At 66.6% G+C, this 48,971-nt stretch carries 44 protein-coding genes, 2 tRNA genes and 1 pseudogene (1 of these 47 only partly in view); 39 read left to right on the forward strand and 8 right to left on the reverse strand.

The window, feature by feature from the left end; translation table 11 throughout:
- A protein-coding gene (locus O0J15_RS02065; RefSeq protein ID WP_021203405.1) for a DUF3025 domain-containing protein crosses the window boundary here: on the forward strand, window positions 1-682 show its 3' portion. The gene continues 152 nt to the left of window position 1, outside the view; the window shows 682 of its 834 coding nt (coding positions 153-834); the start codon falls outside the window, past its left edge; it ends in the stop codon at window positions 680-682.
- A 157-nt stretch (window positions 683-839) separates the two neighbouring features.
- Here O0J15_RS02065 and greB read toward each other — a convergent pair whose 3' ends face one another.
- Entirely contained in the window at window positions 840-1,346 is a 507-nt protein-coding gene (greB, locus tag O0J15_RS02070) for a transcription elongation factor GreB (RefSeq protein WP_164144886.1), read from the reverse strand.
- 93 nt (window positions 1,347-1,439) lie between these two features.
- Complete coding sequence (locus O0J15_RS02075; protein WP_019660610.1) at window positions 1,440-2,945, reverse strand: helicase HerA-like domain-containing protein; 1,506 nt, start codon at window positions 2,943-2,945, stop codon at window positions 1,440-1,442.
- Window positions 2,946-3,067: 122 nt separating this feature from the next.
- Here O0J15_RS02075 and O0J15_RS02080 point away from each other — a divergent pair, with 122 nt between their 5' ends.
- Both O0J15_RS02080 and O0J15_RS02085 read left to right on the forward strand, forming a co-directional pair.
- Window positions 3,068-4,672 (forward strand): transglycosylase SLT domain-containing protein, encoded by a 1,605-nt coding sequence (locus O0J15_RS02080; protein ID WP_021203406.1) that lies wholly within the window; start codon window positions 3,068-3,070, stop codon window positions 4,670-4,672.
- A gap of 24 nt (window positions 4,673-4,696) precedes the next feature.
- The gene (locus tag O0J15_RS02085; RefSeq protein WP_019660608.1) at window positions 4,697-5,044 is read left to right on the forward strand and encodes a ribonuclease E inhibitor RraB; all 348 of its coding nucleotides are present in this window, start codon (window positions 4,697-4,699) and stop codon (window positions 5,042-5,044) included.
- 107 nt (window positions 5,045-5,151) lie between these two features.
- On the opposite strand, the gene asd is transcribed toward O0J15_RS02085, so the two are convergent.
- Together asd and O0J15_RS02095 are read right to left on the reverse strand one after the other, a co-directional pair.
- Window positions 5,152-5,994 carry an archaetidylserine decarboxylase gene (gene asd, locus O0J15_RS02090; RefSeq protein ID WP_021203408.1) on the reverse strand — a complete coding sequence of 281 codons (843 nt, stop codon included), beginning with the start codon at window positions 5,992-5,994 and terminating at the stop codon, window positions 5,152-5,154.
- Entirely contained in the window at window positions 5,991-6,641 is a 651-nt protein-coding gene (locus O0J15_RS02095) for an SCO family protein (RefSeq protein ID WP_021203409.1), read from the reverse strand. The genes asd and O0J15_RS02095 overlap by 4 nt, the downstream gene beginning before the upstream one ends.
- 122 nt (window positions 6,642-6,763) lie before the next feature.
- Between O0J15_RS02095 and prmB the strand changes: the two genes are divergently transcribed.
- The 9 genes and pseudogenes from prmB to O0J15_RS02140 form a co-directional block, all read left to right on the forward strand.
- On the forward strand, window positions 6,764-7,693 hold the full coding sequence (gene prmB, locus O0J15_RS02100; RefSeq protein WP_021203410.1) for a 50S ribosomal protein L3 N(5)-glutamine methyltransferase: 930 nt from the start codon (window positions 6,764-6,766) through the stop codon (window positions 7,691-7,693).
- Window positions 7,690-8,793 (forward strand): chorismate synthase, encoded by a 1,104-nt coding sequence (gene aroC, locus O0J15_RS02105; protein ID WP_164144884.1) that lies wholly within the window; start codon window positions 7,690-7,692, stop codon window positions 8,791-8,793. Before prmB ends, aroC begins: the two co-directional genes overlap by 4 nt.
- Window positions 8,786-9,823: a D-glycerate dehydrogenase gene (locus tag O0J15_RS02110; RefSeq protein WP_308305002.1), complete on the forward strand. Its 1,038-nt coding sequence runs from the start codon at window positions 8,786-8,788 to the stop codon at window positions 9,821-9,823. Before aroC ends, O0J15_RS02110 begins: the two co-directional genes overlap by 8 nt.
- A 90-nt stretch (window positions 9,824-9,913) precedes the next feature.
- Complete coding sequence (locus O0J15_RS02115) at window positions 9,914-10,942, forward strand: aspartate-semialdehyde dehydrogenase (protein WP_134734795.1); 1,029 nt, start codon at window positions 9,914-9,916, stop codon at window positions 10,940-10,942.
- Between the two features lie 105 nt (window positions 10,943-11,047).
- Window positions 11,048-13,108, forward strand: coding sequence for a FimV/HubP family polar landmark protein (locus tag O0J15_RS02120; RefSeq protein ID WP_308305003.1), 2,061 nt, complete (start codon window positions 11,048-11,050; stop codon window positions 13,106-13,108).
- 26 nt (window positions 13,109-13,134) lie between these two features.
- Window positions 13,135-13,497 (forward strand): VOC family protein, encoded by a 363-nt coding sequence (locus tag O0J15_RS02125; RefSeq protein WP_021203413.1) that lies wholly within the window; start codon window positions 13,135-13,137, stop codon window positions 13,495-13,497.
- A gap of 32 nt (window positions 13,498-13,529) precedes the next feature.
- Complete coding sequence (gene truA / locus O0J15_RS02130) at window positions 13,530-14,300, forward strand: tRNA pseudouridine(38-40) synthase TruA (protein WP_019660599.1); 771 nt, start codon at window positions 13,530-13,532, stop codon at window positions 14,298-14,300.
- Window positions 14,297-14,953, forward strand: a complete 657-nt coding sequence (locus O0J15_RS02135; RefSeq protein ID WP_019660598.1) for a phosphoribosylanthranilate isomerase — start codon at window positions 14,297-14,299, stop codon at window positions 14,951-14,953. The genes truA and O0J15_RS02135 overlap by 4 nt, the downstream gene beginning before the upstream one ends.
- 68 nt (window positions 14,954-15,021) lie before the next feature.
- Window positions 15,022-15,450 (forward strand): annotated as a pseudogene (locus tag O0J15_RS02140) (peptidoglycan-binding protein); the annotation flags it as partial.
- Window positions 15,451-15,498: 48 nt separating this feature from the next.
- On the opposite strand, the gene O0J15_RS02145 reads toward O0J15_RS02140, so the two are convergent.
- Window positions 15,499-16,386, reverse strand: a complete 888-nt coding sequence (locus O0J15_RS02145) for a LysR family transcriptional regulator (RefSeq protein WP_180876551.1) — start codon at window positions 16,384-16,386, stop codon at window positions 15,499-15,501.
- Window positions 16,387-16,482: 96 nt separating this feature from the next.
- Between O0J15_RS02145 and trpB the strand changes: the two genes are divergently transcribed.
- The 5 genes from trpB (at window position 16,483) to glmM (ending at window position 21,648) form a co-directional block, all read left to right on the forward strand.
- A complete protein-coding gene (gene trpB / locus O0J15_RS02150) occupies window positions 16,483-17,700 on the forward strand; it encodes a tryptophan synthase subunit beta (protein WP_308305004.1) in 1,218 nt (405 codons plus the stop codon).
- The gene (locus O0J15_RS02155) at window positions 17,697-18,386 is read left to right on the forward strand and encodes a hypothetical protein (RefSeq protein ID WP_308305005.1); all 690 of its coding nucleotides are present in this window, start codon (window positions 17,697-17,699) and stop codon (window positions 18,384-18,386) included. The genes trpB and O0J15_RS02155 overlap by 4 nt, the downstream gene beginning before the upstream one ends.
- Window position 18,387: 1 nt before the next feature.
- Window positions 18,388-19,197 carry a tryptophan synthase subunit alpha gene (gene trpA / locus O0J15_RS02160; RefSeq protein WP_019660594.1) on the forward strand — a complete coding sequence of 270 codons (810 nt, stop codon included), beginning with the start codon at window positions 18,388-18,390 and terminating at the stop codon, window positions 19,195-19,197.
- 214 nt (window positions 19,198-19,411) lie between these two features.
- Window positions 19,412-20,287, forward strand: coding sequence for an acetyl-CoA carboxylase, carboxyltransferase subunit beta (gene accD, locus O0J15_RS02165; RefSeq protein WP_019660593.1), 876 nt, complete (start codon window positions 19,412-19,414; stop codon window positions 20,285-20,287).
- Window positions 20,287-21,648: a phosphoglucosamine mutase gene (glmM, locus tag O0J15_RS02170; protein WP_164144880.1), complete on the forward strand. Its 1,362-nt coding sequence runs from the start codon at window positions 20,287-20,289 to the stop codon at window positions 21,646-21,648. Before accD ends, glmM begins: the two co-directional genes overlap by 1 nt.
- 79 nt (window positions 21,649-21,727) lie before the next feature.
- Here the strand turns inward: glmM and O0J15_RS02175 are convergent, their stop codons facing one another.
- The 3 genes from O0J15_RS02175 to O0J15_RS02185 are packed head-to-tail and all read right to left on the reverse strand — an operon-like array spanning window position 21,728 to window position 25,630.
- Window positions 21,728-22,585 (reverse strand): polysaccharide deacetylase family protein, encoded by an 858-nt coding sequence (locus tag O0J15_RS02175; protein ID WP_021203418.1) that lies wholly within the window; start codon window positions 22,583-22,585, stop codon window positions 21,728-21,730.
- Window positions 22,578-23,723 carry a glycosyltransferase family 4 protein gene (locus O0J15_RS02180; protein WP_058981121.1) on the reverse strand — a complete coding sequence of 382 codons (1,146 nt, stop codon included), beginning with the start codon at window positions 23,721-23,723 and terminating at the stop codon, window positions 22,578-22,580. The genes O0J15_RS02175 and O0J15_RS02180 overlap by 8 nt, the downstream gene beginning before the upstream one ends.
- A 20-nt stretch (window positions 23,724-23,743) precedes the next feature.
- A complete protein-coding gene (locus tag O0J15_RS02185) occupies window positions 23,744-25,630 on the reverse strand; it encodes a sulfatase-like hydrolase/transferase (RefSeq protein ID WP_308305006.1) in 1,887 nt (628 codons plus the stop codon).
- A 152-nt stretch (window positions 25,631-25,782) separates the two neighbouring features.
- On the opposite strand from O0J15_RS02185, the gene O0J15_RS02190 reads away from it, so the two are divergent.
- The 22 genes from O0J15_RS02190 (at window position 25,783) to infB (ending at window position 48,936) form a co-directional block, all read left to right on the forward strand.
- A complete protein-coding gene (locus tag O0J15_RS02190) occupies window positions 25,783-26,760 on the forward strand; it encodes a 2-oxoglutarate and iron-dependent oxygenase domain-containing protein (RefSeq protein WP_308305007.1) in 978 nt (325 codons plus the stop codon).
- 367 nt (window positions 26,761-27,127) lie between these two features.
- Complete coding sequence (gene tpiA, locus O0J15_RS02195) at window positions 27,128-27,883, forward strand: triose-phosphate isomerase (RefSeq protein ID WP_308305008.1); 756 nt, start codon at window positions 27,128-27,130, stop codon at window positions 27,881-27,883.
- 31 nt (window positions 27,884-27,914) lie between these two features.
- Window positions 27,915-28,352, forward strand: a complete 438-nt coding sequence (secG, locus tag O0J15_RS02200; protein ID WP_019660586.1) for a preprotein translocase subunit SecG — start codon at window positions 27,915-27,917, stop codon at window positions 28,350-28,352.
- 51 nt (window positions 28,353-28,403) lie between these two features.
- Window positions 28,404-28,488, forward strand: a tRNA-Leu gene (locus O0J15_RS02205).
- A gap of 111 nt (window positions 28,489-28,599) precedes the next feature.
- Window positions 28,600-28,956 carry an NADH-quinone oxidoreductase subunit A gene (locus O0J15_RS02210; protein ID WP_010486426.1) on the forward strand — a complete coding sequence of 119 codons (357 nt, stop codon included), beginning with the start codon at window positions 28,600-28,602 and terminating at the stop codon, window positions 28,954-28,956.
- Window positions 28,947-29,501 (forward strand): NADH-quinone oxidoreductase subunit B family protein, encoded by a 555-nt coding sequence (locus O0J15_RS02215; protein WP_005410463.1) that lies wholly within the window; start codon window positions 28,947-28,949, stop codon window positions 29,499-29,501. The genes O0J15_RS02210 and O0J15_RS02215 overlap by 10 nt, the downstream gene beginning before the upstream one ends.
- 33 nt (window positions 29,502-29,534) lie before the next feature.
- Window positions 29,535-30,284: an NADH-quinone oxidoreductase subunit C gene (locus tag O0J15_RS02220; RefSeq protein ID WP_005410462.1), complete on the forward strand. Its 750-nt coding sequence runs from the start codon at window positions 29,535-29,537 to the stop codon at window positions 30,282-30,284.
- The gene (locus tag O0J15_RS02225; RefSeq protein ID WP_005417935.1) at window positions 30,281-31,588 is read left to right on the forward strand and encodes an NADH-quinone oxidoreductase subunit D; all 1,308 of its coding nucleotides are present in this window, start codon (window positions 30,281-30,283) and stop codon (window positions 31,586-31,588) included. Before O0J15_RS02220 ends, O0J15_RS02225 begins: the two co-directional genes overlap by 4 nt.
- A gap of 97 nt (window positions 31,589-31,685) precedes the next feature.
- Window positions 31,686-32,213: an NADH-quinone oxidoreductase subunit NuoE gene (gene nuoE / locus O0J15_RS02230; RefSeq protein WP_014647867.1), complete on the forward strand. Its 528-nt coding sequence runs from the start codon at window positions 31,686-31,688 to the stop codon at window positions 32,211-32,213.
- A 4-nt stretch (window positions 32,214-32,217) separates the two neighbouring features.
- Entirely contained in the window at window positions 32,218-33,558 is a 1,341-nt protein-coding gene (gene nuoF, locus O0J15_RS02235; RefSeq protein WP_005417934.1) for an NADH-quinone oxidoreductase subunit NuoF, read from the forward strand.
- On the forward strand, window positions 33,555-35,789 hold the full coding sequence (nuoG, locus tag O0J15_RS02240) for an NADH-quinone oxidoreductase subunit NuoG (RefSeq protein ID WP_134729864.1): 2,235 nt from the start codon (window positions 33,555-33,557) through the stop codon (window positions 35,787-35,789). Before nuoF ends, nuoG begins: the two co-directional genes overlap by 4 nt.
- Complete coding sequence (nuoH, locus tag O0J15_RS02245) at window positions 35,786-36,880, forward strand: NADH-quinone oxidoreductase subunit NuoH (RefSeq protein ID WP_021202065.1); 1,095 nt, start codon at window positions 35,786-35,788, stop codon at window positions 36,878-36,880. The genes nuoG and nuoH overlap by 4 nt, the downstream gene beginning before the upstream one ends.
- A gap of 4 nt (window positions 36,881-36,884) precedes the next feature.
- Window positions 36,885-37,373, forward strand: coding sequence for an NADH-quinone oxidoreductase subunit NuoI (gene nuoI / locus O0J15_RS02250; RefSeq protein WP_005410456.1), 489 nt, complete (start codon window positions 36,885-36,887; stop codon window positions 37,371-37,373).
- A 9-nt stretch (window positions 37,374-37,382) separates the two neighbouring features.
- On the forward strand, window positions 37,383-38,039 hold the full coding sequence (locus tag O0J15_RS02255) for an NADH-quinone oxidoreductase subunit J (protein ID WP_019660582.1): 657 nt from the start codon (window positions 37,383-37,385) through the stop codon (window positions 38,037-38,039).
- Window positions 38,036-38,341, forward strand: a complete 306-nt coding sequence (nuoK, locus tag O0J15_RS02260) for an NADH-quinone oxidoreductase subunit NuoK (RefSeq protein WP_005417921.1) — start codon at window positions 38,036-38,038, stop codon at window positions 38,339-38,341. The genes O0J15_RS02255 and nuoK overlap by 4 nt, the downstream gene beginning before the upstream one ends.
- A 7-nt stretch (window positions 38,342-38,348) precedes the next feature.
- Complete coding sequence (nuoL, locus tag O0J15_RS02265) at window positions 38,349-40,517, forward strand: NADH-quinone oxidoreductase subunit L (RefSeq protein ID WP_308305009.1); 2,169 nt, start codon at window positions 38,349-38,351, stop codon at window positions 40,515-40,517.
- 23 nt (window positions 40,518-40,540) lie between these two features.
- Window positions 40,541-42,049, forward strand: a complete 1,509-nt coding sequence (locus O0J15_RS02270; RefSeq protein WP_019660580.1) for an NADH-quinone oxidoreductase subunit M — start codon at window positions 40,541-40,543, stop codon at window positions 42,047-42,049.
- A gap of 15 nt (window positions 42,050-42,064) precedes the next feature.
- Entirely contained in the window at window positions 42,065-43,525 is a 1,461-nt protein-coding gene (gene nuoN, locus O0J15_RS02275; protein ID WP_019660579.1) for an NADH-quinone oxidoreductase subunit NuoN, read from the forward strand.
- Between the two features lie 127 nt (window positions 43,526-43,652).
- Window positions 43,653-43,729, forward strand: a tRNA-Met gene (locus tag O0J15_RS02280).
- A gap of 365 nt (window positions 43,730-44,094) precedes the next feature.
- Window positions 44,095-44,685: a ribosome maturation factor RimP gene (gene rimP, locus O0J15_RS02285; RefSeq protein WP_019660578.1), complete on the forward strand. Its 591-nt coding sequence runs from the start codon at window positions 44,095-44,097 to the stop codon at window positions 44,683-44,685.
- Window positions 44,686-44,689: 4 nt separating this feature from the next.
- Window positions 44,690-46,201: a transcription termination factor NusA gene (nusA, locus tag O0J15_RS02290; protein ID WP_019660577.1), complete on the forward strand. Its 1,512-nt coding sequence runs from the start codon at window positions 44,690-44,692 to the stop codon at window positions 46,199-46,201.
- Between the two features lie 92 nt (window positions 46,202-46,293).
- Entirely contained in the window at window positions 46,294-48,936 is a 2,643-nt protein-coding gene (infB, locus tag O0J15_RS02295; protein WP_019660576.1) for a translation initiation factor IF-2, read from the forward strand.
- The last annotated feature ends 35 nt before the right edge of the window (window positions 48,937-48,971 follow it).

Here is a 48,971-nt window from a genome sequence, read left to right on the forward strand (position 1 = left end):
CATCGCTGCACTTGATGCGCGCCTGGCATTGCCCGGGAAGCGCCTGGTTGAACAGGACGCCGCGCTGCTGGCCGATGGCCTGCACTACGAAGTCCGCATCGCGCAGGGGCGCATCGCCACCCGCGCAGACAACTGGCACGACCTGTTCAATGCGCTGGTCTGGGCCTCATGCCCACAGCTGAAGCGTGCGCTCAATGTGCAGCAGTGCGGGCATATCGAGGCCATGCCGCCTGGCCAGCGCAACCGCGCGCAGGCCGCGTTGACCCAGTTCGACGAAACCGGTGTGATCGTGCGCGTGCGCGATGACTCACTGCGGGCTGCCTGGGATGCACACGACTGGCCCGCGTTGTTTGACCCGGTGAACTGGCAGAGCGATGACATCGCCATCACCGCGGTATTCGGGCATGCGCTGATGGAACAGGCACTGCTGCCAGGGCGATTGCTGGTGGGCAAGTGCGTGGTGGTGTACAGCGATGCCGATGCGGCCTGCGTTGACGCGGTGGCCGTGGCCATCGCCGAGGGCAGGGCGGTGACCGATCCCTTGCAGCTGCGTCCGCTGCCGTTGGCTGGAATCCCGGGGTGGCACGAGGGACAGGATGCCGCCTTCTATCGCAATGCCGACTACTTCCGCCCGCTGCGTGCCGGCCGCGCGTACCCGCCGCCATTGCACGGGGCCATGTAGAGTCGACTGTCAGTCGACTGCTCTTCGTTCCGAGGCCGTGAGCGCCTGACAGATGGCTTTGGCGAGTCATCAACCGCGATGAAGATCGCGGTGCGTTTGCCGTCCCGCTGTGGAGGTTTGTGCCGCGCTTCGCGCGGTAGTCGACTGACAGGCGACTCTACACCGTCTCGTATTCCACGCCGATCACCGCAAAGGTGAACCGCCCGCCGGGCAGCTCCACCGAAAACTCGTCATCCAGCCGCTTCTTCAGCAGCGCACGCGCCAGCGGCGAATCGATGCTGATCCAGCCCAGGCCTGCGTCGGTCTCGTCCGGGCCGACAATGCGGTAGCGGCTGGTGTCGCCACTGTCCACGTTCTCCAGCTCCACCCACGCGCCGAAGAACACCGCCCGCGGATCGGTTGGCGTAGTGTCGACCACGCGCAGTGATTCCAGCCGCTTGGTCAGGTAGCGCACGCGGCGGTCGATCTCGCCCAGCTGCTTCTTGCGGTAGGTGTACTCGGCATTTTCCGAACGGTCGCCTTCTGCGGCGGCTGCGGCCAGTGCTTTCACCACTTCGGGCCGCCGCACCCGCCACAGGTCATCCAGTTCGGCCTTCAGCCGAGCGTGGCCGGAGGCGGTGATCAGGGCGGTGCTCTTTTCTGCAGGGGGACGCCAGCGCGACATGCAATACGACTTCTTTTCCGGAGGACGAACGGAGGGTGGGGTCAGACTCCGCTCCCGCGGGAAGGGCTCTGACCCCAGCAGCGGCGGATCAGATCAGCGCTTGCCACCGAAGATGCCGCCCAGCAGGCCGCGCACGATCTGGTTGCCCAGCTTGGTGCCGACCGTGCGCGTGGTCTGCTTGGCCATGGTCTCGATCATGCCCTGGCGGCGCTTGGTGCCGAAAATCGCATCCTTGATCGCCTGGCCGAAACCGCCTTCCTGCGCATCGTCCTGTTCGCGGCTGCGCGCGGCTGGCGCCTGCGCCTGCTCGACGCTCTTCTGTGCGCGCTGGGCCAGCAGTTCGGCAGCCGATTCGCGGTTGATCGCGGTGTCGTAGCGACTGCCGACCGGGCTGCCGGCACGCACCTGGGCGCGCTCGGCTTCGGTGATCGGCCCCATCCGGCAGCGTGGCGGCGCGATCATCGTCTGCTGCACCGGCATCGGCACGCCCTTGTCCTGCAGCGTGGAAACCAAGGCCTCACCGGTGCCGAGCTGGCTCAGTACCTTGGCCACGTCCAGCTTCGGGTTCGGCACGAACGTCTCGGCCGCGGTCTTCACCGCTTTCTGGTCGCGCGGGGTGAACGCCCGCAGCGCGTGCTGCACGCGGTTGCCGAGCTGGCCGAGGATGTTGCCCGGCACGTCGTCGGGGAACTGCGAGCAGAAGTACACGCCGACGCCCTTGGAGCGGATCAGGCGCACCACCTGCTCGATGCGCTGCACCAGCGACGGCGGTGCGTCGTCGAACAGCAGGTGGGCCTCGTCGAAGATGAAGACCAGCTTCGGTTTGTCCAGGTCGCCCACCTCCGGCAGTTGTTCGAACAGCTCCGACAGCAGCCACAGCAGGAAGGTGGAATAGAGCTTGGGCTTGAGCACGAGCTGGTCGGCGGCGAGGATGCCGATCATGCCGCGGCCGTCGTGATTGACCCGCATGATGTCGGCCAGTTCCAGGGCCGGCTCACCGAAGAAGTTCTCGCCGCCATCCTGCGCCAGGCGCAGCACCGACCGCTGGATCGCAGCGATGGACTGCGCGCTGACCAGGCCGTATTCGGTGGAAATGTCCTTGCGCTCCTCGGCCACCAGGCCAAGCAGGGCGCGCAGATCGTCCATGTCCAGCAGCAGCAGGCCACGATCGTCGGCCAGCTTGAACACGATGTCGAGCACGCCGGACTGGGTGTCGTTCAACTCGAGGATGCGCGCCAGCAGGGTCGGGCCCATCTCGCTGACCGTGGTGCGCACCGGATGCCCGAGCTTGCCGTACAGGTCCCAGAAAATGGTCGGGCTGGCGGCCGGTGCGTAGTCGGCCACGCCGATCTCGGCGGCGCGCTTGAGCAGGTTCTCCGCGCCGGTGCCCGGCACGGCCAGGCCGGACACGTCGCCCTTCACGTCGGCGAGGAATACGGGTACGCCCAGTCGCGAAAAGCCTTCGGCCAGGGTCATCAGGGTCACGGTCTTGCCGGTGCCGGTGGCGCCGGCCACCAGGCCGTGGCGGTTGCCGAGTTTCGGCAGCAGGGTGACGGCCACATCGTCGGTGATGCCTTTGCCGAGCAGAATCGGATCCATGGTCCAGCCCTTGTGGTGAATAGCCCAATGTTAACCGCCGGCGGTGACGGTCCGAAGGTCGGCTTGCCCCGACCTTGGCGGCGCCGCTACTCTGCCTGCCTGTTTCGCACACAGTGCCATCAATGCCCGTTTCTGTCCTGATTTCCCGCGGTTGGCCGCTGCTGGCCCTGGCCGGCCTGGTTTCCCTGGCGCCCGACGCCCATGCGCAGCGGGTCTCGGCCCGGGACAAGGCGAAGGTGGATGCGCTGCAGCAGCGCATGACCGTCGCCGAGAAGCGCTACAGCGATGCGCTGCTGCTGGTCGCCAATGCCGACCCCAAGGGCAGCAACGAGGCCGACGCCGCGCTGGAGGACATGGAAGACGTTCTCAACGACTGCGTGAAGCAGAAGGGCTGCCAGATGGGCACGCTGCTGGCCAGCTACAAGCGCCTGCTCAAGCACGACGCCGATGCGGCGGGCAGCGATGAGGTGGCCGACGAGGGCGGTGACCGGCTGGAAGCCGACCCCGACCATATCGGCCCGCTTACCGCCGACGTGCCGGAGGCGGCCCGCGCCGCTGCGCTGCTCAACGACAAGCGGCACGCCTTCGACAGCATGGTCGAATACAACCCGGCCGTGCAGGCGGGCATCCGCCGCTGGCTGACCGACATGCGCCCGGCGCTGCTGACCAGCTACGAGAACTACCAGAACCTGCGTGCGGTGATGTGGCCGGAGTGGGAAAAGCGCGGCCTGCCCGAGGCGCTGCTGTTCGGCATCATGGCCAAGGAGTCCAACGGCCGCGTGCATGCCTCCTCGCGCGCCGGCGCCGCCGGCCTGATGCAGTTCATGCCGGCTACCGGCCGCCGCTTCGGCCTTGGCCCGGATGGCACCGGCTTCGACACCCGCTTTGACGCGCGCAGCGCCGCCGAGGCCAGCGCCAGCTATCTCAACGAGCGCCTGCGCGAACTGAACAACAACGTGGAAATGTCGGTGGCCGCCTACAACGGTGGTGAAGGCCGTGCCGCGCGCGTGTTCAAGCAGAGTGCGGGCCAGAGCTTCTGGACCGACAGTGTCTACAACCAGTTCCCCGGCGAGACCAAGGACTATGTGCCGATGGTGATCGCGGCGGCCTGGATCTTCCTGCACCCGCAGCAGTACGGCGTGGAATTCCCGAAGATCAGCGCGCAGCCGGCCACGCTGCGCCTGGCCAAGTCCACCACCATCTACGAACTGACCATCTGCCTGGGCAGCCACGGCACCCGCGATGGCTACATGCGCGCGCTGCGCAACCTCAACCCGCGCTATGAAGCCGACGGCTGGATTCCGGCCGGCACGCTGATCAACGCTACCACCCGCATCGCCGGCCTGTACCAGCGCAACTGCGTCAGCGGCCCGCGTGCCGACCTGGCCCGTACCCTGATCACCGCCGACCTGAACGCGGCGATCAAGCGCCCGGCCGCCGCCGGCTACACCGGCAGCGTGGCCGTGGGCGGCGTGGTGCCGGTGGCCGACGCCGCAGCCTCCACCAGCGTGCCGACCACCCCGGTCGCTCCGGTGGCCGCGCCGCGCCCGGCCGCACGGCCAAAGCCGCCGCGCAGCCACAAGGTGGGCCGGGGTGAAACCCTGGGCGCCATTGCCGCGAAGTTCCAGTGCGATGTGCCGACCCTGGCCCGCGCCAACGGCCTGAAGGCCCCGGCCTACAGCCTGCGCCAGGGCCAGACGCTGAAGCTGCAGGGCTGCGACAAGTAATTCCCACGACCGCTGGAATCTGCAATGGACCTCGAAGACACCCGCAACCTGTTCGCCAACCTCCGCGAAAACACCGACTGGGACATCAAGGGCCCGTTGCTGTGGGGGTACTTCTTCGTGCACTCCACCGCTGAGCCGCTGCAGGCGCTGGCAGAGCACCTGCAGGCGGAGGGCTATACCTTCGTGGAATTGTTCGAGCAGGAGCCGGAAGAGGGCGACGCGCCGTTCCACGTGCTGCATGTAGAGCGCGTGGAGATCCACGACGAAGCCTCGCTGGACCGCCGCAACCAGGAATTCGCAGCGCTGGCTGCGGAGAAGGGCGTGGAAGACTACGACGGCATGGACGTCGGTCCGGCCCCGGTCCTGCAGTAACGCGCTTCTGGCTGTAGAGCCGAGCCCATGCTCGGCTTCCTTTGCCCACAGAAATGCACGGCCGGTTGCAGCCAGTAGCCGAGCATGGGCTCGGCTCTACATGTACCTCAGCGCAGCTTCGCCAGCGCCTGGCCCAGCTGCACCGGGCTTTCAGCGGCCAGCTGCGGGGCGAACTCAGCCACGCCCGGCGGCAGCAGCACGATCACGGTCGAACCGTAGTTGAAGCGCGCCATCTCGGCGAAGCGCTCCAGCCTGATGCCCTGGCCGCGGTAGTCCTTGCGCGTGATGCGGTCGCCATAATGCGGAATTTCCTCGCCGCTCCACACGGTTTCGACGCCCGATACCAGCAACGCACCCACCATCACGCTGACCATCGGGCCGAAGCTGGTGTCGAAGTGGCAGACCAGGCGCTCGTTGCGGGCGAACAGGCGCGGCACGCCGTTCACTGCGGCCGGGCCGACGCTGAACAGGCGGCCCGGCACGTGCACGGTCTCGCGCAGGGTGCCGGTCCACGGCATGTGCACGCGGTGGTAGTCGCGCGGCGACAGGTACACGGTCGCGTACAGGCCGTCGTTGTACGGTTTGGCATCCTCGTCACTGCCCAGCAGTTCGGCGGCGGTGAACGATTGGCCCTTGGCCTGGAAGATGCGGCCGGCCTCGATCCTGCCGAGCTGGCTGATGCGGCCGTCGGCCGGCATCACCAGGCTGCGCGGATCGGCGTCGGCCACGCGCGCGCCCGGCTTCAGCGCGCGGGTGAAGAACTGGTTGAAGGTCGCATAGCTGCGCGGGTCAGGGTTGGCCGCTTCGTCCAGGTTCACGTTGAACTTGCGGGTGACCGTGTCGATCAGCCAGCGCGACACGCGCGGATCGTCCGAGTACGCCAGCGAACGCGCCATCGAAGACAGCAGGCGGTGGGGCAGGGCGTACGTCAGGGCGGTGGTGAGGCTCATGGGGCGGTTTTCTCGGTCAGCTTCTGCAGGTCGCGGGCGATCGCCGGCGCGTTGAACGGGGGGCGCACCAGGCCGGCAAGGCGGCCCTGCGGGTCGAGCACGGCCAGGCTGGCCGAATGCTCGACGGTGTAATCCTCGGGGTTCTCGTCGAAGTGCTTGCCCGGCACCTTCTGGAACACGAAACCGAGCGAGGTGGCGAAGCGCTCCAGCGACGGGATATCGGCGGTGGCGGCCAGGGTGTCCTTGTGGAAGCCGTGCGCGTATTCGCCGAGCCGGGTGGCGCTGTCACGATCCGGGTCGACCGAGATGAACAGCACGCGCGGGCGCAGGCTGTCGGGCAGGGCCTCCCACTGGTTCTGCGCGCCAGCCAGCTCGGCCAGGGTGGTCGGGCAGACGTCCGGGCAGAAGGTGAAGCCCAGGAACACCAGCGTCCAGTGGCCCTTCAGCTCGCCCGGTATCAGGCGGGTGCCGTCGGACTGGGCCAGGTTGAAGTCGGGCAGTTCGCGCGGCTGCGGGTACAGCGTGATCGCTTCGGTGGCCGGGGCATTGGCCGGCGGCTTCGGCGCAAACACCTGCTGGGCGGCCAGCAGGCCCAGGCCCGCCGCCAGGGCGATCAGCAGGATGATGCCGGCATTGCGATTGAACATGGGTGCCCCCGCGCGAAGTGGGCTCCATCATACCGGGTGAGGCCGGATCGTTTCCGCCGCAACGGATGCTGCCGCGGGCGCCAGCCCCTATAATCGGGGCCCACTTTGCCCGCAGTACCGCCATGACCGCTGAAACGGCCGCCGAACTCCACACGATCATCGATCTGATCCGCTACGGCACCAGCCGTTTCAACGAAGCCGGGCTGACCTTCGGTCACAGCTACGACAATGCGCTGGACGAGGCCACCCAGCTGGTGCTGCACAGCCTGCACCTGCCGCACGATCTGGGCCCGGCCTATGGCCAGGCGCGCCTGCTGCAGGCCGAAAAGCTGCGCGTGCTGGAACTGTTCCAGCGTCGAATCGATGAACGCATCCCGGCCGCCTACCTGACCGGTGAGGCCTGGTTCGCCGGCCTGAGCTTCAAGAGCGACAAGCGCGCGCTGGTGCCGCGTTCGCCGATCGCCGAACTGATCGAATGCGGCTTCGAGCCGTGGCTCGCCGGCCGCGATGTCAGCCGTGCGCTGGACCTGTGCACCGGTTCGGGCTGCATCGCCATCGCCATGGGCCACTACTACCCGAACTGGGAAGTGGATGGCGTCGACCTCAGTGACGAAGCACTGTCGCTGGCCGAGGAAAACAAGGAACGCCTGCAGGCGCACAACGTCACCCTGATCAAGTCGGACCTGTTCAACGGCCTGACCGGCCGCCACTACGACCTGATCGTCACCAACCCCCCGTACGTCACCAACGACGAGACCGACGCCCTGCCGCAGGAATACTCCTACGAGCCGGAGATGGGCCTGCGTGCCGGCGACGACGGCCTGGACCTGGTGCTGAAGATCCTGCGTGACGCGCCGCTGCACCTGAGCGAGGACGGCCTGCTGATCTGCGAAGTGGGCGAATCCGAGCAGCACCTGATCAAGCTGCTGCCGGAAGTCGATTTTTCCTGGATCGAGTTCAAGGTCGGCCAGATGGGCATCTTCGCGGTCGAATGCCGCGAGCTGATCGCCCACAGCGCGCGCATCACCGAACTGGCGGCGCAGCGCCCGTGAGCTCCAATTCGTTCGGCAAGCTGTTCACCGTCACCACGTTCGGCGAGTCGCACGGGCCGGCCATCGGCTGCGTGATCGATGGCTGCCCTCCGGGGCTGGCGCTGGACGCGGCCGAATTCGCCCACGACCTGCAGCGCCGTGCCACCGGCAAGAGCCGGCACACTTCCGCGCGGCGCGAGGCCGACGAGGTCGAGATCCTCTCTGGCGTGTACGAGGGCCTGACCACCGGCACCCCGATCGCGCTGCTGATCCGCAACACCGACCAGCGCAGCAAGGACTACGCCAACATCGGCCAGCAGTTCCGGCCGGGCCATGCCGACTACAGCTACTGGCACAAGTACGGCATCCGTGACCCGCGCGGTGGCGGCCGTTCCTCGGCGCGCGAAACCACCATGCGCGTAGCCGCCGGGGTGGTCGCCAAGAAGTGGCTGGCCGAGCGCTTCGGCGTGACCGTGCGCGGCTACCTGTCGCAGCTGGGCGACATCACCCCGGCCGGTTTCGACTGGTCGGCGGTGGAAGACAACCCGTTCTTCTGGCCGCACGCTGCACAGGTGCCCGAACTGGAGGCGTACATGGACGCGCTGCGCAAGTCCGGAGATTCGGTCGGTGCGCGCGTGGACGTGGTCGCCGACAACGTGCCGCCGGGCTGGGGTGAGCCGATCTACGGCAAGCTCGACGGTGAACTGGCTGCCGCGCTGATGAGCATCAACGCGGTGAAGGGCGTGGAGATCGGCGACGGTTTCGCCAGCGCCGCGCAGAAGGGCACCGAACACCGCGACCTGCTGACCCCGCAGGGCTTCGCCAGCAATCACGCGGGTGGCATCCTCGGTGGCATTTCCACCGGCCAGCCGGTGGTCGCCTCGATCGCGTTGAAGCCGACCTCCAGCCTGCGCCTGCCGGGCCCGTCGCTGGATACGTCCGGCAACGTGGTCGAGGTGGTCACCACCGGCCGCCACGACCCCTGCGTCGGCATCCGTGCCACCCCGATCGCCGAGGCGATGATGGCGATGGTGCTGATGGACCAGGCGCTGCGCCATCGCGCGCAGTGTGGCGATGTCGGCACGGTCACCCCGCGCATTCCCGGGCAGATCGATGGCTGACACGCGGCCGACCGTGTGGGTGAGCCAGCCGCTGATCGACGCGGCCATCGCGCCGCTGCGCGATCGCGTGCAGCTGCGCAGCACCGACACCGTCACCGCCTGGGCGCCGGACCAGATCACCGAACAACTGGCCAGCGCCGACGGCGCGATCATCACGCTCAACGAGCGCATCGGCGCGGCCCAGGTGGCCGGCGCCGCGCAGCTGCAGGTGATCGCCAATGTCGGGGTGGGCTACAACAACCTGGATGTGGACGCGCTCAGCGCGGCCGGCATCCTGGCCAGCAACACGCCGGACGTCCTGACCGAAACCACCGCCGATCTCGGTTTCGCCCTGCTGATGGCCACCGCGCGCCGCATTACCGAGTCCGAGCGCTGGCTGCGCGAAGGGCAGTGGCAGCAGTGGTCGTTCCAGACCATGCTCGGTGCCGATATCCACGGCAGCACGTTGGGCATCCTTGGCATGGGCCGCATCGGCCAGGGCATCGCCCGTCGCGGCGCGCACGGTTTCGGCATGAAGGTGGTGTACCACAACCGTTCGCAGCTGCCGGCGGCGACCGAGGCGGAATTGGGCGCGACCTATGTGGATCTGGATACGCTGCTGGCACAGTCCGACCACCTGCTGCTGGTGCTGCCGTACACGCCGGCCTCGCATCATCTGATCGATGCCGCCGCACTGGCGAAGATGAAGCCGTCGGCGACGCTGGTGAATATCGCCCGCGGTGGCCTGGTCGATGAGATCGCGCTGGCCGACGCGCTGGCCAACGGTCGCCTGGCTGCGGCGGGCCTGGATGTGTACGAAGGCGAGCCAACGGTACGCCCGGAACTGCTGGCGCTGCGCAACGTCGTGCTCACTCCGCATATCGGCAGCGCCTCGCTGGCCACGCGCACGGCGATGGTACAGCTGGCCGTGGATAACCTGGTTGCTGGGCTCGGCCTGGACGGCGGCCCGTCGCGCATGCCGAGCGCGATCAACGCTGATGCGGCGATGGCCGCGCGCGTGACGCTAGGCAAAAAAACCGGGAAACGATAGGGAACCTCCGCGCGCCCCGCTTGAGGAGGTTCCCCGAACCCAGCTGTCGTGCGTGTTTTTCCCCATTCCCGTTTTCGTGAGAGTTCCTCCATGAGCAATGCACAGCGCAGTTTCCACGTCGCCGTCGTCGGTGCCACCGGCGCCGTCGGCGAGACCATGTTGTCGATCCTGGCCGAGCGTGATTTCCCGGTCGGCACCCTGAGCGTTCTCGCCTCCGAGCGTTCGGCCGGCGGCGAGATCGAGTTCAATGGCCAGAAGGTCAAGGTCCAGGACCTGGCCACCTTCGATCCCACCGGCGTCGAGATCGCCCTGTTCTCGGCCGGTGGCAGCGTGTCCAAGGAATACGCACCGAAGTTCGCCGCAGCAGGCGCGGTGGTGATCGACAACTCCTCGGCCTTCCGTTACGACGATGACGTGCCGCTGGTGGTGTCCGAGGTCAACCCGGAACAGGTCGCCAACCGTCCGCGCGGCATCATCGCCAACCCGAACTGCTCGACCATGCAGATGCTGGTGGCGCTGGCACCGCTGCATCGCAAGTACGGCATCGAGCGCATCAATGTGTCCACCTACCAGTCGGTGTCCGGCGGCGGCCGCTCGGCGATGGAGGAACTGGGCAAGCAGACCGGCCAGCTGCTCAGCTTCCAGGAGATCGATCCGCAGCGTTTCCCGGTGCAGATCGCCTTCAACCTGATCCCGCACATCGATGACTTCCAGGACAACGGCTTCACCAAGGAAGAAATGAAGCTGATCTGGGAGACCCGCAAGATCCTCGGCGATGACGGCATCCTGGTGAACCCGACCGCGGTGCGCGTGCCGGTGTTCTACGGCCACTCCGAGTCGGTGGCGATCGAGACCCGAGACAAGGTCACGGTCGCCGAAGCGCGCGCGCTGCTGGAGCAGTCGCCGGGCATCGAAGTGGTGGATCGCCACGAGGCCGGTGGTTACCCGACCCCGGTCACCCACGCCTCAGGCACCGACGCGGTGTACGTCGGCCGCATCCGCGAGGACCTCTCGCACCCGCGTGGCCTGAACCTGTGGATCGTGTCGGACAACGTGCGCAAGGGCGCAGCCCTGAATGCCGTACAGCTGGCCGAGCTGGTTGCCGCCGAGCAGCGTTGATCGGCGCGGTCGCCTCACCGGGTAGTGCCGGCCGCTGGCCGGCATTGCCTCAAGGGTCTTTCCGGTGGGTGCGGACCTTGGTCCGCACGCTTTATAGTGTCGCCCATGAATAAACGGGCCAGGGGCGCAAAGCGCCCGCTCACCTATCTGTCCGCAGCGCTGCTCGCCTTGGCCAGCAGTTCGGCGCTCGCCCTGGGGTTGGGCGACATCCGCGTCCTGTCCAGGCCGGGCCAGCCCCTGCTGGCAGAAATCCCGGTCGTTTCGGCCGATCCGTCCGAGCTGGAAAACCTGCGGGTGGCCTTGGCCTCGCCGGTCACTTTCGAGCGTGTCGGCCTGCAGCGGCCGACCGGACTGGTCAGCGAACTGCAGTTCGAGCTGACCCGCGACACGCAGGGCAGAGCGGTGGTGCGGGTGACCTCGCAGGCACCGGTGGAGACGCCGTCGCTGAGCTTCCTGATCGAAGCCGACTGGGGCCAGGGCCGCCTGGTGCGCGAGTACTCGGCGCTGGTCGATGCGCCGCCCAGTGCGCTGGCCGTGGCCGAGCCGGAAATCGTCGCGCCGGCAGGCACGCTCTCCAATATGATCGTGCGCGAACCTGCACCGGCTTTGGCAACGGTGCCAGCCGCAGAGGCGCCCGCTGCGCCGCCATCTGCGGTGGCGGCTGCAGCAGCACGCCCGCGTGCGGCCTCCGCGCCGGTCGCTGCACCGGCGGCCGATGGCAGCGTCACCGTACAGCGCGGTCAGACCCTGTCGCAGATCGCCAGGGTGGTGGCGCGTGGCAACCAGGTCAGTCGCGACCGCGCGATGATCGCCCTGCTGCGTGCCAATCCCGAAGCCTTCATCCGTGGCAACGTCAACCTGCTCAAGCAGGGCGCGGTGCTGCGCATGCCGGGCAGCGATGCGCTTGCGGCGGTCGACGCCGCCGAAGCGGCGACGCTGGTGCGCGAGCACGCCGCGCAATGGCGTCAGGCGCGTACCGTGCCGCAACCGGCGGGCATGCTCGCACCGGTTGCCAGGGCGGCAGCCACGAACGCTTCTTCCCCGGCTGCGGCCAACGGGCCACGGCTTGAGATCGCTCCGGCGCTGGCGTCAGACGCCGCGCACGCGGGCACAACCACCGGCACAGCTGCCGGCAGCGAGGGCGACATGCTGGGCAACGAACAACTGCGTCAGGCGCGTGAGGACATCGCCACCCGTGATGCCGAGATCGGCGAGCTGAAGCAGCGCGTGGCCGACCTGGAGAAACTCAGGGAACAGCAGCAGTCGCTGATCGCGATGAAGGACAACGACCTGGCCGCTGCGCAGCAGCGCCTGGCGCAGGCGCCGGGTGCTCGTGATGCGGCGACACCGTGGTACTGGCTGGGGCTGCCGGTACTGCTGCTGGTGGCGGGGGCGGCCTGGCTGCTGCGTCGTCGCAAGCCGTCGCCGTTGCCTCCGCTGCGTGAGGAAGACGATGCCGCCGGCCTGGCCGCAGCGGTGCCGGCAGGTGCCGCGCTGGATGCGCTGGCCGAGCAGTCCTCGTGGTCGTCGCCTGATGCCGGCAACGGCCGCCAGGAACCGGCGATGCCTGCGTGGGCGACCGGAACCGAAGTGCACGACGTGGTGGTCGCCGAACCCACCGCTGAGCACGCGGTGCGGGCCGACCAGGAGGCCGACACGCTGCGCGACCAGGACGCGGTGGCATTGCCCGAAGCGGTGACCGATCTGCCGCGCTGGGACGATCCCGCAACCACCGGCGACGAGGTGGTCCCGGCCGAGCAGCTGCAGGACGATCGCGTTGTACCGCAGGTGCCGGCCGAAGTGGTGGTGCCCGACTACGCACTGCATGCCGAACGGCAACCGCAGTTCCGCGGGGTGTTCGATCTACCGGCCGACGCGCATGAGAACCCGTCTCCGGCGGATGCCGCAGGTCCCGAAGCCATCGACGGCATCGACCGTGTCAGCACCGAGGCTGCTCATTCCGACGACACCGCGTCGAGCGCACCCGCGCCTGCCGATGACGCGGGCTGGTCGCCACGTGCCGGCCAGGAGCGCCTGGAACTGGCCATTGCCTACCTCGATCTGGGTGACGCGCAGACGGCGCGCACCTTGTTGCTGGAAGTGGCCGAGGGCGGTGACCTGCACAGCCAGACGCAGGCCCGCGAACTGCTTGCCCGCCTGCCGTGACCGAACCCGCCGACAAGGACCCTGCCATGAGCCGCGAGCGCCGTATCGACTACGTTGAATTCGCCTCCAGCGACCCGGCCGCCAGCCGTGCCTTTTTCGAAACGGCGTTCGGCTGGTCATTCGTCGACTACGGCAGCGACTACACGGCTTTCGACGATGGCCGCCTGCAGGGCGGCTTCTTCCGTGGCCAGCCGCAGCGGGCCGACGACAGCGGTGCACCGCTGCTGGTGCTGTATGCCGACGATCTGGCTCCGGTCGAGGCCGCCGTGCGCGACGCCGGCGGCCAGATCGTACGCCCGGTGTTTTCCTTCCCCGGTGGCAGCCGCTTCCAGTTCGTCGAGCCCGGTGGCAACGAACTGGCGGTCTGGTCCGAACGCGATCCGGCCTGAGCGCCGCCCCACCCGCAACATCGAGGTAGCACATGCGTTATGCGCTTGGCGTCGAGTACGACGGCAGCGATTTCAGGGGCTGGCAGAACCTGGGCGAGGGTGGTCCCAGCGTGCAGGCCAGCCTTGAGCAGGCCTTGTCATCGGTGGCGGATGCGCCGCTGCAGGTGGTCTGCGCCGGCCGCACCGACGCCGGTGTGCACGGCCAGTGCCAGGTCGTGCATTTCGACACTGACGTGGTGCGTGACCCGCGCGCCTGGATGCTCGGCACCACCACCCGCCTGCCGCGTTCGATCGCGGTGCGCTGGTGCGTGCCGGTGGCCGATGATTTTCATGCGCGCTTCTCGGCACGTGCGCGCCGCTACCGCTATCGGCTGCTCAACCGCGAGGTGCGGCCCGCGCTGGACCGGCAGACCCTGAGCTGGGAGCGCCGCGCGCTGGACGAGACCCTGATGCACGCCGCCGGCCAGGCCCTGCTCGGCGAGAACGATTTCAGCGCGTTCCGTTCGGTGCAGTGCCAGGCGCTGCATGCCCGGCGTGAGCTGCAGTCATTGCAGGTCAGCCGCCAGGGCGAAGTGATCGAAGTCGCAGTGCGTGGCAATGCATTTCTTCATCACATGGTCCGCAATATCGTCGGATCGTTGATCCTGGTGGGCAGCGGCGAAAAACCGGTGGAATGGATCGCCGAACTGCTGGCTGGGCGCGACCGCACCGTAGCTGGTCCCACCGCACCGCCGCAGGGCCTGGTGTTCCTTGGGCCCCTGTACCCCGACAACTGGCATCTGCCCGCCGAGGTCACGCTATGAGCCGTTCCTACTACCGTACACGCATCAAGTTCTGTGGAATGACCCGCGCCGGCGATGTCCGCCTGGCCGGTGAGCTGGGCGTGGACGCGGTGGGTTTCATCTTTGCCCGCGAGAGCAGCCGCCGGGTCGCGCCTGCCGAGGCGCGCGCGATGCGCCAGGCAATCGCGCCGATGGTCGACGTGGTTGCGCTGTTCCGCAACAACAGCAAGGAAGAAGTGCGCGAGGTGCTGCGCACGGTACGACCGACGCTGCTGCAGTTCCATGGCGAGGAGGACGAGAGCTTCTGCCGCAGCTTCAACATGCCGTACCTGAAGGCGATTGCCATGGGGGGGCGCGAAGAGGTCAATGCCCGCACCCTGCAACTGCGTTATCCCAGCGCTGCCGGCTTCCTGTTCGACAGCCACGCGCCGGGTGGCGGTGGCGGCACCGGCGTGGCGTTCGACTGGGGCCGCGTCCCGACCGGATTGCATCGGCCGTTCCTGCTGGCCGGTGGCCTGAACCCGGAAAACGTCTACGACGCCGTGCTGGCGACGCTGCCGTGGGGCGTGGACGTCTCCAGCGGTATCGAACTGGAGCCGGGCATCAAGGACGGTTACAAGATGCGCACCTTCGTCGAGGAAGTGCGGCGCGCCGATTGCACCGTCCTGGAGTGATCCGCGTCACCTGAGGGGCGCCGGGATGTCATCGTCGACGGTGAGCCTTGCAGCAGACCCTCAACCAGGGACTGTCCGCCGACGGCATCGTCGGTCGCCACACCGCTGCCGCCCTGGCGGCGGGGCGTGTGCAGGGTCATGAACCCGCAGCGGCTGTGCCCAAAGGGCCGTCGCTCAACGATGCATCGCATCCGGACCACGCACTGCACAACGCGGTCCGCAGCAAGCTTCCCAGCGTGTTTTCCGAAGAGGCTGCGGCCAATATCACCCTGCATGCAAAGCAGAACGGTATCGACGCGGCCCACAAGCTGCAGAGCATCACGGTGCAGGATGGCAAGCCGTTCGTGATGGGCACGACGCCGGGCTTCCGCACCGCTGTCGATCTGGCCCAGGCGCCGCCGTCGCTGGAGCAGACCAGTGCCAAGCTGCTGGCAGATCCGTCGCACCAGCAGCAGGTGCATGAGGAGCAGCAGCGGGTCGCGATGGGCGGTCGCTGAGGCCTGCATTGCCGGCTCCGGGAGGTGGATGCCGCCCGGGGCCTCGTCTCATCGCAGTTGCGCTGCTGCCCAGTCGGCCAGGGCGTCTACCCGTGCATCGGCCGGGCCATCCGGCCGCGCCAGCACCCAGAAGCCGCCGGTGGCCGCAAACCCCCACGGTGCGACCAGCCGGCCTGCTGCCAGATCTTCGGCCACCAGCGGCTCGGGCGCGATCGCCGGGCCCAGCCCGGCCACGGCTGCTTCCAGCAGGTAATAGAGATGTTCGAAAGCGGTGCCCAGCTGCAGCTTTGACGGGTCCAGGCGGTGTGCCTGCGCCCAGGCGGGCCAAGCCTGTGGACGTGACGTGGTGTGCAGCACGGTTTCCTGCAGCAGTGCCGAGGGCGGTGCCTGCCGCAGCCGCTGCGCCGCCGGATGTGACGGGGCCACCACCACACCGACCCGTTCCGGTGCCAGCTCGCGGACCTGCCAGCCGCGTGGCCACGGTCCCTGCGCCAGCAACAGCACGGCGTCCAGCGCCGCCTGCGCTTCGGTGAAACTGCCGTCCAGCGCCGACCACTGCAGGCGCACGCCGGGCAGGGCGGCCTGCAGGGCAGGCAGGCGCGGAATCATCCAGCGTGCCAGTACGCTGCCGCTGCAGCCCAGTACCAGTGCTGGGGAGGCCGCGGGCCGCCGCAGCTCGCGCACGCAGCCTTCGATCCCGGCGAAGGCCTCGCTGCACGCTGCCTGCAGGCGCGTACCCGCAGCGGTCAGGCGCAGGCCGCGACCGGCACGCTGGAACAGCGCCAGGCCGAGGTGATCCTCCAGCAGCTTCAGTTGCCGGCTGACCGCGCCGTGGGTGACGTGCAGGTCCTGTGCGGCGCGCCCGACGCCGCCAAGGCGGGCAGTGGCTTCGAACGCGCGCAGCGCATTGAGGGGAGGCAGCAGGGAGCGGCTCACGTGAGATTTCCTGACGATATGTGCCAGATAATATCCATTTTCCGGTCATGACCCGTGCGCTAGAGTATCCACCTGTCTGAACCACCGGTCGTATCCATGTCTGCCTCCCCCATTGCCGACTACCACGCCTTCCCGGATGCCCAGGGCCACTTCGGCCGCTACGGCGGCAGCTTCGTCGCCGAAACCCTGGTCGGCCCGCTGCAGGAACTGGCCCAGGCCTATGACCAGGCCCGCCAGGACCCCGCGTTCCAGGCGGCCTATGACCGCGACCTGGCGCACTACGTGGGCCGGCCGAGCCCGATCTATCACGCCCAGCGCCTGAGCGATCACGTCGGCGGCGCGCAGATCCTGCTCAAGCGCGAGGACCTGAACCACACCGGTGCGCACAAGATCAACAACACCATCGGCCAGGCACTGCTGGCCGCACGCATGGGCAAGATGCGCATCATCGCTGAGACCGGTGCCGGCCAGCATGGCGTGGCCAGTGCCACCGTTGCCGCGCGTCTGGGCCTGGAATGCGTGGTCTACATGGGCGCCACCGACATCGAGCGGCAGAAGATCAACGTCTACCGCATGAAGCTGCTCGGTGCGACGGTGGTGCCGGTCACCTCCGGCTCGGCCACCCTGAAGGACGCGCTCAACGAAGCGATGCGCGACTGGGTGACCAACGTGCAGGACACCTTCTACATCATCGGCACCGTGGCTGGACCGGACCCGTACCCGCGCATGGTGCGCGACTTCAATGCCATCGTCGGCCGCGAAGCGCGTGAGCAGATGCTGGCCGAGTACGGCCGCCTGCCCGATGCGATCACCGCCTGCGTCGGCGGCGGCAGCAACGCCATCGGCCTGTTCCACGCCTTCCTCAACGATCGCCAGGTCGAGATCGTCGGCGCCGAAGCCGCCGGTGATGGCATCAGTACCGGTCGCCATGCCGCCTCCATCGCGGCAGGCCGCCCCGGCGTGCTGCACGGCAACCGCACGTACGTGCTGTGCGACGATGACGGCCAGATCATCGAGACCCATTCGGTGTCGGCCGGCCTGGACTATCCGGGCGTCGGCCCGGAGCACGCGTTCCTGGCCGATACCGGCCGCGCGCGCTACCTCGGCATCACCGACGAGGAAGCGCTGCAGGCCTTCCATCTGCTGGCGCATACCGAGGGCATCCTGCCCGCGCTGGAATCCAGCCATGCGCTGGCACAGGCAATCAAGCTGGCGCGTGAGCGTCCGCGTGACCAGATCGTGCTGTGCAACCTGTCCGGCCGCGGCGACAAGGACGTGCACACCATCGCCGCGCGCGAAGGGCTTGTGCTGTGAATCACGTGCTGCGCCACGGCGGGGCGCTGGTGCTGGTGATCGGCATGGGCGGCTGCACGCCGCCCGATCCACCGGTGCTTGCCCCGGCCCCGGCCGCCCCCGCGGCGATCGCCCCGGCACGCGAACCGGCCAGCAACGACGATGAGGCCGCACATCGCCCGATCGAGGGCCCGGCGATGTCCACGGCAGGCGATGGCGGCGAGGACCAGGCGGCCCGGGCGGTGGTGTCGGTGGCCCTGGACCATGCCGGTGAGGTGCTGATCGGCCAGCCCTTCAGCGAACTGCAGGGCGAGGCGCAGTGGCACTCGGCCGGGCTGGGCGAGTCGACCGCTGGGCGTTGCGAGTACTACGAGCGCGGCACGCTGCCCGAGGGCGTGGCGATGATGGTGCAGGACGGCGACGTGGTGCGCTTCGACCTGGCCCCCATCGACGATTCCGGCCAGGTGGTGCTGCAGCCGGGGCCGTTCGGCCTTCATCTGGGCATGCCACGCGCGCAGGCACTCCAGCAGTTGCCCAAGGGCGTTTCCACGCAACCCTATGGTGATGATGCGGAGGCCGGCGAGAGCCTGCTCTGGCAGGACCCCGGTTCCGACCTGGCGATCCGTGTGGAGATCGTCGACGGCACCATCTCCCGAATGTACTGGGGCGCCAGCGGCGCCGTTGACCTGATCGAAGGATGTACCTGACATGTCCGTATCCCGACTCGATGCCTGCTTCCAGCGCCTGCGCGAACAGCAGCGCAAGGCGCTGATTCCCTTCATCACCGCAGGTGATCCCTCGCTGGAAGCCACCGTGCCGGTCATGCACGCGCTGGTCGATGCTGGTGCCGACGTGATTGAACTGGGCGTGCCGTTCTCCGATCCGATGGCCGATGGCCCGACCATCCAGCGTAGTTCCGAACGCGCGCTGGCGCGGGGAGCCGGCAGCCGCTATGTGCTGCAGGCGGTGGCGCAGTTCCGGGAGCGTGATGCGCACACCCCGGTGGTGCTGATGGGCTACCTGAACCCGGTGGAGATCCACGGCTACGCTGCCTTCGCCGGGGCGGCCGTGCAGGCTGGCGTGGACGGGGTGCTGCTGGTCGACCTTCCGCCGGAAGAAGCCGTTGAAGCGCAGCAGGCCTTCGATGCAGCGGGCCTGGCGCTGGTCCTGCTGGCGTCGCCGACCACCAGCCAGGCGCGTGCCGACAAGCTGCTGGCCCTGGCCCGTGGTTACCTTTATTACGTCAGCTTTGCCGGCGTGACCGGCGCCTCCGAGCGCCTGGACAGCGACGCCGCCAGCGCCCGCCTGCAGGCGTTGCGCGCGCGCGCCTCGGTGCCGGTGGTGGCGGGCTTCGGCATCAAGGACGCCGGCAGTGCCGCAGCCATGGCCCGCCAGGCGGATGGCGTGGTGGTCGGAAGTGCGCTGGTGGCGGCGCTGGCCGAAGCGGGCTCGGCTGAAGACGCGGCCCAGCGTGCGCGGGCGTTCCTCGCCCCGCTGCGGCAGGCGCTGGACGCGTAGCGGTAATGCTGGCCGCTGGCCGGCATCGTCCGTACCCACCCGCGTGCAGGGCCGCCGGCCAGCGGCCGGCACCGCGCAGCACCTAAACGTACGTCCCAGCATGGTTTTTCCGGCTGCCCCGTAGCTGGCAAGGGGGTGCACGGCCGGGGAAAGCGGAGCTAGACTGTCCGCCTTTGCGGCCCATGGGCCGCCCTGAACGGAAGTGTCCTCCCGCATGAGTTGGCTCAGCAAGTTGATGCCGTCCGGCATCCGCACCGACAACACCCCCAGCAAGAAGCGCAGTGTTCCCGAGGGCCTGTGGGAAAAGTGCAGCAACTGCGGCAGCGCGTTGTACCGTCCGGAACTGGAAGAGAACCTGGAGGTCTGCCCGAAGTGCGGCCACCACATGGCGATCCGCGCGCGTGCGCGCCTGGCGGCCCTTTTCGACGCCGACAGCACCACCGAGATCGGTGCGCGCCTGGGACCGACCGACCTGCTCAAGTTCAAGGATCAGAAGAAGTACAGCGAGCGCATCAAGATCGCGCAGAAGAACACCGGCGAATACGACGCGCTGATCGCCATGCGCGGCCTGCTCAAGGGCCGTGCGCTGGTCGCCTCGTCGTTCGACTTCGCCTTCATGGGGGGCTCGATGGGCTCGGTGGTGGGCGAGCGTTTCGCGCTGGCCGCAGAAACCGCGGTCGAGATCGGTGCGCCTTACGTGTGCTTCTCGCAGAGTGGCGGCGCGCGCATGCAGGAAGGCCTGTTCTCGCTGATGCAGATGGCCAAGACCTCCGCTGCGCTGGGCAAGCTGCGTGAAGCCGGGCTGCCGTACATCTCGGTGCTGACCCATCCGACCACCGGCGGCGTTTCGGCGTCGTTCGCGATGCTGGGCGACATCAACATCGCCGAACCGCAGGCACTGATCGGCTTCGCCGGCCCGCGCGTGATCGAGCAGACCGTGCGCGAGAAGCTGCCGGAAGGTTTCCAGCGTTCGGAGTTCCTGCTGGAGCACGGTGCCATCGACCAGATCTGCGATCGCCGCGAACTGCGCGACCGCCTGTCCGATCTGCTCGCCATGCTGGGTCGGCAGCCCGCGCCGCAGGTAGCCTGATGGGTGCCCGCAAGTACTTCGGCACGGACGGCATCCGTGGCCGGGTCGGGCAGGGCGTGATCTCGGCCGACTTCGTGCTGCGCCTGGGCAATGCGCTGGGCCGCGTCCTGCTCGCCCAGCGTGGCCAGGACGGACGCCGGCCGATCGTGGTGATCGGCAAGGACACCCGCATTTCCGGCTACATGTTCGAGGCGGCGCTGGAGGCCGGCCTGGTCGCCGCCGGCGCCGACGTGCAGCTGCTGGGTCCGATGCCGACCCCGGCGGTGGCGTTCCTGACCCGCACGCTGGGCGTGGACGCCGGCATCGTCATCAGCGCCTCGCACAACCCGCATTACGACAACGGCATCAAGTTCTTCTCGGCCCAGGGCGAGAAGCTCGACGATGCCACCGAGCTGGCCCTGGAGGCGGCGCTGGACGTTCCGTTCACCACCGCCGAATCGGAAAAGCTGGGCAAGGCATTCCGTGCACGCGAAGCGGTCGGCCGCTACATCGAATTCTGCAAGGCCAGCGTGCCGCGCACATTCGATCTGCGTGGCCTGCGCCTGGTGCTGGATTGCGCGCATGGTGCCACCTACCAGATCGCGCCGCTGCTGTTCCGCGAACTGGGTGCCGAGGTGATCGGCATCGGCGCCGAGCCCAATGGCATCAACATCAACGCCGGCGTGGGCTCCACCCATATCGACAACCTTGCGGCCAAGGTCCGCGAGACCGGCGCCGATCTCGGTATCGCCTTCGATGGTGATGGCGACCGCGTGCTGATGGCCGACGACCAGGGCAACCCGGTCGATGGCGATGACCTGCTGTACATCCTGGCCCGTGCCTGGAAGGCCGAAGGCCGCCTGCGCGGCCCGGTGGTCGGCACGCTGATGAGCAACTATGGCATCGAGAAGGCCCTCGCCGACCTGCAGATTCCATTCGTGCGCAGCAATGTCGGCGATCGCTACGTGCACCAGGCGCTGATCGAAGGCGGTGGTGTGCTCGGCGGTGAAGCCTCCGGCCACCTGCTGTGCCTGGACCGCGCCACCACGGGGGACGGCATCGTCAGCGCCCTGCAGGTGCTGGTCGCGCTGCGCAACAGTGGGCAGACCCTGCGCCAGGCGCTGAAGGGCCTTGCGCGGGTACCGCAGAAGACCGTGAACGTGCGTCTGGGCAATGTCCCGGCCAAGACTGCGGTGCAGTCTGAAAGCGTGCAGTCCGCGCTGGCTGTGGCGCAGCAGGCTGTCGCCGGCCGTGGCCGCGCGTTCTTGCGCCCGTCCGGTACCGAGCCGGTGGTGCGGGTCACGGTCGAGGCCGATGACGCCACGCTGATGCAGGACACGCTGGACCGCCTGTCCGCAGCGGTGCGTGAAGCCGCTGCCTGAAGCGCGTGCATATTCGCACCAACGAAAAACGCCCCGCAAAGCCGGGGCGTTTTTCATTCAACCGGCAGGGGCGTGGTGCTTATGGCCCCGGCACCATCTTCTTCTGGCGCGCTTTGAAGCCATTGAACAGTGGCGCGATCAGCGGGTTGTAGCTCTGCGCGATGCGCTTGCGCAGCCAGCTGGCCGGGCGGTTGCGGATCGCGAAGCGGTAGATGCGCTCCGGATCACCGCCGACCACGTTGCGGCCGAACGGGTGGGTGGTGTGCAGGTAGCGGAAGCCCTGCTCGCGTGCCACCTCGATGTGGTCCTGGTCGAAATCGCCGTAGGGCCAGCACAGCGTATCGGACACCTCGCCGAGCTTGTCCTGCAGGACGTCGCGCGAGATCGCCAGATCCCGGCTGAGGCCCGCACGGCGCTGCGCACGGTCCAGATCGTCGCGGCGCAGCCAGCGGGTGTGGGTGTGGGTATGGCAATGCACTTCGAAGGTGCCGGCGGCAATGGCTGCGCGTGCTTCGCTCCAGCGCATCATCACGTCGTCGCTGCGGTCCTGCTCGTAGATCGCCGCTTCGCAGCCACGATGGTCCGGCGTCGACGGCAGTGCCGCGCCGGCAATGCCGGCGTGCGGACGTTCCGGGCCTTCGCCCATCCAGCCGGTGACCACGAACACCACCGCGTGCATGCCGTACTTCTGCAGGATCGGGTGCGCATACACCCAGTTGTCGAGATAGCCATCGTCGAAGGTGATGACGATCGACTTGCGCGGCACCGGCTTGCCGGCCAGGAAGCCGGCGTACTGCTCCAGCGTCAGTGAGGTCCAGCCATTGGCTGCCAGCCACGCAATCTGGCTTTCGAAGTTCTCCGGCGACACGGTGATCATGCCCGGCGAAGGGCTGACGTGGTGGTGCATCAGCACCGGAACGGTTCGTGCATCAGCCATGTCCCAGCTCCTTCAGCCACTGGTGGTAGTAGTGTTCGGTCGCTTCACCGTGGCCGTCCGGCGTGAAGCGATGTGCGCCGTGCATCCACTCCCAGCCAGCGCGCCCCATCTGCCGTCGCCGTTCCGGGTCGTCCACCAGCAGGCGCAATGCACCTGTCAGGGCGGCATTGTCACCCAAACGGGTGAGGATCGCATTGCTGCCATCGATCACCATCTCCGGCACGCCGCCCACCCGCGTGGCGACGATCGGTACGCCCACGTAGGCCGCTTCCAGGAATACGGTGCCGGCCGCTTCCTTGTGCGAGGCCAGTGCGAAGATGTCGAAGCCGGCCATCAGCCTGCAGGCTCCATCGCGGTAGCCGAGCAGGTGGACTTGGCGCTGCAGCCCGTGCTCGGCGCACATCGCCTGCAGTCGTTCCGTCACGGCCTGGCCATCACCGACAATCACCAGGTGCAGGTCCGGGTTGGCTTTGCACAGCGGCACCATCGCCTGCAGCAGGTCGGCATGGCCTTTGGGCTCACGCAGCACGGCCACGCAGCCGACCACGATGTCCTGCTCGCCGAAGCCAAGCTCGGCACGCACTTCCGCGCGTACGTCCTGCAGGCACTGCCAAGGATCGGCCTTGCGGATATCACTCCAGCGTGGAGGCACCGCGATCGGCGGCACGATACCAATGCGCTCGGCTGGAATGCCGCGGTCGACCAGCAGTTGCTTGACGAAGCTGCTGACGGTCAGCACCCGGTGTGGAAGCTTGGTATAGGTCAGCAACGAGTTGACCGGGCTCATCAGATGGCGCGAGCGCACCACCAGCGGCGTGCCGCCCAGGCGTGCACCGGCGGCGGCGATCAGCGCATCGCGGCGGCTGGTGGTATTGACCACGTCGAAGCGTTCGCGGCGCACCAGCCGCGATACCGACCACATGCCGCGCAGCAGGCGTGCCAGGCCGCCCATGCGCAGCGTATGCACGGTGAATCCGTCCTCGCGTGCCAGTGTGGCCAGGCGTGCATCGGGCTGGCACAGCAATGACACCTCATGGCCACGCGCGCGCATCACCTGCATGTGCCGGAAGATGTAGATCTCCTGCCCGCCCATTCCCTTGGCGGCTTCGGTATGCAGGATGCGCAGCGGACGGTTCATGCAGGATCGGTCCTTGAAGATCAGCGGTTGCGGAAGCGGGTCAGCGCTTCCCATGCAGAGCGGATGGCTGCGGCGTCCGGAGCCTGCTGCGGCAGCGGGCGGTAGTGCCGGTCGAGCGCGGTGGCGTTGCCGAACTTGTCGAATACGTAGATGGCATCGCCATGGCGTACAGCGCGTTGCGACCAGCTCTCCACCACCAGTGCACGTTCGCTGGCGGCGGGCGTGGCCAGCAGGTCCTGGCCGGTACTGAAGTCCGTCAATGCGTTCTCGCAGCCCAGCGCATGGCGCATCAGCGTCGGTACCCAGTCTTCGTGCGAGCTGGTGCGGACGTCGCGGCCAGCAGCCCTGCCTGGCCAATGCAGCACGAACGGGACCTGCAGCTGGTAATCGGAGAAGTTGCCGTTGTGGCCCCAGTAGTTCAGCTTGAGGTCGTTGAACTCTTCGGCATGGTCACCGGTGACCAGCACGATGGTGTCCTCGGCCAGGCCCTGCGCGCGCAGGTCGTCCAGCAGCGAACCGATCAGGCTGTCGGCATAGTGCACGGCAGTGCGGTAGCGGTTGAGTTCCGGCGTCGGGTCGTGGTCCGGGCCGAAGGACAGGAAGTCGATCTCCTTGGCCATCGGCGTGGCTACCGGTGGGTAGCTGGCGGGCAGGTGGTAGCCGGCGTGGGTGGAGTCGAGGAACACGAAGCCGAACCATGGGTGCTGCGCCGCCTGGCTGCTGCGGATGTCATTCCGCAGCGCGGCGACGATGGCTGCGTCGCGCTTGTCGGGGGTCAGGGCGGAAGGGCCCTGGTGCAGCCGGTCGCGCACATCGGCAAATGCCGTGCGATCGAATTCCGGGCTGTACAACGGCGCGCTGCCGTACAGGTGCAGGTCGTAGCCCTGCTGGCCCAGCACCTGGAACAGCTGCGAGCCGCGCTGTTCGTCCAGCATGCTGTGCCAGTAGCCGCCGGGCAGGCCGTAGAGCAGGCCGAACAGGCCGTAGCGGGTGGCATTGCCGGTGCTGAAATGGCGATCGAACACGCGCGCGTCCTGCGCCAGCGCCGACGTGTTGGGCATCAGCTGCGGCGTCAGCACGTCCTGGCGCAGCGATTCCAGCACCACCATCAGCACATTGGGGCGGTGTGGGTTCTGGCAACGCAGGGGCTGGAGCGGATACAGCAGCTGCGCATGGCGCGGGTCGGGCAGGCCCGCCTGCTGTTCGCTTATGACCCCGAGCCTGCGCATGAAGCTCTTGGCGGTGATCGGCTGTGCCCAGGGCAGGTAGTTCCACTGCGCGATGACGGCACGGTCGCCGCGGGCATCGTAATAGGCCGTGGCGGCTTGGCCGCCGGCCATCAGCAGCGCAACGATGGCCCACCCCTGCAGGACCCGGCGGCGGCGCGGCCGGGCGGGCAGCAGCTTCCAGCATGCCCAGGCCAACAGTCCTTCAGCCGTGAAGATGGCGGCCACCAGCAGTCCGGCCTGCAGCCAGGTCTTCCACGACAACGCGACCTGGTCCTGCAGCGCACCGCCGAACACCATGTTCACCACCATGGCATTGAGGTGAAACCGATACAGAGTGAAAACCTTTGCATCAACCAGCAACAGGCACATCCACAGGCCCTGCAGCAGCACGGCGCTGAGGCTCAGGGGGCGTGCGCTGCGCGGCCAAAGGCCCATCAGCAGCGGCAGCAGGCCGGCGAGGGCGCCGAATGCCAGCAGGTGACCGGGCAGGGCAACGGCCAGATAGGCCAGGCCCACGCTGCCCCCCGGGTTGTCTGCCAGCGGTACGTTGCCGAGCGTGATCGCCATGGCCAGCAGCGCGTTGCCGGCCACGAACAGCGACCACCACGCCAGGCGGCGCCAGTGGCGTGCGGGGCCGGAGGGCAGGGCGGTGTCGGCAGAGGGAGCAGCAGGGCGCATGAGGGACTGGGGCGGCGGGTGATGCAGGCGGCGGGATCCCCGGGGTGACGGAATCGTGGGGCCGCGCGCGGGTCGCGCATTGTATCTGTTTGTTTCTTCGTATCGGGTGGCGTCCCCCGGGCGATCTGTCACAATGTTCAGGTGGGCCATGAATGCGCTGGCCCCCCAGACCCAATGACAAGCCAGGAACCGCTGTGAGCCAGATCCCCACCCTCGACATCACCCGTTTCGACAGCGACCGCGAGGCCTTCGTGGCCGAGCTGGGCGCGGCCTACCGCCAATGGGGATTCGCGGGCATCCGCAACCACGGCATTCCGCAGGCCGACATCGATGCGGCCTACGATGCCTTCAAGGCCTTCTTCGCCCTGCCCGAAGAGGTCAAGCGCAAGTACCACGTGGCCGGCAGCGGCGGCGCCCGCGGCTACACCCCGTTTGGGGTGGAGACCGCCAAGGGCTCCAAGCACTTCGACCTGAAGGAGTTCTGGCACATCGGCCGCGAGATCGCCGACGACTCCAAGTACCGCGATGTGATGGCGCCGAACCTGTGGCCGACCGAGGTCCAGGGCTTCCGTGAGCGCGGCTACGGCCTGTACCAGGCACTGGACAACCTGGGGTCGCGCGTCCTGTCGGCGCTGGCCCTGCATATCGGCCTGCCTGCAGACTTCTTCGCCGACAAGACCAACTTCGGCAACTCGATCCTGCGCCCGATCCATTACCCGCCGATCACCACCGACGACATCCCGAACGTGCGTGCTGGTGCCCATGGCGACATCAACTTCATCACCCTGCTGGTCGGTGCCAGTGCCGCAGGCCTGGAAGTGCAGTCGCATGATGGCGAGTGGGTGCCGTTCACGTCAGACGCGGACACCATTGTGGTCAACATCGGCGACATGCTGCAGCGCCTGACCAACCACGTGTATCCGTCGACCATCCACCGCGTGGTCAATCCCCCGGGCGAGCTGGCGCGCCAGCCGCGCTACTCGGTGCCGTTCTTCCTGCACCCGAACCCGGACTTCCTGATCGACGTGCTGCCCTCGTGCATCACCCCGGAGAACCCGAGCCGGTACCCGGAGCCGATCACCGCCCACGGCTTCCTCGAAGAACGCCTGCGCGAGATCAAGCTGAAGTAATGAAGAAGCCGCCGAAAGGCGGCTTTTTCATTACGGGTAGCGCCGGGCCATGCCCGGCGAGCGCAGCGGAGGGTGTTCGGCAGGGTTGCACCCTGCACCCGCAGAGGCCAAAGCCAAAGTCAAAGCCAAAGCGGCTCTGGGGTGTTCCGTGGGGAGGCGGGGAGGTGTCGGATGGCGGGGACGCCGTAAACCCCCAGACCGGCCCAGCCCGCCAATCCAACCGGGCTTTCCGCGACCAACCCAACCAAACTCCCGCCACGAGGCGCTGCGCCGTTGGCTGAAAATCCATGTAACCGCTTACAAGGAAACGGATTTTTGCCGCAGCGGGTATCATGCTCGGCTGACTTCACACAGGAGCCACCCGCTCATGCGCCGCAAGATCGTCGCCGGAAACTGGAAGCTGCATGGCAGCCGTCAATTCGCCAATGAACTGCTGGGGCAGGTGGCTGCCGGGCTGCCGCTGGAGGGGGTGGACGTGGTGATCCTGCCGCCGCTGCCCTACTTGGGGGAGCTGGTCGAGGACTTCGGCGAGACCGGCCTGGCCTTCGGCGCGCAGGACGTGAGCAGCAACGAGAAGGGCGCCTACACCGGCGAGGTCTGCGCGGCCATGCTGGTCGAGGTTGGGGCCCGCTATGGCCTGGTCGGCCATTCCGAGCGCCGCCAGTACCACCATGAGAGCAGCGAGCTGGTCGCGCGCAAGTTCGCCGCCGCCCAGCATGCCGGCCTGGTGCCGGTGCTGTGCGTGGGCGAGACCCTGGAACAGCGCGAGGCCGGGCAGACCGAAGCGGTCATCGCCAGCCAGCTGGCACCGGTGCTGGAGCTGGTCGGCGCGGCAGGTTTCGCCAATGCTGTGGTCGCCTACGAGCCGGTCTGGGCCATCGGTACCGGCCGTACCGCCAGCAAGGAACAGGCACAGCAGATGCACGCGTTCATCCGTGGCGAAGTCGCGCGCATCGATGCTAGAATCGCTGATTCACTGCCCATTGTTTACGGCGGTAGCGTGAAGCCCGACAATGCCGGGGAACTGTTCGCGCAGCCGGATGTCGATGGTGGGCTGGTCGGCGGCGCCTCCCTGGTGGCCGCGGACTTCCTGGCCATCGCACGGGCGGCGGCCGCGAACTAATCCTAGAAGTATTGTCCGAGGGCGGTTTCCAATGCTGATGTTGATCCTCAATGTCGTCTACGTGCTGGTCGCTGTGGCCATGATCGCGCTGATCCTGATGCAGCGTGGCTCGGGTGCGGCGGCAGGTTCGGGCTTTGGTGCTGGTGCCTCGGGCACGGTGTTCGGTGCGCGCGGCGCCTCGAACTTCCTGTCCAAGTCGACCAAGTGGCTGGCCGTGGTGTTCTTCGGCATCAGTCTCTTCATGGCCTGGTATGCCGGTCACGGTAGCCGCCCGGCGGCCGACCAGGATCTGGGCCTGATGTCCGCCCCGGCGGCCAGCGCGCCGGCGGCTCCGGCGGGCGAACTGCCGGCCGTTCCGAAGGCCGATGCGGTCCCGGCCGCCCCGGTTCCGGCGGCGAATGTGCCGGCTCAGGCGGAATCTTCGGTTTCTGGTGAAGAAAAGCCTTCGGAAGGCTCCCAGAAACACTGAAGCCGGTTACAATACGCGGCGCATCGGGAAGATAGTCTGATGTGATCGTTTGCCCAGGTGGCGGAATTGGTAGACGCACTACCTTGAGGTGGTAGCGACGCAAGTCGTAGGGGTTCGAGTCCCCTCTTGGGCACCATTTGTAAGTAAAGCGGGTTCGTCTGGCGCGCAAGGCGCCAGGCAGATTCCCGTCCACTCCCCCATGCCAAAGCGCCTGCAGGCGCGGCGGCAGAGGCAAGAGAGAATCGCTGTGCTGGCCGAATATTTGCCGTCTCTGCTGTTTCTGATCGTTGCCACCGGTATCGGCGTTACGCTGATGCTGGTTGGTCGATTCCTCGGTCCCCGCCGCCCCGATCTGGAAAAGCTCTCGCCGTACGAGTGCGGCTTCGAGGCCTTCGAAGACGCGCGCATGAAGTTCGATGTGCGCTACTACCTGATCGCGATCCAGTTCATCGTCTTCGACCTGGAAATCATCTTCATCGTGCCGTGGACCCAGGTCTTCATGGAACTGGGCGCCCGCTCGCTCATCACCATGGGCCTGTTCGTCGGCATGCTGTTCCTCGGTTTCATTTACGTCTGGAAGAAGGGAGCGCTGGAATGGGAGTGATTCAGACTCTCGATGGCCTCATGAACAACCCCACGCCGGAAGGCCGGGTTGATGACATCCTGCGGCCGGAAGGCGACAACCCGCTGCTGGAGAAGGGCTTCGTCACTACCAGCGTCGATGCACTGCTGAACTGGGCGCGCACCGGCTCGATGTGGCCGATGACCTTCGGCCTGGCCTGCTGCGCCGTCGAGATGATGCACGCCGGTGCCGCGCGCCTGGACCTCGACCGCTACGGCGTGGTGTTCCGCCCGTCGCCGCGTCAGTCCGACGTGATGATCGTGGCCGGCACCCTGGTCAACAAGATGGCCCCGGCGCTGCGCAAGGTCTACGACCAGATGCCGGACCCGAAGTGGGTCATCTCGATGGGTAGCTGCGCCAACGGTGGCGGCTACTACCACTACTCCTATTCTGTGGTGCGCGGCTGTGATCGCGTGGTGCCGGTGGACGTCTACGTCCCGGGCTGCCCGCCGACCGCCGAGGCGCTGGTGTACGGGATCCTGCAGCTGCAGAAGAAGATCTGGCGTACACAGACCATCGCCCGCTGACCCCTTCACCTGACAAGAGCGCGCCAAGCCCCCATGGCAGAGCAAGCATCCTTCATCGACCGACTGTCCGCACGTTTCGCTGGTGCGAAGGTCATCGTGGTCGAACCCCGCGGCGAAGTGACGCTGGAAGTGCCTGCCGCCGAGTGGCACGCCACCGCCCTGGCGCTGCGTGACGAGTTTGGTTTCGAGCAGGCCGTGGATCTGTGCGGCGTCGACTACCTCGGCTACGGCTCCGACGAGTGGGACACCGCCGATGTGTCCTCGCAGGGCTTCAGCCGTGGCGTCGAAGGCAAGGCCCAGGGCCGCTTCGCGTGGGGCGAGTTCCCCACCGAGGAAAACGGTGCCGACGGTGCCCGCCCGCAGCACATGCCGACCCAGCGCTTCGCCGTGGTCGCCCAGCTGCGTTCGTACCAGCACAACCTGATGATGCACCTGCGCTGCTTCGCCCCTGACGAAGCGCTGCCGGTGGTGTCCTCGCTGACCGGCATCTGGCCGGGCCTGAACTGGTTCGAGCGCGAAGCGTTCGATCTGTACGGCGTGATCTTCGAAGGCCACCCGGACCTGCGCCGGATCCTGACCGACTACGGTTTCGTCGGCCATCCGTTCCGCAAGGATTTCCCGCTGATCGGCAATGTCGAAGTCCGCTACGACGAAGAAAAGAAGCGCGTGATCTACGAACCGGTCACCTCGGTGGAGCCGCGTGTCGGCGTGCCGCGCGTGATCCGCGACGACGCCCGTCTGCAGACCGCAGAAGGTGAGCGCGCGCAGGAGGCAGTGAAGTGAGCCACGTACACCAGGCTGGCGAAGCGTTCGCCAGCAACGCCGCCGAAAGCCGGCAGGAAATCCGCAACTACACCATGAACTTCGGCCCGCAGCATCCGGCCGCTCACGGTGTGCTGCGCCTGATCCTGGAAATGGACGGTGAAACCATCATGCGCGCCGACCCGCACGTGGGTCTGCTGCACCGTGGTACCGAAAAGCTGGCCGAGTCCAAGCCGTTCAACCAGTCGATCGGCTACATGGATCGCCTGGATTACGTGTCGATGATGTGCAACGAGCACGCCTACGTGCGCGCGATCGAGACCCTGATGGGCATCGAGGCGCCGGAGCGTGCCCAGTACATCCGCACCATGTACGATGAAATCACCCGCATCCTCAACCACCTGATGTGGCTGGGCTCCAACGCGCTCGACCTGGGCGCGATGGCGGTGATGCTGTACGCCTTCCGCGAACGCGAAGAGCTGATGGACTGCTACGAAGCGGTTTCCGGCGCGCGCATGCACGCGGCGTACTACCGTCCGGGCGGTGTCTACCGCGACCTGCCGGACCACATGCCGAAGTACAAGGAATCGCGCTGGCACAAGGGCAAGGCGCTGAAGCAGCTCAATGCTTCGCGCGAAGGCTCGCTGCTGGACTTCCTGGAGAACTTCACCGTCGAGTTCCCCAAGCGCATCGACGAATACGAAACCCTGCTGACCGACAACCGTATCTGGAAGCAGCGTACCGTCGGCATCGGCGTGGTCACTCCCGAGCTGGCCCATCAGTGGGGCATGACCGGCGTGATGCTGCGCGGCTCGGGCATTGCCTGGGACCTGCGCAAGAAGCGTCCGTACGCCAAGTACGATGCCGTCGATTTCGACATCCCGCTGGGCAAGGAAGGTGACTGCTACGACCGCTACCTGGTCCGCGTTGCCGAAATGCGCGAATCCAACCGCATCATCAAGCAGTGCGTGGCGTGGCTGAAGGCCAACCCGGGCCCGGTGATGGTGAAGAACTTCAAGGTCGCTCCGCCCAGGCGCGAGGACATGAAGGACGACATGGAAGCGCTGATCCACCACTTCAAGCTGTTCAGCGAAGGCTACTGCGTACCGGCCGGCGAGACCTACTCGGCGGTGGAGGCCCCGAAGGGCGAGTTCGGCTGCTACCTGGTCTCCGATGGCGCCAACAAGCCGTTCCGCGTGCACCTGCGCGCGCCGGGCTTCGCCCACCTGTCCTCGATCGATTCGGTCGTGCGCGGCCACATGCTGGCCGACGTGGTGGCGATGATCGGTACCTACGACCTGGTGTTCGGCGAGGTTGACCGGTAATGCCGTCCGCTACGCCAACGCCCGCTGCAGGCAGCCGGCGCAAGCCGGCGCCGCAGTTTCTGGAATTTCACGTTATGCATTTCGCTGAGGTCGGCCGATGAAGGCGACAGGTAATTTCGAGGCGGCGCGCGACGTCGACCCGATGGTGGTGCTGAGCGACAAGACCCGCGCTCACATCGATCACTGGCTGTCCAAGTTCCCGCCGGATCGCAAGCGCTCTGCCGTGCTGCAGGGCCTGCATGCGGCCCAGGAGCAGAACCAGGGCTGGCTGACCGACGAGCTGATCGCCGCCGTGGCCAAGTACCTGGACCTGCCGCCGGTCTGGGCCTACGAGGTCGCCAGCTTCTACTCGATGTTCGAGACCGAGAAGGTGGGCCGCAACAACGTGGCCATCTGCACCAACATCAGCTGCTGGCTCAATGGCGCCGAAGACATCGTGCGCCACTGCGAGAAGAAGCTGGGCATCAAGCACGGTGAATCGACCCCGGATGGCCGCGTCTACCTCAAGCGCGAGGAAGAGTGCCTGGCCGGCTGCGGCGGCGCACCGATGATGGTCATCAACGGTCACTACCATGAGCGTCTGACCCTGGAAAAGGTCGACGAGCTGCTGGACGGGCTGGAGTAAGGGCATGGCACATCACCACGAATCCAAGGGTCCGGTCGGCCCCGCGCCGCTGCCGCACCAGGTGGTCTACACCACCCTGCATTACGACACCCCGTGGTCGTACGAAAGCTACCTGAAGACCGGTGGTTACGCCGCCCTGCGCAAGATCCTCGAAGAGAAGATCCCGCCGGAGCAGGTCATCGAGATGGTCAAGGCCTCGGGCCTGCGCGGCCGCGGTGGCGCAGGCTTCCCGACCGGCCTGAAGTGGTCCTTCATGCCCAAGGGCAACATGCAGAAGTACATCCTCTGCAACTCGGACGAATCCGAGCCGGGCACCTGCAAGGACCGCGACATCCTGCGCTACAACCCGCACTCGGTGGTGGAGGGCATGGCGATCGCCTGCTACGCCACTGGTTCGACCGTGGGCTACAACTACCTGCGCGGTGAATTCCACCACGAGCCGTTCGAGCACTTCGAGCAGGCCCTGGCCGACGCCTATGCGAACGGCTGGCTGGGCAAGAACATCCTCGGCAGCGGCGTGGACATCGACATCTACGGTGCGCTGGGCGCCGGCGCCTACATCTGCGGTGAAGAAACCGCGCTGATGGAATCGCTGGAAGGCAAGAAGGGCCAGCCGCGCTACAAGCCGCCGTTCCCGGCAAACTTCGGCCTCTACGGCAAGCCGTCGACGATCAACAACACCGAAACCTACGGTTCGGTGCCGGCGATCATCCGCAACGGCCCGGAGTGGTTCAAGGGCCTGAGCCTGACCGCCAACGGCGGCCCGAAGTGCTTCTCGGTGTCCGGCTGCGTGCAGAACGGCGGCAACTTTGAAGTACCGCTGGGCACCACCTTCGACGACCTGCTGGAAATGGCCGGTGGCCTGCGTCCGGGCCGCAAGCTCAAGGGCGCGATTCCGGGCGGCGTGTCGATGCCGGTGCTGACCGCGGCCGAGCTGAAGGGCCTGCCGATGGACTACGACACCATCCGTGCGCTGGGCTCCGGCCTGGGTTCGGGGGCCATCGTGGTGCTCGACGACAGCGTCTGCTGCGTCAAGTTCGCCTGCCGCATCAGCCAGTTCTTCCACAAGGAATCGTGCGGCCAGTGCACGCCGTGCCGTGAAGGTACCGGCTGGATGCACCGCGTGCTGGAGCGCATCGTCGCCGGCAAGGCCACGATGGAAGACCTGCACCAGCTGAAGGCGGTGGCCGGCCAGATCGAAGGCCACACCATCTGTGCGTTCGGTGAAGCGGCTGCATGGCCCATCCAGGGCTTCCTGCGCCAGTTCTGGGACGAATTCGAGTACTACATCGTCAACGGTCATTCGATGGTTGACGGCAAGAAGGTGGAGGCAGCCGCCGCATGAGCGCGCAACCCGTAAACCCGAACGTGCCACCAGACCACGTGACCATCGAGATCGATGGCAAGTCGCTGGTCGTGCCCAAGGGTTCGATGATCATCCAGGCGGCCGACAAGGCCGGCATTCCGATTCCGCGCTTCTGCTACCACGAGAAGCTGCCGATCGCCGCCAACTGCCGCATGTGCCTGGTGGACGTGGAGAAGTCGCCGAAGCCGGCGCCGGCCTGCGCTACCCCGGTGATGGACGGCATGAAGGTCGCCACCCGCAGTGAGAAGGCACTGAAGTTCCAGCGCTCGGTGATGGAGTTCCTGCTCATCAACCATCCGCTGGACTGCCCGATCTGCGATCAGGGCGGCGAGTGCGAGCTGCAGGACGTATCGCTGGGCTATGGCCGTTCGGTCAGCCGTTTCAACGAGCGCAAGCGCGTGGTGCCGGACGAGGACATGGGGCCGCTGGTGGCCACCGAGATGACCCGTTGCATCCAGTGCACCCGCTGCGTCCGCTTCACCGCCGACGTTGCCGGTACCTACGAACTGGGTGGCATGTACCGCGGTGAGAACCTGCAGATCGGCACCTTCGACGGCAAGCCGCTGACCACCGAGCTGTCGGGCAACGTCGTCGACGTCTGCCCGGTCGGCGCGCTTACCAACAAGGTGTTCCAGTTCCGCGCCCGCCCGTGGGAGCTGACCGCGCGCGAGTCGCTGGGCTACCACGACGCGATGGGTTCGAACCTGTTCCTGCACGTGCGTCGCGGCGAAGTGCTGCGCACCGTGCCGCGCGACAACGAAGCGGTGAACGAGTGCTGGCTGTCCGACCGCGACCGCTACTCGCACCAGGGCCTGTACAGCGAAGACCGCGCGGTCAAGCCGCTGCGCAAGGTCAATGGCGAGTGGAAGGAAGTGAGCTGGGCCGAAGGCCTGGCCGCAGCCGCCGAGATCCTCAAGGCGAACCAGGGCGACAACCTGGGCGTGCTGGTGCATCCGTCGACCTCGAACGAGGAGGGTGCGCTGCTGGCCCGCCTGGCCAAGGGCCTGGGCTCGGGCAACATCGACCACCGCATCAACAACCGCGATTTCTCCGACGCCGCAACCGCCGAAGTGTTCGGCCTGCCGCTGGCCGAGATCGAAGGCGCCGACCGCATCGTCGTCCTGGGCAGCAACATCCGCCACGAACTGCCGCTGCTGCACGCCCGCCTGCGCAAGGCGCAGACCACCAAGGGCGCGAAGATCCACGTCATCAATCCGGTGGACTTCGACTTTGCCTTCAGCATTGCCGGCAAGCAGATCGTCGCACCGTCCAAGTTCGTCGATGCGCTGGCCAGCAGCGAGCTGCGTTCGGCAGTGCAGGGCGGCAACAACACCGTGCTGATCGTCGGTGGCATCGCCGAGAATCACCCGCAGGCTGCCGCGATCCGCGCCGCGGCGCGTGACTTCGCCGCAGCGACCGGTGCCAAGCTGTGCCGCATCCCGCAGGGCGCCAACGCCGTGGGCCTGACCCGCGCCGGCGTGCTGCCGGCCGGCAAGGACGTCGCCGCGATGCTGGCGCAGCCGCGCCAGGCCTACGTGGTGTACGGGCTGGAGCCGGGCCTGGACTTCGCCGATGCACCGGCCGCGCGCAAGGCGCTGGTGGGTGCCCAGGTGGTGGCGTTCAGCCACTTCGCCTGCGCCTCGACCCGCGACGTTGCAGACGTGATCCTGCCGATCGGTGCGCTGCCGGAAATCGATGCCACCCTTACCAACCTCGACGGTCGCGAGCAGTCGGCCCGTGCCGGCGGCAAGCTGCCGGGCGAGGCCCGTGAAGGCTGGCGCGTGCTGCGCGCCCTGGGCGGCGACATGGCGCTGGCCGGTTTCGACTTCACCGACCTGGCCGGACTGCGTGCCAGCCTGGCCCCCGTGTCGGTCAGTATTGCCGCTTCGGCACAGCCGGCGGTTGCCGGTGAAGGCCTGGAAGTGGCTTCGACCGCCGCGATCTACCGCACCGATGCGGTGGTCCGTCGCGCGCCGGCGCTGCAGTCGCATCCGCTCAGCAACGCCCCGCGCATCGTGCTGAACGCTGAAGATGCCGCTCGCCTGCAGCTGCAGGAAGGGCAGATGGCCAAGGTCGGCACCGATGCCGGCAAGGCCACCCTGCCGGTGGTGGTCGACGCCCGCGTCGCAGCGGGTTCGGTCTGGATTGAATCGGGCCACGGCGCGACCGCGCCGCTGGGTGCCGCTCGCGTATCGGTGGTGGCTGCATGAACGAATTGCTGTTGAACGCGGTCGACCCGCTGCACCAGTGGCTGCTGGGCCTCGGTGACATCGGCGCGCTGATCTGGATCATCCTGAAGATCCTGGTGATCGCCGTTCCGGTGATCATCTCGGTGGCCTTCTACGTGGTCTGGGAACGCAAGCTGATCGGCTGGATGCACGTCCGCCACGGCCCGATGTATGTGGGCATGGGCATCTTCCAGGCCTTCGCCGACGTCTTCAAGCTGCTGTTCAAGGAAGTGGTCCAGCCGAGCAGCGCCAACAAGGCGATCTACCTGCTGGCCCCGCTGATCACCCTGGCCCCGGCCTTCGCGGCCTGGTCGGTGGTCCCCTTCGATTCGCAGATCGTGCTGTCCAACGCCAACGCCGGCCTGCTGTACCTGCTGGCGATGACCTCGCTGGGCATCTACGGCATCATCCTGGCCGGCTGGGCGTCCAACTCGAAGTACGCGTTCCTGGGTGCGATGCGCGCCTCGGCACAGATGATCAGCTACGAAATCGCCATGGGCTTTGCCCTGGTCGGCGTGATGATCGCCTCGGGCAGCCTGAACCTGAGCAACATCGTGATGGCGCAGGCCGGCAGTTCCGGCTTCTTCGACTGGTTCCTGCTGCCTTTGTTCCCGCTGTTCGTCATCTACTGGGTGTCGGGCGTGGCTGAAACCAACCGCGCGCCGTTCGACGTGGTGGAAGGCGAATCGGAAATCGTCGCCGGCCACATGGTCGAGTACTCCGGCGGCGCGTTCGCCCTGTTCTTCCTGGCCGAATACGCGAACATGATCCTGATCAGCTTCCTGATCTCGATCTTCTTCCTCGGCGGCTGGCTGAGCCCGGTCCAGGGCTGGGTCGATTTCGGCAATGTCTCGCCGCTGGTCGACTGGATCTGGAAGGGCGGTGCACCGTGGTTGTTCGTCAAGGTGTTCTTCTTCGCCAGTGCCTACATCTGGTTCCGTGCCAGCTTCCCGCGCTTCCGCTACGACCAGATCATGCGCCTGGGCTGGAAGGTCTTCATCCCGCTGGCCATTCTGTGGATCGCGGTTACCGCCGTCATGGTGTTCTTCGGCGTGATTCAAAAGGGCGTCTAAAGTGATGAACAGGATTACCCATTACTTCAAGAGCCTGCTGCTGCTCGAACTGCTGGCGGGCCTCTGGCTGACGCTGAAGTACAGCTTCAAGCCGAAGTACACGATGATGTACCCGATGGAGAAGTTCCCGCAGTCGCCGCGCTTCCGTGGCCTGCACGCGCTGCGCCGTTACCCCAACGGCGAAGAGCGCTGCATTGCCTGCAAGCTGTGCGAAGCGGTGTGCCCGGCGCTGGCCATCACCATCGACTCGGCCAAGCGCGAGGACGGAACCCGCCGCACCACGCGCTACGACATCGACCTGTTCAAGTGCATCTTCTGCGGCTTCTGCGAGGAAAGCTGCCCGGTGGACTCGATCGTCGAAACCCACATCCTCGAGTACCACTTCGAGAATCGTGGCGAAAACATCGTTACCAAGCCGCAGCTGCTGGCCCTGGGCGACCGTCTCGAAAACGAGATCGCCGAGCGTCGTGCCGCCGATGCCGCTTACCGCTGAGGTCGAGAGATGGATTGGGTAAATATCGCTTTCTGGGTGTTCGCCATCGCGGCAACGGTTTCGGCCGGTGCGGTGATCAGCGTGCGCAACCCGGTTCACGCCGTGCTCTGCCTGGTGCTGACCTTCTTCTCCATTGCCTGCGTGTGGCTGCTGGTGGGCGCCGAGTTCCTCGGTGTGGCGCTGGTGCTGGTCTACGTCGGCGCGGTGATGGTGCTGTTCCTGTTCGTGGTGATGATGCTGGACATCGACCCCACCAAGCTGCGTGAGGGCTGGGTGCGCTACCTGCCGGTCGGCCTCATCGTCGCCGTCGCGATGCTGGTGCAGATGCTGATCCTGATCGGCGTCAAGGCGCGTTCGGCCACGCCGTTCCCGGCCGACAACGCCGCTGCGGTCGCCGCCGACACGTCCAACATCACCTGGCTGGCGCGCACGTTGTTCACCGAGTACCTGCTTCCGTTCGAGTTCGCCGCCGTCATCCTGACCGTGGCCGTGGTTGCTGCCGTGATGCTGACCCTGCGTCGCCGCACCGGCGTCAAGAGCCAGAACCCGGGTGAGCAGACCATGGTCAAGGCCGGCCAGCGTCTGCGCATGGTCAAGATGGGTGCCGAGGCCCCGGTCGTGCACAGCAACAGCAAGCCGGCCACCGGCGAGGAGACCCAGCCGTGATTACCCTTGGCCACATCCTTGCGCTTGGCGCGGTGCTGTTCGCCATCAGCCTGGCCGGCATCTTCCTCAACCGGAAGAACGTCATCGTCCTGCTGATGTCGATCGAACTGATGCTGCTGTCGGTGAACATCAACTTCGTCGGCTTCTCGCGCCAGCTGGGCGATCCGTCCGGCCAGCTGTTCGTGTTCTTCATCCTGACCGTCGCCGCCGCGGAAGCCGCCATCGGCCTGGCGATCCTGGTGACCCTGTTCCGTACCCGCCGCACGATCAATGTCGGCGAAGTCGATTCGTTGAAGGGCTGATCCACAGATGGAAATCACTCTCTCCAAGAGTCTGTTGATCGCAGTGGTGCTCGCACCGCTGTTCGGCAGCATCATCGCCGGCCTGTTCGGTCGCCAGGTCAAGCGCTTCGGCGCGCAGACCATCACCATCCTCGGCGTCGCGGTGGCCTGCGGCCTGTCGATGTACACGTTCTACCAGTTGATGTGGGGCGGCGCGCAGCCGTTCAACCAGAACATCTACACGTTCTTTGAAGTCGGCCAGTATTCGGCGCACGTCGGCTTCATGGTCGACAAGCTGACCGCGATGATGATGGTAGTGGTGACCTTCGTGTCGCTGCTGGTCCACATCTACACGATCGGCTACATGCAGGACGACCCGGGCTACCAGCGGTTCTTCAGCTACATCTCGCTGTTCACCTTCTCGATGCTCACCCTGGTGATGAGCAACAATTTCCTGCAGCTGTTCTTCGGCTGGGAAGCGGTGGGCCTGGTGTCGTACCTGCTGATCGGCTTCTGGTTCAAGCGCCCGACCGCGATCTTCGCCAACATGAAGGCGTTCCTGGTCAACCGCGTCGGTGACTTCGGCTTCCTGCTGGGCATCGCCGGCGTGCTGTGGGTGTTCGGCACCCTGGACTACTCGCAGGTGTTCTCGCAGGCCGGCATGCTGGCTGACCCGCGCGCCCAGCTGCAGATCTGGGACGGCACCATCCTGGGCATGCAGCTGCTGAACGAGCCGGTGATCTGGTCGATCGCCACCGTCATCTGCATCTGCCTGTTCATTGGTGCCATGGGCAAGTCGGCCCAGGTCCCGCTGCATGTGTGGCTGCCGGACTCGATGGAAGGCCCGACCCCGATCTCGGCACTGATCCACGCCGCGACGATGGTGACAGCCGGTATCTTCATGGTCACCCGCATGTCACCGCTGTTCGAGCTGTCGCAGACCGCGCTGAACTTCGTGCTGTTCATCGGTGCCACCACCGCGTTCTTCACCGGCCTGATCGGCATCGTGCAGAACGACATCAAGCGCGTCGTCGCGTATTCCACGCTGTCCCAGCTGGGCTACATGACGGTTGCACTGGGCGTGTCGGCCTATTCGGCCGCCGTGTTCCACCTGATGACCCACGCCTTCTTCAAGGCCCTGCTGTTCCTGGGCGCCGGCTCGGTCATCATCGCGATGCACCACGAGCAGGACATGCGCAAGATGGGCGGCCTGCGCAAGTACATGCCGATCACCTTCATCACCATGTGGATCGGTACCCTGGCGCTGGTGGGTACGCCGTTCTTCTCCGGCTTCTACTCGAAGGACACCATCATCGAGGCGGCCGAGCTGCACGCGCACCTGTCCAACAACTGGGTGGCCACCTACAGCTACTGGGCCGTACTGGGCGGCGTGATCGTCACCAGCTTCTACAGCTTCCGCCTGCTGTTCCTGACCTTCCATGGCAAGGAACGATTCCGCGACACGCATGATGACCACGCGCATGGCCATGGCCATGACGAGCACCATGCCGCCGACGCCCACCACGGCGATGCGCATCACGACGACCACGGCCATGGCCACGGTCCTCATGAGCCGCACGAAACCCCGTGGGTGGTGACCCTGCCGCTGATCCTGCTGGCCATCCCTTCGATCGCCATCGGCTTCTTCAGCATCGGTCCGATGCTGTATGGCACCGACTGGGCCGGCCACCACGCGCACGACGCCATCAAGGGACAGGCGCATACGTTCTTCACCGGCATCGTGGACTTCTACGATCCGGCCAAGAACACCATCGGCTTCCTGGGCGAGGAGTTCCATGGCCCGGTCGCGTTCGCGCTGCACGGCATGATGGCGCCGGCGTTCGTGCTGACCGTTGCGGGCTTCCTGCTGGCCGCACTGTTCTACCTGTGGAAGCCGGACCTGTCGGGCAAGGCCCGCAAGACCTTCGCTCCGCTGGTTTCGGTGCTGGAAAACAAGTACGGCTTCGACAAGCTGTGGATCGATGGCTTTGCCGGTGGCAGCGTCAAGCTGGGCAAGGTCTCGCGCTGGATCGACAGCAACATCGTCGACGGCGTGGTCAATCTCTCGGCACGTGTTGTGGACGTCGCAGCCGGCGTGCTGCGTCGTACCCAATCCGGTTTCCTCTATCACTACGCCTTCGCGATGATCATCGGCCTGATTGCCCTGCTGGGCGTGCTGATGCATTACCTGCGTTGATGACCTGTACGGAATAAGAAGACGTGTCGAACTGGCCTCTACTCAGTGTCCTCATCTGGCTGCCGATCATCGGTGGTGCCCTGATTCTTGCGATCCGTGATGCGCAGACCGCCCGCTGGGCGTCGCTGGGCGTAGCGGTGCTGACGTTCGTGGCGAGCCTCTCGCTGCTGAGCGGCTACAACGCGGGCGTCGACGGTCTGCAGTTCGTCGAGACCCACGCCTGGATCCCGGCGTACAAGATCGGCTACAACCTGGGCGTGGACGGCATTGCCGTGGCGCTGATCCTGCTGACCACCCTGGTCAGCGTGCTTGCCCTGATCGGCGCCTGGAGCGCCATCGACAAGCGCGTGAACCAGTACGTGGCGGCCTTCCTTATCCTGGAAGGCGTCACCGTGGGCATCTTTGCTGCGACGGACGCGATGCTGTTCTACGTGTTCTTCGAAGCGATGCTGATTCCGATGTTCCTGATCATCGGTGTCTGGGGCGGCCCGCGCCGCATCTACGCCGCGCTGAAGTTCTTCCTGTACACCTTCCTCGGCTCGGTGCTGATGCTGGTGGCGCTGATCTACCTGTACATGAAGGGCGGCAGCTTCCAGCTGGCCGACCTGTACGCACTGCCGCTGTCGGCCAAGGAACAGACCTGGATCTTCTTCGCCTTCCTGATCGCCTTCGCGGTCAAGGTGCCGATGTTCCCGGTCCACACCTGGCTGCCGGATGCCCACGTGGAAGCGCCGACCGCCGGTTCGGTGATCCTGGCCGCGATCGCCCTGAAGATCGGTGGCTACGGCTTCCTGCGCTTCAACCTGCCGATCGTTCCGGACGCGTCGCAGGAATGGGCCTGGCTGGTGATCGCGTTGTCGCTGATCGCAGTGATCTATGTCGGCCTGGTCGCCCTGGTGCAGGACGACATGAAGAAGCTGATCGCCTACTCGTCGATCGCGCACATGGGCTTTGTCACCCTCGGCACCTTCATCGCCCTGTGGCTGGTGCGTGAAGCCGGCAACGCCGATGCCGCCCGCCTGGGCCTGCAGGGCGCCATGGTGCAGATGATCTCGCACGGCTTCGTGTCCGGCGCCATGTTCTCCTGCGTCGGCGTGCTGTACGACCGCATGCACAGCCGCCGCATCGCCGATTACGGCGGCGTGGTCAACGTGATGCCGTGGTTCGCCACCTTCGCCATGCTGTTCTTCATGGCCAATGCTGGCCTGCCGGGTACCAGCGGTTTCGTCGGCGAGTTCATGGTCATCCTCTCGGCCTTCCAGCGTAATCCGTGGATCGCCCTGGGCGCGGCCACCACCCTGATCATCGGCGCCGCCTACACCCTGTGGCTGTACAAGCGCATCTTCTTCGGCGAAGTGGCCAACAGCCATGTGGCCGAACTGAAGGACATCAACGGCCGCGAATGGCTGGTGCTGGGCGTGTTCGCCATCGGCGTGCTGGCCCTGGGCATCTACCCCAAGCCGCTGACCGACCTGATGGAGCCCTCGATCGCGAAGCTGGCGATGCAGATCGCATCCAGCAAGCTGCTGTAATTCCAGGATTTGATGATGACCACCTCGCCGCTGCTGCCATTGACCGCCGCTGACCTGCCACCGCTCGCTCCCGAGCTGGTGCTGATCGGCAGCGCCTTCGCCCTGATGATCCTCGACCTGTTCGTCAGCAACCGGAACAAGATCGTCACCCACCTGTTCGCGCTCGCTGCGCTGGCCGTGGTGCTGTTCATGCTGGCCACCGGCGTGGGCGGGCAGGGGGAGGTCTTCCATGGCATGTTCGTGCGCGATACCGCCGCGGACGTGATGAAGACCGGGATCGTGCTGCTCAGCGGCCTGACCCTGATCTACGGCTGGCGCTACCTGCGTGACCGCAACCTGTTCCAGGGCGAGATCCCGGTGCTGATCCTGTTCGGTACCGCCGGCATGATGATCCTGGTCTCGGCCGGCAGCCTGCTGATGGTCTACCTGGGCCTGGAGCTGCTGGCGCTGTGCTCCTACGCCCTGGTCGCCAGCAACCGTGAAAACGGCCTGGCCTCGGAAGCGGCGATGAAGTACATCGTGCTGGGCTCGCTGGCCTCGGGCCTGCTGCTGTACGGCATGTCGCTGATCTACGGCGCCACCGGCAGCCTGCACCTGGACGTCATCCGCGATGCCATCCCGCACTCGGAAGAGCGCGTGCTGCTGATCACCGGTGCGGTGTTCATGATCGCCGGCGTCGCCTTCAAGCTGGGCGCCGCGCCGTTCCACATGTGGCTGCCGGACGTCTACCAGGGTGCCCCGGCACCGATCGCGCTGTTCATCAGCTCGGCGCCGAAGCTGGCGGCCTTCGGCATGGCCTACCGCCTGCTGGAAATGGGCGTGGGGCCGCTGTCGACCGAGCTGCAGCTGCTCATTGCCGGCCTGGCCGCAGTCTCGCTGGTCATCGGCAACCTGATGGCCATCGCGCAGAGCAACCTCAAGCGAATGCTGGCGTTCTCCACCGTCTCGCACATCGGCTTCCTGCTGATGGGCATCGCCGGTGGCGGCGCGCAGGGCTATGCCGCCGCGCTGTTCTACGCACTGGCCTACGCCATCATGTCGACCGCTGCCTTCGGTGCGATCATCGCCCTGTCGCGCGCCGGTTTCGAAGCCGAGAACATCGAGGACTTCAAGGGGCTCAACGCCCGCAATCCGTGGATGGCCGGCCTGGTGCTGTGCATCATGGCGTCGCTGGCCGGCATCCCGCCGTTCCTGGGGTTCTGGACCAAGCTGGCGGTGCTGGGCGCGGCCGTCAACGGCGGCCTGCTGTGGCTGGCCATCCTTGGCGTGCTGTGCGCCGTGGTGGGCTGCTTCTACTACCTGCGCGTCATCAAGGTCATGTACTTCGATGAGCCGGTGGGCGAGGCCATGCCGCGCAGTAACGACCGCGTGCTGGGCCTGGTGCTGGGCGTGAACGCGCTGGCACTGCTGGCGCTGGGCCTTGCCTGGAACCCGATCATGGTCTGGTGCCAGCAGGCATTTGCGCATCTTGCATAAAAATTGACACAAAGCTGCGCGATTCGTGTAATATGCGCAGCCTGAGTTGTCACTGCAGCGGTTCAGCCAGAACATCGTTGCGGTAGCCGTCATCGAAAGAGCGCGGCAGCAGTTCAAACACTTCCGGTGCGGGGTGGAGCAGTCTGGCAGCTCGTCGGGCTCATAACCCGAAGGTCGCAGGTTCAAATCCTGCCCCCGCTACCAAGTAAAGAGATCGCCTTCGAAGTCCTCCTTCGAAGGCGTTTTTCTTTGGGCTGGCCCGTTTCTGTAGAGTCGAGCCATGCCCGAACTGCCGGTGCGGAAAAGGGGCTGCCCCCAGGCCCGCACCTTGCACCAGCGCGGTGCAGCCGCTATCATCAGCGGCCTAGCAGTACCCCTGAAGGCGGCCTCCCAGCGGGAGTCCGGATCCGGAAGGAGGGCCGCGACCGGCAGGCAATGCAGGTTGCAACCGGAATCCAGTCACCGGAGTCTTTCCGGAAAAGGGGCCCAGCGGGCCCTTTGTCGTTTCCGGGGCGTCATGTTTTCACGCTGGCCAAGGCCGGCACCCAACCAAGAGATCAAGGCAGGCTGTGAGCGACAAGGCAACCGACATCGCGAATCTGCTCGCCCCGACCGTTGTGTCGCTGGGCCTGGAGCTGCTGGGCGTTGAGTATCTGCCGGCCCCCGGCGGTGCGACCCTGCGCCTTTACATCGACGTGCCACTGGCTGAACAGCCCGAGCGCATCATCAATGTCGACGACTGTGAGCGGGTCAGCCGCGAAGTGTCGGCGCAGCTGGACGTCGAAGACCCGATCAGCGGCAATTACACGCTGGAAGTGTCCTCGCCGGGCGTGGATCGCCCGTTGTTCAACCTGGAGCAGTTCGCTCGCCACCAGGGTGAATCGGCCAAGGTCACGCTGAAGCTGCCGCAGGACAACCGTCGTCGCCTGCAGGGGCGTATCGAGGCGACCGACGAGGCTGCGGGCACCATCACCTTCATCGTCGACAAGGCCGAAGTGGTGGTGTCGGCCGACAACATCGACAAGGCACGGATCATGCCCGACTGGGTGGCGCTGGGGCTGGCCCCGAGCAAGCCGACCGGTCCGGCACCGAAGCGTCCGAAGCCGAACACGAATTCTTCTTCCAACGAGCCGGCGGCAAAGAAGCCGCGCGCGGAGTGAGCCAATGAGCAAGGAACTGTTGCTGGTAGTCGACGCAGTCGCCAACGAGAAGGGCGTGCCGCGTGAAGTGATCTTCGATGCCATCGAGGCCGCTCTGGCCTCGGCAGCGAAGAAGCGCTATCCCGACGAGGAAGTGCTGACCCGCGTGGTCATCGACCACAAGGATGGCAGCTACGAAACCTTCCGCCGCTGGGAAGTGGTGGCCGATGATGTGGTCATGGAGTCGCCCGACCGCCAGATCCGCCTGATGGATGCCGTCGACGAAGCCGAAGGCGTCGAGGTCGGCGACTACATCGAAGAACAGATCGAGAACCCGGACTTCGGCCGCATTGCTGCCCAGGCCGCCAAGCAGGTCATCGTCCAGCGCGTGCGCGAAGCCGAGCGCCAGCAGGTCGTGGACGCGTGGAAGGATCGTGTCGGTGAGTTGATCACCGGCGTGGTCAAGCGCGCCGAGCGTGGCAACATCTATGTCGACCTCGGTGGCAACGCCGAAGGCTTCATTCCGAAGGACAAGGGCATCCCGCGCGACGTGCTGCGCGCCGGTGACCGCGTGCGCGGCTACCTGGCCGAGGTCCGTTCGGAACCGCGTGGTCCGCAGCTGTTCATCAGCCGCGCCGCCCCGGAATTCATGATCGAGCTGTTCAAGCTGGAAGTGCCGGAAGTCGGCCAGGGCCTGGTGGAAATCAAGGCCTGTGCGCGCGATCCGGGCGATCGCGCCAAGATCGCCGTGCTGGCCCACGACCAGCGCACCGATCCGATCGGTGCCTGCATCGGCATGCGCGGTTCGCGCGTGCAGGCCGTGTCCAACGAGCTCAACGGCGAGCGCGTGGACATCGTGCTGTGGAACGACAATCCGGCCAACTTCGTCATCAATGCGATGGCGCCGGCCGAAGTCCAGTCGATCATCGTCGATGAAGACAAGCACTCGATGGACCTGGCCGTTGCCGAAGACCGTCTCGCCCAGGCGATCGGCAAGGGCGGCCAGAACGTGCGCCTGGCCAGCCGCCTGACCGGCTGGCAGCTCAACGTGATGACCCAGGACCAGGTCACCGCCAAGTCGGAGGCCGAGCAGGCCGCCGCACGCCAGCTGTTCATGGACAAGCTGGAAGTGGACGAAGAGATCGCCGGCATCCTGGTCAGCGAAGGCTTCGGCACCGTCGAGGAAATCGCATATGTCCCGGTCGGCGAACTGCTGGCCGTGGAAGGTTTCGACGAAGACATCGTCGAAGAGCTGCGCGCTCGTGCCCGCGATGCGCTGCTCAATGAGGCCCTGGCAGTCGAGGAAGGCCTTGAAGACGGCCAGCCGGCGCAGGACCTGCTGTCCCTGAAGGGCATGGACGAAGCCACCGCGTATGCGCTGGCCGGCCACGGCGTGCGTACCAGCGAGGACCTGTCCGACCTGGCCGCCGACGAGGTCATGGACTTCGGCATTGAAGGGCTGGACCAGGAGCGCGCTGCGGCGCTGATCCTGGCCGCGCGTGCCGAGGAGATCGCCCGACTGGAACGCGGCGAATGAGCCGGCAATGAACAGGGCCCTGAGCCGCTCAGGGCGTAGAATCCGCGCCACCTCCAGATGCGGGGGGGCGCCCACAAGATCATAGGATCCGAATGTCGCAGCAAACCACCATCCGCAAGCTTGCCGAACTGGTCAACACGCCGGTCGAAAAACTGCTGGAACAGCTGGCCGGTGCCGGCATGAAGTTCAGCGGTCCCGACCAGGTCGTGACCAGTACCGAGAAGGTGAAGCTCCTGGGCTTCCTTCGTCGTTCGCACGGCAAGCCCGAGCAGGCCCCGGAAGAGACGGATCAGTCTGCAAAGAAGATCACGCTCAACCGCCGGAAACAGCAGGAAGTGACGGTCAGTTCCGGTCGCAGCAAGACGACCGTGAATGTCGAGGTGCGCCAGAAGCGTACCTACGTCAAGGATGGTGCTCGCGCCATGACGCCGGACGAAGAGCGCGCCGACATCCTGCGCAAGCTGGAAGAGTCGCGTGCGCGCAACCTCGCCGAACAGCAGGCGCTGGCCGAAAAGGATCGTCTGCGCGACGAAGCCATCGTCCGTGCCCGCGAGGAAGAGGCCGCCGCCAAGGAACGCGCCGAGGCCGAGAAGAAGGCCGCCGAGGAAGCTGCGGCTGCCGCCAAGGCGGCCGAGACGCTGGCTGCCAGCAAGCCCAAGCGTGCTCCGATCGACGAAACCGCGCCGCGCCCGCCGCGCGCCCCGGCGACAGCCCCGGCTGCGCCGCGCAGTGCGCCGCCGCCGCGCAACGACGACCGCAACAACCGCAGCGCGCCGCGCAACGAGCGTGGCCCAGGTGATCGTTTCGCCGGCCAGATGCACCTGTCTGCGGCCGATCGTGCGCGTCGTGGCAACAGCAACAACAGCAATACCCGTGGTCGTCCGGGCGGCCGCAACCAGGCCGGTGGCCGTCGCGACATGTCGCGTGGTGGCAACAACGCCGGCCCGCACGCGTTCGAACGTCCGACCGCACCGGTGGTGCGTGAAGTGGCGATCGGCGACACCATTACCGTGGCCGACCTGGCGCAGAAGCTTGCGCTGAAGGGTGGCGAGGTGGTGAAGGCGCTGTTCAAGATGGGCGTGATGGCCACCATCACCCAGTCCATCGACCATGACACCGCCGCGCTGGTGACCGAAGAACTCGGCCACAAGGCGATCCGTGCCAACGACAACGACGCCGAAGACGCGCTGCTGGCCTCGGCCGGTGAAAACCAGGGCGAAGCCACCCAGCGTCCGCCGGTGGTCACCATCATGGGCCACGTCGACCACGGCAAGACCTCGCTGCTGGATTACATCCGCCGCACCAAGGTTGCCACCGGCGAAGCCGGCGGCATCACCCAGCACATCGGTGCCTACCACGTGGATACGCCCAAGGGCGTGATCAGCTTCCTGGATACCCCGGGCCACGCGGCGTTCACCTCGATGCGTGCGCGCGGCGCCAAGCTGACCGACATCGTGGTGCTGGTCGTTGCTGCCGATGACGGCGTCATGCCGCAGACCAAGGAAGCGATCCAGCACGCCCGTTCGGCGGGTGTGCCGCTGATCGTGGCGATCAACAAGATCGACAAGTCCGACGCCGACCCGATGCGGGTCAAGAACGAACTGCTGTCCGAGCAGGTCGTGGCCGAGGACTTCGGTGGTGACACCCAGATGGTGGAGATCTCGGCCAAGACCGGCCTGGGCATCGACGACCTGCTGGACGCCATCTCGATCCAGGCCGAACTGCTGGAACTGAAGGCGGTCGACGAAGGCCGGGCCTCGGGCGTGGTGATCGAATCGTCGCTGGACAAGGGCCGTGGCCCGGTCGCCACCGTGCTGGTGCAGCAGGGTCGCCTGAAGAAGGGCGACTACCTGGTGTGCGGCATCCAGTACGGCCGCGTGCGTGCGCTGTTCGACGAAACCGGCAAGCAGCCGGAGTTCGCCGGCCCGTCCATCCCGGTGCAGGTCCTGGGCCTGTCCGGCGTGCCGGAAGCCGGTGACGACTTCGTGGTCGTCGAGGACGAGCGGCTGGCCAAGGACGTTGCCCAGCAGCGTGAGACCAAGCGCCGTGAATCGCGCCTGGTCGCCACCGCGGGCAGCCGCATGGAAGACATCATGGCGACCCTGGGCAAGGGCGAGGGCCAGCAGGTCCTCAACCTGGTCATCAAGGCCGACGTGCAGGGTTCGGTGCAGGCCCTGAGCCAGGCACTGGTCGCGCTGTCCAACGACGACATCCGCATCAACGTGATCCACTCCGGCGTGGGCGGCATCACCGAGTCGGACGCCAACTCGGCGGCCGCTTCGAAGGCCACCGTCATCGGCTTCAACGTGCGTGCGGATGCTTCGGCCCGTCGCATCATCGAATCCAACGGCGTGGACCTGCGTTACTTCTCGATCATCTATGACGTGATCGATCAGGTGAAGCAGGTGGCCTCCGGCCTGCTGGGCGTGGAGATCCGCGAAGAGATCATCGGTATCGCCGAGGTCCGCGACGTCTTCCGCAGCTCCAAGCTGGGCGCTGTTGCCGGCTCGATGGTCATCGAGGGCGTGGTCAAGCGCAACAAGCCGATTCGCGTGCTGCGCGACAGCGTGGTGATCTTCGAGGGCGAGCTGGAATCGCTGCGTCGCTTCAAGGAGAACGTCGAGGAAGTCCGCAACGGTACCGAATGCGGTATCGCGGTGAAGGCCTACAACGACGTCAAGCCGGGTGACCAGATCGAGTGCTTCGAGCGTATCGAAGTGCCACGCACCCTGTAATGCTGCAAGGCGGCCCGACCAACGGTCGGCACCCA

The organism is Stenotrophomonas sp. Sm10 (assembly GCF_030985515.1).
In the GTDB taxonomy this organism is placed as follows: domain Bacteria; phylum Pseudomonadota; class Gammaproteobacteria; order Xanthomonadales; family Xanthomonadaceae; genus Stenotrophomonas; species Stenotrophomonas hibiscicola.

What these genes read in the sequence shown, in the direction of transcription:
- nusA (WP_019660577.1), top strand. Translation starts at nt 44,690, where the DNA reads ATGAGCAAGGAACTGTTGCTGGTAGTCGACGCAGTCGCCAACGAGAAG.
- trpA (WP_019660594.1), top strand. Translation starts at nt 18,388, where the DNA reads ATGTCCGTATCCCGACTCGATGCCTGCTTCCAGCGCCTGCGCGAACAG.
- accD (WP_019660593.1), top strand. Translation starts at nt 19,412, where the DNA reads ATGAGTTGGCTCAGCAAGTTGATGCCGTCCGGCATCCGCACCGACAAC.
- O0J15_RS02175 (WP_021203418.1), bottom strand. Translation starts at nt 22,585, where the DNA reads ATGGCTGATGCACGAACCGTTCCGGTGCTGATGCACCACCACGTCAGC.
- infB (WP_019660576.1), top strand. Translation starts at nt 46,294, where the DNA reads ATGTCGCAGCAAACCACCATCCGCAAGCTTGCCGAACTGGTCAACACG.
- nuoN (WP_019660579.1), top strand. Translation starts at nt 42,065, where the DNA reads ATGACCACCTCGCCGCTGCTGCCATTGACCGCCGCTGACCTGCCACCG.
- nuoH (WP_021202065.1), top strand. Translation starts at nt 35,786, where the DNA reads ATGAACGAATTGCTGTTGAACGCGGTCGACCCGCTGCACCAGTGGCTG.
- O0J15_RS02110 (WP_308305002.1), top strand. Translation starts at nt 8,786, where the DNA reads ATGGCTGACACGCGGCCGACCGTGTGGGTGAGCCAGCCGCTGATCGAC.
- prmB (WP_021203410.1), top strand. Translation starts at nt 6,764, where the DNA reads ATGACCGCTGAAACGGCCGCCGAACTCCACACGATCATCGATCTGATC.
- tpiA (WP_308305008.1), top strand. Translation starts at nt 27,128, where the DNA reads ATGCGCCGCAAGATCGTCGCCGGAAACTGGAAGCTGCATGGCAGCCGT.
- nuoI (WP_005410456.1), top strand. Translation starts at nt 36,885, where the DNA reads ATGAACAGGATTACCCATTACTTCAAGAGCCTGCTGCTGCTCGAACTG.
- greB (WP_164144886.1), bottom strand. Translation starts at nt 1,346, where the DNA reads ATGTCGCGCTGGCGTCCCCCTGCAGAAAAGAGCACCGCCCTGATCACC.
- trpB (WP_308305004.1), top strand. Translation starts at nt 16,483, where the DNA reads ATGTCTGCCTCCCCCATTGCCGACTACCACGCCTTCCCGGATGCCCAG.
- O0J15_RS02075 (WP_019660610.1), bottom strand. Translation starts at nt 2,945, where the DNA reads ATGGATCCGATTCTGCTCGGCAAAGGCATCACCGACGATGTGGCCGTC.
- O0J15_RS02085 (WP_019660608.1), top strand. Translation starts at nt 4,697, where the DNA reads ATGGACCTCGAAGACACCCGCAACCTGTTCGCCAACCTCCGCGAAAAC.
- nuoE (WP_014647867.1), top strand. Translation starts at nt 31,686, where the DNA reads ATGAAGGCGACAGGTAATTTCGAGGCGGCGCGCGACGTCGACCCGATG.
- O0J15_RS02120 (WP_308305003.1), top strand. Translation starts at nt 11,048, where the DNA reads ATGAATAAACGGGCCAGGGGCGCAAAGCGCCCGCTCACCTATCTGTCC.
- O0J15_RS02080 (WP_021203406.1), top strand. Translation starts at nt 3,068, where the DNA reads ATGCCCGTTTCTGTCCTGATTTCCCGCGGTTGGCCGCTGCTGGCCCTG.
- glmM (WP_164144880.1), top strand. Translation starts at nt 20,287, where the DNA reads ATGGGTGCCCGCAAGTACTTCGGCACGGACGGCATCCGTGGCCGGGTC.
- O0J15_RS02185 (WP_308305006.1), bottom strand. Translation starts at nt 25,630, where the DNA reads ATGCGCCCTGCTGCTCCCTCTGCCGACACCGCCCTGCCCTCCGGCCCC.
- asd (WP_021203408.1), bottom strand. Translation starts at nt 5,994, where the DNA reads ATGAGCCTCACCACCGCCCTGACGTACGCCCTGCCCCACCGCCTGCTG.
- O0J15_RS02255 (WP_019660582.1), top strand. Translation starts at nt 37,383, where the DNA reads ATGGATTGGGTAAATATCGCTTTCTGGGTGTTCGCCATCGCGGCAACG.
- O0J15_RS02125 (WP_021203413.1), top strand. Translation starts at nt 13,135, where the DNA reads ATGAGCCGCGAGCGCCGTATCGACTACGTTGAATTCGCCTCCAGCGAC.
- nuoF (WP_005417934.1), top strand. Translation starts at nt 32,218, where the DNA reads ATGGCACATCACCACGAATCCAAGGGTCCGGTCGGCCCCGCGCCGCTG.
- O0J15_RS02215 (WP_005410463.1), top strand. Translation starts at nt 28,947, where the DNA reads ATGGGAGTGATTCAGACTCTCGATGGCCTCATGAACAACCCCACGCCG.
- O0J15_RS02220 (WP_005410462.1), top strand. Translation starts at nt 29,535, where the DNA reads ATGGCAGAGCAAGCATCCTTCATCGACCGACTGTCCGCACGTTTCGCT.
- O0J15_RS02095 (WP_021203409.1), bottom strand. Translation starts at nt 6,641, where the DNA reads ATGTTCAATCGCAATGCCGGCATCATCCTGCTGATCGCCCTGGCGGCG.
- nuoL (WP_308305009.1), top strand. Translation starts at nt 38,349, where the DNA reads ATGGAAATCACTCTCTCCAAGAGTCTGTTGATCGCAGTGGTGCTCGCA.
- truA (WP_019660599.1), top strand. Translation starts at nt 13,530, where the DNA reads ATGCGTTATGCGCTTGGCGTCGAGTACGACGGCAGCGATTTCAGGGGC.
- nuoG (WP_134729864.1), top strand. Translation starts at nt 33,555, where the DNA reads ATGAGCGCGCAACCCGTAAACCCGAACGTGCCACCAGACCACGTGACC.
- O0J15_RS02180 (WP_058981121.1), bottom strand. Translation starts at nt 23,723, where the DNA reads ATGAACCGTCCGCTGCGCATCCTGCATACCGAAGCCGCCAAGGGAATG.
- O0J15_RS02190 (WP_308305007.1), top strand. Translation starts at nt 25,783, where the DNA reads ATGCGCTGGCCCCCCAGACCCAATGACAAGCCAGGAACCGCTGTGAGC.
- secG (WP_019660586.1), top strand. Translation starts at nt 27,915, where the DNA reads ATGCTGATGTTGATCCTCAATGTCGTCTACGTGCTGGTCGCTGTGGCC.
- O0J15_RS02135 (WP_019660598.1), top strand. Translation starts at nt 14,297, where the DNA reads ATGAGCCGTTCCTACTACCGTACACGCATCAAGTTCTGTGGAATGACC.
- O0J15_RS02115 (WP_134734795.1), top strand. Translation starts at nt 9,914, where the DNA reads ATGAGCAATGCACAGCGCAGTTTCCACGTCGCCGTCGTCGGTGCCACC.